Below are 40,947 nucleotides of genomic sequence, written 5' to 3'. Positions count from 1 at the left end.
GCCTGACCGCGTGGTACCTCAACCGCGGCTACATCGATTTCAGCCTCGATTCCACCCAGGTCGCCATCAGCGCCGACCGCCGCGACATGTACATCACCGCCGGACTGACCGAAGGCGACGTCTACAGTTTTGCGGAAACCACCGTCTCCGGGGACACCGTGTTCCCCAAGGAAGACATCGAGGCGATGGTCGCCTTCATCCGCCCGGGCGCCACGTTCTCCCGCGGTGTGCTGGAATTCGCGACCAACGCGATCACCATGCGCCTGGCGAACATCGGCTACGCCTTCGCCAAGGTCAACCCGATTCCCCGCATCGACCGCGACAAGCGCACGGTGGCCATCGACTTCCAGGTCCAGCCCGGACCCCGCGTGACGGTGCGCCGCATCGTGTTCAAGGGCAATACCCGCACCGCCGATCCGGTGCTGCGCCGCGAAATGCGCCAATTCGAGGGCAGCTGGTATTCGCAGGCGGCGATCGACCGCGGCAAGGTTCGTCTGGACCGGCTGGGCTACTTCGAAGAGGTGACGGTCGACAAGACCCCCGTCCCGGGGACGGCGGACCAGGTCGATGTCACCTACACGGTCAAGGAAACCAATTCCGGCAGCATCTCGGCGGGCATCGGCTATTCGCAGCTGACCGGCGTCAATTTGTCGCTGCAGATGTCGGAAAACAACTTCCTGGGCACGGGCAACCGCCTTTCCGTCGCGCTGGAACGCAGCGCCTATCAGAGACGCTACGACTTCTCGTTCATGAATCCGTATTTCACCGACAACGGATTGTCGCTCGGATACAACATCTGGTGGCGCGAGTTCGACTATTCGAGATTCAACGTGGCTTCGTACTCGTCCAACAGCGGTGCCTTCCAGGTCATGTTGGGCATCCCGCTGAGCGAGAGCGACAACGTTTCGCTGATGGTCGGCGCCGACTCCAACCAGATCAATGCCTTCGCCGGCTCCACGCCGCAGCCGTTGATGGACTACCTTTACGCAGTCGGTGATCGCACCTTCAAATCGCTGCGCGTGCAAGGCGCCTGGGGCCGGGATACCCGCAACAATTACCTGACGCCCATAGTGGGAAGCACGCACCAGCTGAGCGCGGAACTCACGCTGCCCGGATCGACCATTTCCTATTACAAGCTGCAATACGACTATTCGCGCTACTGGCCGCTCAGTCCGAACCTGATCCTGCGCACCGCCGGATCCCTTGGCTACGGCGACTCCTATGGCAAGGACTACGCGCGCAACGTCTGCTACACGTTGCCCACCCCGCCTCCACCGCCCGACCCCAACAATCCGCCGGATCCGAACAACCCGCCGCCCCCGCCGCCGCCCCCGCCCCCGCCGAGCGATCCCTGCCTGCCGACTTCACCCGACTTCCAGCGGGTGGCCGTCGCAACCGGATTGCCGTTCTTCGAGAATTTCTATGCGGGCGGAATCAACTCCAGCGGTCGCGTGCGCGGGTTCATGGACAACACGCTGGGTCCTGCCTACGTCACGGCGACCGGCTACCGGCAGCCATTGGGTGGCTCGCTCCTGGTCGCAGGATCGCTCGAAGCAATCTTCCCGAAGATCATCGACAGCCCGCAGGCCCGCGTTTCCGCCTTCCTCGACGTCGGCAACGTTTACAACGGGTGGAACAACTTCCGCGCCAACGAACTGCGCGCATCGGTCGGCGTCGCCCTGATGTGGCGCTCGCCGATGGGGCCGATTTCTATCAGCTATGCCTTCCCCATCCGCACTAGGCCCGGCGACCAGCTCGAGCGCCTGCAGTTCACGTTTGCGGGCTCCCAGCGCTGACAGGCATGATCGGATGACAATCCAGACGTTCCCTGCGTCCGGATTGGCCGAACGTTTCGGCCTGGTTCTGCGCGGTGCGAATCGGGACGTCTCCGGCGTGGCGACGCTTTCCGCCGCAACGCAGGAGCATTTGAGCTTCCTGGCCAACCCGCGCTATCGCAGCCAGCTTGAATCCACCCGCGCCGGAGTCGTCGTGCTGCGTGAGAGCGATGCGGATGCGTGCCCTGGAACCGCCCTGTTGGCGGCTGATCCCTACGTCGCCTTCGCCAGGATTGCCGCCCTGTTCGCACAGGGGACAGCGCACGCCCCAGGCATCCACCCCACGGCGGCGGTGGATCCATCGTCGCAGATCGATCCAACCGCCTGCATCGGCGCCCACGCCAGCATCGGGGCGCGCAGCACGGTCGCCGCCGGCGCCGTCGTCGGCCCCGGCTGCGTGATCGGCGAGGACTGCGCGATCGGCGAGGGCTGCGAACTGGTCGCGCGGGTGACCTTGGTCAAGCGCGTGCGGCTCGGCAAGCGCGTGTTGATCCACCCCGGCGCGGTGCTCGGCGCCGATGGCTTCGGCATCGCCATGGACGCCGGCCGTTGGCTCAAGGTGCCGCAGCTGGGCGGCGTGCTGGTCGGCGACGACTGCGAGATCGGCGCCAACACCACCATCGACCGCGGCGCGCTGGAAGACACCGTGCTGGAAGAAGACGTGCGCCTCGACAACCAGATCCAGATCGGCCACAACGTCCACATCGGCGCCCACACCGCGATGGCCGGCTGCTCGGCGGTGGCCGGCAGCGCGCGGATCGGACGCCGCTGCCTGATCGGCGGCGGCGCCGGCGTGCTCGGCCATCTGGAACTGTGCGACGGCGTGGTCGTCACCGCGATGTCGCTGGTGACCCATTCCATCCGCACGCCGGGCGAGTATTCTTCCGGCACCCCGCTGATGCCCAACCGCGACTGGCGCAAGAGCGCCGCGCGCTTCAAGCATCTCGACCGCATCGCCCGGCGCGCGCCGGGCAGCGACAAGGACACCGCATGACCGACACCACCGCCGTCACCCTGCCCGTCGACGTCACCGAGATCCAGCGCCTGCTGCCGCACCGCTACCCGTTTCTCTTGGTCGATCGCGTGGTGGAACTGGAGCCCAACAAGCGCGTGCTGGCCTACAAGAACGTCAGCATCAACGAGCCGTTCTTCCAGGGCCACTTCCCCGGCAAGCCGGTGATGCCGGGCGTGCTGGTGATCGAGGCGCTGGCGCAGGCCGGGGGCCTGCTGACCCAGCTGTCCAGCGATCCCGGCGACCCGCTGACGGAAACGTTCTATCTGGTGAAGGTGGACAACGCCAAATTCAGCAACATGGTGGGGCCCGGCGACCGGCTGGAACTCGACGTCGAGCTTCGGCGCCGAATCCGCAACATGGCGCAATACGTGGGCGTTGCCCGCGTTGACGGCCAGCAGGTGGCCTGCGCCGAGATCCTGTGCGCGGCCTCGCGCGGCTGATCCGTGGGCGACCCGTCCGCCACCAACATTCACCCCACTGCGGTCATCGATCCGCAGGCGCGCCTGGGCGCCGGCGTGCAGGTCGGCGCCTACGCGGTGATCGGCCCCGAGGTCGAGATCGGCGACGGCAGCCGGATCGGGCCGCACTGCACGATCGAGGGTCCGACCCGCATCGGGCGCGACAACGTGTTCCACGGCCACGCGGCAATCGGCGGCGAGCCGCAGGACAAGAAATACCGCGGCGAGCGTGTGACACTGGAGATCGGCGACGGCAATTCGATCCGCGAATTCGTCACCATCAATCGCGGCACCGGCGATGGCGGCGGTGTCACCCGTCTGGGCAATCGCAACTGGATCCTCGCCTACTGCCACATCGCCCACGATTGCATCATCGGTGACGACTGCGTGTTCTCCAACAACGCGACCCTGGCCGGCCATGTGCATATCGGCAACCAGGTCATCCTCAGCGGATTTTCAGGCATCCACCAGTTCTGCCGCATCGGCGATCACGCCTTCATCGGCATGGGCGCGTTCGTCAACGGCGACGTGCCGCCGTTTTTGATGGTGGCGCAGGAAAAGTATTCCCGGCCCCGCGGCATCAACCTCGAGGGGCTCAAGCGGCGCGGCTTCGACGCGGCGCGCATTGCCGCCATCAAGCGCGCCTACCGGGCGCTGTACATGGGCGAGGCGAAGCTGGACGAGGCCAAGGCCGAGCTGGCGGAAATCGCGGAAGAGAGCGCGGATGTGCGCGGTTTCCTCGACTTCATCAACGCCGGCGAGCGGCCGTTGCTGCGGTGATCGGTCGAGTCGCGCCGTGGCGTGGCAGGGGCGTGTCCCAAGTCGCTCCCCGATACTCGCTTTGTTGGGACACGCCCCTGCCCCACCACGAGGCAGGTTCCAGACAAGGAACGGCATGACACTTCGCATCGCCCTATGCGCCGGTGAAACCTCGGGCGACCAGCTGGGCGCCGGGCTGGTCGCGGCGCTGCGGGCGCGTTTTCCCGACGCGCAGTTCGCGGGCATCGGCGGTGCCGGCATGCGTGCGGAAGGCATGGAAATCTGGTGGGAGGCCGACGCCTTGGCGGTGATGGGGCTGGCGGAAGTACTCCGGCACCTGCCGCGCCTGCTGCGGCTGCGGCGGCAGTTCCGCCAGCGCGTTCTGGACTGGCGGCCCGATGTGTTCATCGGCATCGACGCGCCGGACTTCAATCTGGGCGTGGAGCGCTGGCTGAAGCGGCGCGGCGTGCGCACCGTGCACGACGTCAGTCCGTCGATCTGGGCCTGGCGGCAGGGACGCGCGGCGAAGATTGGCGCCAGCGCGGATCGCGTGCTGTGCCTGTTCCCGATGGAGCCGCCGATCTACGCGGATCACGGCGTCGATGCCGCCTTCATCGGCCACCCGCTGGCCGACTCGATTGCGCTTGCACCGAATCGCAGCGCCGCGCGCGCGGCGTTGGGCGAAGCTGCGGACGCGCCGCTGCTGGCGCTGCTGCCGGGCAGCCGGTTGGGCGAAATCGAACGCATGCTGCCGGTCTTCGCGCAGGCCGCGCAGCGCCTTGCCGTCGATCTGCCGGGCCTGCGCGTGCTGGTGCCGGCGGCAAACGCACAGTGCCGCGCCGCCATCGAGCGCGTGCTGGCCGGCAACCCGCTGTTCCGGGTGCTCGACGGGCAGGCGCAGGCCATCATGATCGCCAGCGACGTCGTGCTGCTGGCCTCCGGTACCGCTGCGCTGGAAGCGATGCTGTGCAAGCGCCCGATGGTGATCGGGCACCGGATATCCGCGCTGACCTACCGCCTCGTCCAATGGCTGGGGCTGCTGAAATCGCGGTTCGTCAGCCTGCCCAACGTGCTGGCCGGCGAGGCGCTGATCCCGGAACTGCTGCAGGACGCCTGCACCCCGGACGGCCTGCACGCCGCGCTGCTGCGCTGGTTCCGCGACGGGGCCGCGGTCGCTGCGCTGCAGCCGCGCTTCCTTGCCCTCCACGAATCGCTGCGCCGCGACGCCTCCCGGAGCGCCGCCGACGCGGTGGCGGAACTGATCGCCCGTTCATCATGAACCTGTCGCGCATCGCCGGGATCGACGAGGCCGGCCGCGGCCCGCTGGCCGGGCCGGTGGTGGTCGCCGCGGTGGTGTTCCCGCCGGGACGCACGCCGGTCAACGGGCTGGACGATTCCAAGGCCCTGACCGGGAAGAAGCGCGAGGCACTGTACCCGCGCATCCTCGAATGCGCGCTGGCGTGGAACATCGTTTTTGTCGAAGCCGACGAGATCGACCGCATCAACATCTTCCAGGCCACGATGGCCGGCATGTCACGCGTCCTGCACGGCCTGTCGCCCGCACCCGATTTCGCCCGCATCGACGGCAACAAACTCCCGCGCGACCTGCCCTGCCCCGGCGAAGCCCTGGTCGGTGGCGACGCCCTCGACCCCGCCATTTCCGCCGCGTCGATCCTCGCCAAAGTCGCCCGCGACGCCCGCATGCTTGAGCTGCACGCACGCTACCCGCACTACGGCTTCGACCGCCACAAGGGCTACCCCAGTCCGCAGCACCTGGCCGCGCTGCGCGCGCACGGTCCCTGCCCCGAGCACCGCCGCAGCTTCGCGCCGGTACGCGCCGTGCTGGAGACTTCCCTCCTGCCATGACTCGCAAGAACGGCACATGGCCAAAGCCGCGGCTCACCTGCAGCTGATCGCGCCCATGGGGCGCTCCCACAGGCCTGTCAAGTCCTTGTCCCCGCCCGGATGCCGCCCTAACCTGCGGGTTCAGCCCGCGGAAGCACGATGCCCGCACGTTTCGTCCACCTGCACCTGCATACCGAGTTCTCGCTCGTGGATTCGACCATCCGCGTGCCCGAGAAGCCGGACTACGCGCGCCCGGAAAAGGCCGGCGACCGGCCCAACCTCCTCAGCCGGGCGGTGGAGCTGGGGCTGCCGGCGCTGGCCGTCACCGACCGCAACAACCTGTTCGCGCTGGTCAAGTTCTACAAGGCGGCGGAAACCGTGGGCATCAAGCCGATCGCCGGTGCCGACGTGCTGGTTGCCGATGGGAGCGATGTTCCCTCGCTGCTGACCCTGCTGTGTCGCGATCGCGATGGCTACCTGAGCCTGTCGCGTCTGCTCAGCCGCGCGTGGCTGGAAGGCTGGCGCGGCGACTGCGTGGCCATCGACCCCGAATGGCTGCGCGACGACCACCGCGGGCTGTTCGCCATTGCCGGTCGACACAGCCTCGCCGGCAGGCTGTCCGCGGCACATCGTCACGAACAGGCCGAGGCCGAACTGGCCGAATGGCGCGAGGTGTTCGGCGACGACCTGCATCTGGAACTGACCCGCACCGGCCGCGAGGGTGAGGAGGCGTTCAACCGTTTCGCCCTGCACGCCTCGGGAAAACTTGGCCTGCCGGTGATTGCCAGCAACGACGTGTGCATGCTGGATGCCACCGGCTTCGAGGCGCACGAGGCGCGCGTCTGCATTGCCAGCGGCCGGACATTGAACGACCCGCGTCGGCCGCGCGAGTACAGCGCCGAGCAATATCTGCGAACCGGCGACGAAATGGCGGCCCTGTTCGCCGACGTGCCCGACGCGCTCGACAACACCGTCGCGCTCGCCCAACGCTGCAATCTCCGGCTCGAATTCGGGAAATACCACCTGCCCGCCTATCCGGTGCCATCGGACGAGACGCTGGAGAGCTGGATCCGCAGCCAGGCCCGCGAGGGGCTGGCCATGCGGCTGGAGAAGAATCCGCTCGCGCCGGGGAAGACCCGCGAAGACTACGACGCGCGGCTCGAATTCGAGCTCGACACCATCATCAAGATGGGCTTCCCCGGCTACTTCCTGATCGTGGCCGACTTCATCCAGTGGGGGAAAAATCAGGGCATCCCGATCGGCCCCGGCCGCGGCTCCGGCGCCGGCTCGCTGGTGGCGTGGGCGCTGCAGATCACCGACCTCGATCCGCTGCCCTACAACCTGCTCTTCGAGCGCTTCCTCAATCCCGAGCGCGTGTCGATGCCGGACTTCGACATCGACTTCTGCATGGACCGCCGCGACGAGGTCATCGAATACGTCGCCCGCAAGTACGGCCGTGACCGCGTTTCGCAGATCATCACCTACGGCACGATGGCGGCAAAGGCGGTGCTGCGCGACGTCGGCCGCGTGCAGGGCCTGAGCTTCGGTTTCATCAACGATCTGGTGAAGCCGATTCCGCAGCGACCGGCCGACCCGCTGACGCTGGAGGACATCATCGGCCGCAGCAAGCGCGCGCGGGAGGACGAGAAACACTGCGTTGCCGAGATCAAGGAACGCTACGAAACCGACGACGACGTTCGCGACCTGATCGACCTCGCGCTGCAGCTGGAAGGCCTCACGCGCAGCCCCGGCAAGCACGCCGGCGGCGTGGTGATCGCGCCATCGCCGCTGTCCGACTTCTGCCCGCTGTACGCCGAACACGATCACGACAACCTCGGCAAGAACCCCGTCACGCAGTTCGACAAGGACGACGTCGAGACCGTGGGTCTGGTGAAATTCGACTTCCTCGGCCTGCGCACGCTCACGATCATCGATTGGGCGGTGAAGGCGATCAACGCGCGCCGCGCGAAGGAAGGCCGCGAGGCGCTCGACATCGCCGCCATCCCGCTGGACGACGCCGCGGTCTATCGCGACATCTTCGCAAGCGCCAACACTGGTTCGGTGTTTCAATTTGAATCGGGCGGCATGCGGCGGGCGCTGAAGGACGCCAAACCCGACCGCTTCGAGGACCTGATTGCGCTGAACGCGCTTTACCGTCCCGGACCGATGGACACGATCCCCTCGTTCGTGGCGCGCAAGCACGGCAAGGAACGCTTCGAGTATCCGGACCCCCGCACCGAAGCCATGCTCCGCGAGACCTACGGCATCATGGTCTATCAGGAGCAGGTCATGCAGATGGCGCAGATCGTCGGCGGCTACTCGCTGGGCGGCGCCGACCTGCTGCGCCGGGCGATGGGCAAGAAGGTGCCGGCCGAGATGGCCAGGCATCGCGAGATCTTCCGCGAAGGCGCGGCCAAGGGCGGCGTGAGCGCGGCCAAGGCCGACGAAATCTTCGACCTGATGGAGAAATTCGCCGGCTATGGCTTCAACAAATCGCACGCCGCCGCCTACTCGCTGGTGGCCTACCAGACCGCGTGGCTGAAGAAGTATTACCCCGCCGAATTCATGGCGGCGACGCTGTCCTCGGACATGGACAAGACCGACAAGGTGGTGGGTTTCCTCGATGAGGCGCAAAGCCTCGGGCTGGCGATCCTTCCGCCCGACGTGAACGCTTCGGATTATCTGTTCGCGGCCACCGCGCCCGACACCATCCGCTACGGCCTGGGCGCCGTGAAGGGTGTCGGCCACGGCGTCTGCGAGGCGATCTCCGGCGCGCGCGACGCGGGTGGGCCGTTCAAGGACCTGCTGGATTTCTGCCAGCGCGTGTCCGCCAGTGGTTTGAACAAGCGCACGCTCGAAGCCTTGATCGTCTCCGGCGCCATGGACCGGCTGGCGGGCAACCGCGCCTCGCTGATGCTGCAGTTGCCCGAAGCGATGAAAGCCACCGAGCAGATGGCGAAGAACCGGGAAGCCGGCATGTTCGACATGTTCGGTGGCGGGGGAAACAATGCGGAAATCCGGATCGAACTCCCCGAGACCGGCCCCTGGCCGCTGCTGCAGAAACTGCAGGGCGAGCGCAGCACCCTGGGCCTGTATCTCAGCGGCCACCCGATGGATTCCTGGCGCGAGGACGTGCAGGCGCTGATCGGGCACGATCTGTCCGCCGCGCCCGAGCTGATCGAGCGCGGCGCCTCCGGAAGCCCGGCCCAGGACGGCCGCAACTGGCGCGCGGCGGCACAGGCGGTCTTTGCCGGCTTCGTCGTCGGCGTGCGTCCGGGCGGGAACAATCAGACCTTCCTCCAGCTGGAGGACGGGCGCGGCAGGATCGAATGCGGCTTCTTCGACGAACAGAAGGCGGAATTCGCGCCGATGCTCACCCGCGACCGCATCCTCGTGGTCGAGGGAAGCCTGCGCGAGGATGCCGGCGGGGAAAGGATCACTCTGCGGGCGGCCCGCTGCTGGGATTTCGCCCAGTTGTGCAGCCAGCACGTCCAGGGCGTGGCGATCCGCATCGACCTGCGCGTCGCGTCCGCCGCGGTGCGTCTGGAGCAGATCCTGTCCGGACACGCCGGAAAGACGCCGGTGCTGATCGAGGCCACCACCGCGGCCGGCATCGGCCGGCTGCGGCTGGACGACGGCCGTGGCCTGCGCATGGACGAGCATCTTCCCGGCCTGCTGCGCGGCCTGCCCGGCGTCGGCAAAGTCAGCCTGCGCTTCCACCGGCCCTGGGCACCCTCCCACTGAGCCGGCCCGGAACCGGCCCCGCGACTGTTAAAATCGTCGGATGAATCCGAATTACCTCGACTTCGAGAAGCCCATCGCCGACCTGGAGGACAAGATCCAGGCACTAAGGCACGCCGGCAATGGCACCGAAGTGAACATCGACGCCGAGGTCCACGCGCTGCAGGAGAAGCTGCGCAAGCGCACTGCCGCAATCTTCCGCGACCTCACCCCCTGGCAGGTCTCGCAGCTGTCCCGCCATCCGGCGCGACCCTACACCCTGGACTACCTGCGGGTCATCTGCGAGGAGTTCCAGGAGCTGGCCGGCGACCGCGCCTTCGCCGACGACAACGCCATCGTCGGCGGGCTGGCCCGCATCGACGGCCGTGCGGTCGTGGTGATCGGTCACGAAAAGGGGCGCGACACCAAGAGCAAGCTCAAGCGCAATTTTGGCATGCCCAAGCCCGAGGGCTACCGCAAGGCGCTGCGGCTGATGAAGCTGGCCGAGCGCTTCGGCCTGCCGATCCTGACCTTCATCGACACCATGGGCGCCTGGCCGGGCATCGACGCGGAAGAACGCGGCCAGTCCGAGGCCATCGCCCGCAACCTGCTGGAAATGGCCGAACTTCGGGTGCCGATCGTGTGCACCGTGATCGGCGAAGGCGGCAGCGGCGGCGCGCTGGCGATCGGCGTGGGCGACCGGACCCTGATGCTCGAATACAGCACCTACTCGGTGATCACGCCCGAGGGCTGCGCCTCGATCCTGTGGCGCGACGCCGGCAAGGCCAAGGAAGCCGCCGAACAGCTGGGCATGACCGCCAGGCGTCTGCTGGAACTGGGCCTGATCGACAAGGTGGTGCGCGAACCCACCGGCGGCGCCCACCGCAATCCCAGGCAGATGGCCAGGCGGCTGAAAGCGGTCCTGCTGAACGAACTCGATGCGCTGGCGGACGTGCCGGTCGATACGCTGCTGGAGCGCCGCTATCGTCGTTTGCGCGGCTACGGCGCCTACGACACGGCCTGATTCACGACCCATCCCCGCACAGGGACGATGCCGTCACGCAGGGCGAGACGGAAGACGCGGCGTCATCCTTGGTTATGCTTGCCCTGCCGCAACGGGTCGGCTACGGGGAAACGACATGATCATCAAGCGCATCGACGTGATTTCCGCAGGCAAGATCGGCGGCTGCATCGCCGCGGGTTTTGGTCTGATCCTCGGCGTGATCTTTTTTCTTGTTTACAGCGTCATCGGGGTCGCCGCTTCCAGCCTGGCCACCGACCAGGGCGGTGGCATGGGCGCACTGATGGGCGGGCTCGGGGTACTCAGCATCGTCGCGTTCCCGGTCATGTACGGGATCTTCGGGTTCCTCGGCGGCCTGATCCAGGCCTTGATCTACAACCTGGCCGCCAGGTTCGTCGGTGGCCTGCGCGTCGAGACGGAATGAGCGCTTCCGCCGGCATCCGGCTCCCGGCAGCCCCGGTTTCGCACGCCGGGCTGCTGGTCGGGTTCAGCGGCGGGCTGGATTCCACCGTCCTGCTGCACTTGCTGGCGGAAGATGAGAGCGTCCGTCGCATCGGGCTGCGCGCGATCCACGTCCACCACGGAATGCAGCCGGATGCGGATGCCTGGGCCGAGCATTGCCGCGCCGCGTGTGCAGCGCTTGACATCGCGCTTGAAGTCGTCCGCGTCCACGTCGATCCTGCAAGCAGGCTGGGGCCGGAGGGCGCGGCGCGCCAGGCGCGGCACGCGGCGTTTGCCGCCGCGCTGGGCGAAGGGGAACTCCTCGCGCTCGCCCATCACCAGGACGATCAGGCGGAAACCTTCCTGTTGCGGGCGCTGCGCGGCTCCGGGGCCGAGGGGCTGGCCGGAATGCGCCCGTGTCGCCCATTCCACCGCGGCCACCTGTGGCGTCCATTGCTCGACACGCCGCGTGCCGCATTGCTGGACCATGCCACCGCGCGCGGCCTGCGCTGGATCGAAGACCCGAGCAACGCCGACGACCGCTTCGACAGGAATTTCCTCCGCAACCGGGTGCTGCCCCTGCTGCGCGAGCGCTGGCCGCACGCCGACGCGGCGCTGGCACAAAGCGCACGCCACTGCGAACAGGCCAGCGACCTGCTGCTCGCGCACGATGATCGCCTGTTGGCGCAGGTGCGGGAGGGCCCGGCATCGACCCTGTCATGCACGCGACTGCGCGCGCTCGAGCCCGCGCAGCAGGCCCGGGTGCTGCGGCTGTGGGCACGCGAACTCGGGTTGCCGCCCTTGCCCGAATCAGGCCTGCATCGCGTGCTGGCCGATGTCGTCGGTGGCGCGCCGGATCGACAGCCGCATTACGCGTGGCACGGTGCGCGCCTGATCCGCTGGCGCGATCGGCTGTACGCGCAATCTTCGCCTTCGGCCTTGCCCGCAGACTGGTCGTTCGATTGGGATGGCGCGGCGGCGCTGCCGCTTCCGGACGGCGGACGGCTTGTTCTGGAGGGAATGGACCGATTCGACGCGCCGGTCCGGGTGCGTCCCCGCCGCGGCGGCGAACGCATTCGGCTGCCCGGGCGCGCGCATTCGACCAGTCTCAAGCATCTGCTGCAGGGCGCCGACATTCCGCCCTGGGAACGTGGCCGGCTGCCGCTGCTGTTCACTTCCGACGGCACCCTGCTGGCGGCCGGCGACAGCCTGATTTCCGACCGGCTCCAGCGCAGGTTCGCGGAGATTTCCGCACGGCTGGTCTGGCAGCGGGGGTGATTCCCGCACCTGCGTATTAGAATCGCCGGCATGGCCAAGAAAACCGATCCCGAACCCTCTGCCGTCGCCGACTTCGAAACCTCGATGGCGGCGCTGGAAGAACTGGTCGCAAAGATGGAAGCCGGCGGGATGTCGCTGGAAGACTCGCTGGCCGCCTACGAGCGCGGCGTGGGGCTGTACCGGCGCTGCCAGTCGGCGCTGGAACAGGCGGAACTGCGCGTGCGTGCACTGGACGATCCGGAAGCGCCCGAAAACGGCCGCGAGTTCGATCCGGACCGCGATGGCTGAACCTGCCTTCCAGCGCTGGCGCGACCGCGTGGAAGCGACGCTCGAACGCCTCCTGCCCGATCCGGCGCAATCGCCAGCCCGCCTGCACGCCGCCATGCGCCACGCCAGCCTCGGCGTCGGCAAGCGCATGCGTCCGCTGCTGGTCTACGCCACCGGCACCGCGCTTGGCGCCGAAGAATCCGACCTCGATGCTCCCGCCGCCGCGGTGGAGTTGGTCCACTGCTATTCGCTGGTCCACGACGACCTGCCCGCCATGGACGACGACGCCCTGCGCCGCGGTCGCCCGACCGTCCACGTCGCCTTCGACGAAGCCACCGCCATCCTCGCCGGCGATGCCCTGCAATCCCTGGCCTTCGAAACCCTCGCGGCCGCACCGCAGCCGCCCGAACCGCGCATTGCCATGCTGACCGAACTGGCGCGGGCCGCTGGCGTCGCCGGCATGTGCGGCGGCCAGGCGCTGGACATCGACGCTACCGGAGCCGGCACCGACCACGACGCGCTCGCCGGGCTTGAGCGCATGCACGCGCTGAAGACCGGCGCCCTGCTGCGCGCCGCCGTGCGCCTTGGCGCGCTCGCCGCCGGCGCACAGGCGGCAACCCGCGCCGCGCTCGACCGCTACGCCGACGCGCTGGGCCTGGCCTTCCAGATCCGCGACGACCTGCTCGACGTCGAGGCGACTTCGGCGACGCTCGGCAAGACCGCGGGCAAGGACGCCGCACAACACAAGGTGACGTTCCCGGCCCTGCTCGGCGTGTCGGCCAGCCGTGACCGGCTTGCGACGCTTTCTGCGCAGATGCAGGACGCGCTGGCCGATCTCGATTTCCGAACCGGCGCCCTGTCCACCTTGGCAAGCACGGTCGTCGAACGCGACCACTGACGGATCCCTCCATGGCCCGCAAAAAGCTCATCCGCCGCCTGCTGGACCACTTCGATGCCAGCATGGCCTCGCTGGCGGTCTGGTTCATGGACAGCTGGTCGCTGGTCGAACGCGGCTACCGGCGACCGCTGACCAAGATCGCCCTGCGCCTGAAGTTTGCCTTCTATCCGCTGCTTGCCGTTGCCGCGCTGGGCTGGCTGGGCTGGGACTACAGCCACGGTGGCAGCCTGAGCACCGCGGAAGACAGCGTGTTCGACACCATCATCCGCTGGCGCCCGGCCGAGCCCAGGCCGTCCGGCAAGACCGTGGTGGTCGAAATCGACGATTGCTCGCTGCAATGGACGCGCGCGCAAGGCGTCGGCGGCTGGCCATGGCCGCGCTCGGTCCACGCGGACCTGCTCGATGCGCTGGATCGCGCCGGGGTGAAGGCGGTCGGCTACGACGTGCAGTTCATCGACCGCAACCCCAACGATCCCGACGGCGACGGCATGCTCGACACGCTCGCCGCCGGGGGACAGGGCCGCTTCCTGTTCGCCTCCGCACGCCAGGACGAGAGCTACGACGCCGCCTCGCCGCTGCACGCCGCCCGGATTCCGGGCGCCTTCCCGTTGGGTCCGGAGGCTGAATCCCCCGGCCCCAGGGTCGCCGTCCTGCTGCCCTATGGCGACGCCATGGCGCGCAATTCCGCCCTCACCAACGTCAGTCGCGGCGAGGACGGCATCCTGCGCGACGTGCCCCTGCGCGCCGATATCGGCGACTGGGGGCTGCCCACGCTGCCGCTGCGGATCGCCTCGACGCTGCAAAACCGCGCTCCCGCCACCTACCCACCCGCCGTCCGCGTGAACTGGCGCGAGCACAGCCGGATGCCCTACGTCAGCGCAGCCGACCTGCTTTCCGGCGAGCGCGTTTGCGGCAAGAAGGACGCCGCGCCGCCCGACCTGCGCGGCGCCGTGGCGCTGGTGGGCTACACCGCCTCCGGGATCAGCGACAGCAAGCCGACGCCGCTGAATTCGGCCATGCCCGGGGTCGAGGTCTGGGCCGAGGTCACCGACGCCCTGCTCCACAACGGCGCGATCTGGATGCCGCCGGTCGCCTTCAAATACCTGCTGGCCGCGCTGCTGGTTGCGCTGACCGCCTACGCGTTCTGGCGCGGCGAGCCGCACGAGGACATGGACGCGATCTTCGTGGCGGTGAACCTGGTGATCCTGCTGATCGCCTTCATCGGCCTGACCTACTTCGGCATCTTCCTCGACATCTTCGTCACCATTGGTTTTGTCAGCATGTGCTTCGGCCTGTGCCGGACCTATGCCGGACTGCAGCGTGGACGCGCCATCGGCAACAACGACTTCCGCGAGGAATACAACCCGCACGCCAATCCGTGGATGACCATGGCGCGACTGCGCTTCGTCGCCGACCCGGGCCTGGACGCCTTTGCGGCAGTGCGCGGTCGCCGCGAATACCGAAGGTTGTTGCGGCGCCAGCTCTATGCCGGGAGCGAGGCGGTGATGATCGAAGGCATCGTCGAGCGCAAGAGCTGGCTGCACGAAATCCTCGACGACCTGATGGTGCTGGTCTGGACCGGCGCCGACCATGCCGACGTCATGGCCAAGACCAAGGGCGAACTGGATCTTCTCTACCGGCACCTGAACGAAGGCGAGCTTCGTCTGGAAAACTATGGCCGGGTTCTGGTCTGTGTTTCCGTTGCTGAAATCGACGACAACGACGACAGCACCAGTCGCGGAGAGCGGCTGCGCCTGCGCGAACTGCTCGGAATGGATCTGAACAACAACGACGAATCCCCCCTGGCCGCCAGCAACGATTTCATCATTGCCACGGCGCATACTCTGGACTTCGACCAAGAACCTCCCAGCGACAAGGAAGACCCATGAATCGCATCGCCCCCCGTACGGTCCTGACAACCCTTGCGCTCGCCATCTCCGGCCTGCTGATGGCCGCCACCGGCGGCACGCCGGCCACCGTGGCCAAGCCCAAGGTCGACGTCCACGCCGCCGCCTCGTTCGGTTCACCGACCGTCACCACGCTCCGGAACAACGCCACCGTCAGCGTCGTCGGTCAGGAAGGCCTGTGGTTCAAGCTGGCCCTGGACGGCGGTCAGACCGGCTATGTCAGGGTCAACGAAGTACGGGTCGCCTACGGCAAGAGCGACAACGGCGGGGTCGGCGCTGCGCTGTTCACCGGAAACGCCGGCCGGGGCCGCACGACCGAAACCGCGAGCGTGCGCGGCCTCGACGAAAGCCAGCTGAAGTCCGCCGGCTTCAATGCGGCGCAGTTGGAACGGATGGAGTCGTATCGCGCCAGTACCCAGGACGCCCAGCGCGAGGCCGCGCGCCTGGGCTGGGTCGCCACCAGCGTGCCTTATGCCGCCGAGTTCAAGCCCGACGCCTCCCGCGGCGGCAGCGAGGCCAACCGCGGCAGCACCCGAACGGGTCTGCGCGCGCTGGGCGGTTTGCTAGGCGGCCTCGGTGGTGGCGCCGCCGGTTCCGCCGCCAGCGCCGCGGCCGATCACAGCGACGCCATCGTCGGCAAGTCGGACGCCGAGGTTCTGCAGGAGGAACTCGAGCTTGGGCCGATGCTTGCCGGCCGCATCCTCGGCGCCGCGCCGCTGGTCAACGACCCGGCCATGCAGCGCCGCGTCAACCTGGTCGGCCGCTGGCTGGCCTCGCAGACCAGCCGCCCGGATCTGCCGTGGACGTTCGGCGTGATCGACGACGGCGAAATCAACGCCTTCGCCGCGCCCGGCGGCTACATCCTGATCACCAAGGGCCTTTACCAACTGCTGTCCAGCGACGCCGAACTCGCCGCCGTGCTCGGCCACGAGCTCAGCCACGTCGTCCAGCGCGACCACTACGAGGTGATCCGCAAGCAGGAACTGCAGGCCGCGGGCCGCGACGTGGCGCTCAGCCAGGTGCATACCGGCGGCGGCTTGGCCGGCAGCATGGTGCGCGACTTCATCGAGCGCAACGGCGCCGCGATCATGATGACCCAGCTTGACCGCAACGCCGAATTCCGCGCCGACCAGGCCGCCGGCATCTACCTGGCGCGCGGCGGGCTCAACCCGCTCGAGTTCTACATGGTGCTGCAGAAGATGGCATCGTTGGGGTCCTCGTCGTCGCGGCTGGCCAGTCTGTACAAGACCCATCCGTCGCTGGACAAGCGCCTGGATGCGCTGGATCGCCGCGGGTACGCCGATCTGCAGGCCTACCTTGACCGCACCGACGGGACGTCCATGCCGCAGGACAGCGGCAAGCCGGAAGCACAGTGCGCGCCCAGCCGGTCGCGCGGACGCGGGGCCCGCGCCAACAGGGATTGCACGCCACAAGCGGGGGGCTGAGCGCAACGCCGGCAGCGCCGCAGGTTGCCCCCCCGCGGCTTGCGGGCCTCCGGGAACGCCGAAAATGCAGCCCGCCGGCTTTGCACCGAAGCTGCATGGCCCCGTTCAAAAGAAGCAGGCCCGGGTTGTCCCGGGCCGGCCTTGATTATTCCCGCAATCCGCGCATGGCCATCGCCATGCGCGGTGAACCGTCCTGACTTATTTGATCAGACGCAGCGAGAACGGGTAGCGGTAGTTTTCGCCCTTGTTGACGGCAACGCCTGCAAGGATGCAGAAAATCAGGTTCACCAGCCAGACCACCGGCAGCAACAAGCCACCGATCAGAATGACGACCAGAATCGAACAGGCCACATAGAGGATCGCGATCAGGATCTGGAAATTGAGCGCTTCCTTGGACTGTTCGATCAGCCAGGCTTTGTCGGCCTTGTCCTTGTTGGTCAGCCAGATGATCAGCGGGATGATGAATCCGAGCAGGATGCCCGACAGATGCGTCAGCATGGCCAGGTTGCGGTCTTCTGAAGAAGCGGTGACGTCGTTCACTTTGCAATTCCCCGAGTTCAGCGCTTGTGCGCGTTCCACAGGATAACGTCAATCGCGCAAGAATGCGGTCATCCGCGCTGCACCAGGCTTGCCATCGGCGTCACCGCCCCGCTGTCCGGGAAGACCGACCGCGCCAGAACGTCGGCTTCGATGCCCAGATGGTCGCGCAGCACGCCCTTGAACAGGCCGCGCATGTCGGTGGTGGCCAGCAGGTCGCGGCCCTCGTTGAGCTGGGACTTGGCCACGCCCGGCCACTGGCCGACGACCCGACCGCCGTTGACCGCGCCGCCGAACAGGAAGCCCGCGCCGCCGGTGCCGTGGTCGGTGCCGCCGGTGCCGTTGATCGCCGCGGTGCGCCCGAACTCGGTGACGATCGCCACCACGGTGTGCTTCCAGATCGATTGGGCGCCGTCGTGGAAGGCCTGGACGCCCGCATTCAGTTCGGCCAGCTTGCGATCGAGCACCGCCTGCTCGCCGTTGTGGGTGTCCCAGCCGGTGTCCTCGACGAAGGCGATCCGCGGCCCGTTCGCGGCCGACATGAACTTGGCCGCGGCGGCCATGGCCTGCGGCAGGCGCATGCCGCCCCGGTTCGCGCCGCCGCCGCTGCCTTCCATGCCGGGATCGATGCCGGCGAACGTGGCGGCCAGAGCGGGGTCGGCCGCATAGAGCACCTGCAGCTGTTGCCACAGGATCGGGTCGATGCGGTTGCCCAGCGGCGGCGACCAGGTCGACACCTCGGCGCTGCCGCGCATCGCCAGCGGCATCACCGCCGCCAGCGCCAAGCCGTCGCTGCCGGGCACCGCAGCCACGCAGCGGTTCAGCCAGCCGGTGGTCCCGCTGCTGCCGGGCATGCCGTTTTCCACACAATCCTGCGCCTCGAAATGCGAACGCTGGCGATACGGCGGCGCCACCGCGACCACCGGGGCCAGATCCTTGCGACCGTACAGTTCGGCCAGGAAGGGGAGCTTGCCGTGCAGCGCGAAGTCGCTGCCCAGCGGCAGCGCCGCCGGCTGCGAGCCGGCATGGACGAAGTCGCCGCGCAGCGCGGCAAACGCCGGATCGCCGATCGGCTGCACCGCGTGCAGGCCGTCGAGGCCGCCGCGCAGCAGGACCAGCACGAAACGGGTGTCGCTGGCGGAGGACGCCGCCAGGGCGAACTTCGGCAACAGCGTCAGCGCCGCGGCGGCGCTGCCAAACGCGAGGAAACCACGCCGGTTGAGGTTCATCTCAAGCCCTCCACTGGAACACGGGACTGGCCAGCAGCAGGGCCACGCCCTGCTGGACCGATTCGGCACGCCGCAGCGCGGTGGCGGTCTGCGCATCGAGGGTCGGCCCCAGCGCCGCCTGCGCCAGCGCCAGCGGGGTGCTGCCCTGCATGTCCGGAAGCCGGTCGGCCAGCGCCTGCGCCGCCTGCACCCGCTTGAACAACGCGTCCGGCCCGCCCCAGTCGGCGGCGGTATCGCCGAACCCGGCCGGCGAGCGCGGCTGGAACACCGGCCGGCCGAGCTGGGACTGCAATTGCAACGACAGGCCGAGGCTGGCCGGGTCGTCCAATCCGGTCGCGCGCAGCGCGGAGACCGCGAAATCGTCCGGATTCTTGAACTTGCGGGCGGGCGGTGCCCACGCCGCGTCGTCCTGGATCAGCGTGCGATAGACCGCCGCGAGCTCACCGCCGGTGTCCAGATAGGTCCTGGCCATGCGCGCCACCAGCGCCGGCGGCGGTTCGTCCGCCACGAAATGCCGCGCCAGCTGCAGCGACAGGTGGTTGGCGGTTGCCGGATGCAGCGCCAGCATGTGCAGGATCGCCACCCCCTGCTGTTCGCCGGACTGGGCGAAGGTCTTGCCGAGCACCCGCCGACTGCCCGGCTCGTGCGTGCCCGGGCGGAACACGAAGGCGCCGCTGCCGCCACCGCGCTCGCCCGGATGGGCAACGCCCCAGCCGGTGATCGCACGCGCGAACTCGATGACGTCGGCCTGGGTGTAGCCGCCGTTCACGCCCAGCGTGTGCAGTTCCATGATCTCGCGCGCAAGGTTCTCGTTCAGTCCGCGCTTGGGCGCTCCCGCATTGCCGGTGGCGCGTCGGCGGCCCCGTTCCGCCGCCCGTGATTCCGGCCCGATGGATTTCTGGTTGTCGAGATAGATCAGCATTCCGGGATGCCGTTCGACCGCCAACAGCATGTCGGCAAACCGTCCGGTGACATTGGGCCGGATCGCCTCGCGCTCCATCGGCGCCGCGAACAGCGCGGCCTGGAACTTGTCCACCGAGATCGCGAAATGGTTGGACCAGAAGCGCACCAGCCGCTCGCGGAAGCTGGTCGCCGTCGAGGTGGCCACGCCCTGCCGCAGCACCAGCTCGCGCTGCAGGCCTTGCAGCAGGGCACGCCGCCCCTCCCCGCCGCGGGGCACGTTGGTCGCCCCGGCCTCCATCCGGGCACGCCGCTGACGACGCTGCCGCTGGTAGTCGAACAGGTCCCGCAGGTAGTCCGCGCTGCCCGGCAGGCCTTCGTAGGCGGCGATCGCCGGGGCTGGCCCGAGCTGTCCCAGCAGCCAGCCGCGCGGGTCGTTGCCGATCTGCTGCAACTCGCCGGGTCGTGCGCCCAATCCGAATCGGTTGGCCGCGCCGGTTGCGGTGATGCCCATGGCTGCCTCGCTGCATGTGGTCCGCTTCCATCAACGCGACCGGCCCGCAGTGGTTGACAGCCGCCGGTCAGCCGCTGCCGGCGACGGTCATCCGTCCGACCAGCAGCGATCCGACATGGATGTGCGAGCGCGGGTCGATGTCGCTGCCGACCGCTTCGATGGCGGAGAACATCTGCCTGAGGTTGCCGGCGATGGTGATGCCGTCCACCGGATAAGCCCGCTCGCCGCCTTCCACCCAGAAACCGGCGGCGCCGCGCGAGTAGTCGCCGGTGATCGGATTGACGCCCTGCCCCATCAGTTCGGTCACCAGCAGGCCGCGTCCCATCGCCTTCATCTGCGACGCCAGATCGCCGGCATTGGCCTTCACGGTGAGGTTGTGCACGCCGCCGGCGTTGGCGGTCGTCTCCAGCCCCAGCTGGCGCGCCGAATAGCTTCCCAGCACGTAGCGCTGCACGATGCCGGCCTCCACCAGCGCGGACCGCCGCGTGGCCACGCCTTCGGCATCGAACGACGCGGAACGGAAACCGCGGGGCAGGAACGGATCTTCCTCGATCGCGAACCACTCGGGGAACACGCGGGTGCCCGCACTGTCGAGCAGAAAACTGGCGCGCCGATACAGCGCGCCGCCGGACACCGCGCCGAGGAAGCTGCCGATCAGCGAACGCGCCATCTCCGCGCTGAACAGCACCGGCACCTGTCCGGTGGGCAGGAGGCGCGGTGCCAGCCGGTCGAGGGTGCGCTGCGCCGCCTTGCGGCCGACCGCCGCGGGCGATTCGAGGTCGCCGGGCGCCAGCGCCACGCTGTACCAGCCGTCGCGCTGCATCGCCTCGCCTTCGCCGGCGATCAGCGCGCAGCCGAGGCTCCAGGAGGTGCTGCGCTCGCTGCCGAGGAAGCCGTGGGAATTGGCGTACACGCTCAGCGACGCGTTCGCGTTCATCGACGCGCCATCGGAATTGCCGATCCGCGGATCGACCTCGCGCCCGGCGGCCTCGCAGGCCAGGGCTACGTCGATGGCCCTGTCGGCATCGAACGGCGCCGGATGCCAGCTGTCGAATTCGCGCAGCGATCTTGCCATCAACGCCGCATCGGCAAGCCCGCCGCAGGGATCGTCTTCGGCATAACGGGCGATCGCGCAGGCCTGCGCCAGTGTGGCGGACAGGCTCTCTTCGCGCAGGTCGGCGCTGCTGGCGCTGCCCTTGCGCTGGCCGAAATAGACGGTGATCGACACCCCGCGGTCACGGGTGGCTTCCACCGTTTCCACCTCTCCCATGCGCACGTTGACCGCCAGGCCGGTGTCCTCGTTGCAATTGACCTCGGCTTGGCTGGCTCCGGCCGCACGGGCACCTTCCAGCATTCGCTGGGCCAGGTCCGAGAGGCGGGCAAGCCGCGCCCGGCTGTCGTCGGCGACGGCGATGGCATCGATGTGGGTCATGGACTATGGCTTATCCTGTACGGATGCGAGGACGCGACGAAGACACCGGTGAATTCCTGAGCCCCAGCCGCAGCGCGCAGCGCCGCGCCGCGCTGGACGTGCTGGAACTGGGCGAACAGTTGGCGGCGCTGACCGCGACCCAGCTGTCCCGGCTGCCGATTCCCGAGGAACTGCTTCCGCATATCGGCGAGACCCGGCGCGTGACCTCGCACGGGGCGCGCAAGCGGCAATTGGCCTACCTCGCCAAGCAGATGCGCAAGCTCGATGAAGGCGCGCTGGACGCGATCCGCGACGCCATGAGCAAGGACGGCGATTCCGCCCGCCGCGAAACCGCCGCGATGCACCGCGCCGAGGCCCTGCGCGAAGCGCTGCTCGGCGACGCGGCCGACGCCGCGCTCACCGACCTGCTGGCGCAATTTCCGAACGCCGACCGCCAGAAGCTGCGGCAGCTGGTGCGCAACAGCCGCGAGGAACGGGCGAAGAACAAGCCGCCGCGCGCGTTCCGGGAGCTGTATCGCGCGTTGCGGGAGGTGCTGGCGCAAAGCGACGACACTGGAATGGAATCGCCCTGACGGGAACGCCTCCTGGGCACGATCGGAAGTTGGCGCATGGTCGTCGCAGCTGCGGGCCGTTCCCACGGAAGGTTCAGGCGCCCTCACGCCTGCGTCCCGCCCACGGTCAATTCCGAAATCAGCAGGGACGGCTGACCCACGCCGACCGGCACGCTCTGGCCATCCTTGCCGCAGATGCCCACGCCGTCGTCCAGCGCCAGGTCATGGCCGATCATCGCCACCTTCTGCATGGTGTCCGGCCCATTGCCGATCAGGGTGGCCCCCTTCACCGGCGCGGTGACCCTGCCGTCCTCGATCAGGTAGGCCTCGGTGGCCGAGAACACGTACTTGCCGCTGGTGATGTCGACCTGTCCCCCGCCGAAGTTGACCGCATACAGGCCCTTCTTGACCGATCGGATCATTTCCTCGGGATCGTGCGTGCCCGCACGCATGTAGGTGTTGGTCATGCGCGGCATCACCAGGTGCGCGAAGGATTCGCGGCGACCGTTCCCCGTGGGGGCCATCCCCATCAGGCGCGCGTTGTGGGTGTCCTGCATGTAGCCGACGAGGATGCCGTCCTCGATCAGGGGGGTGCAGGCGGTGGGCGTGCCTTCATCGTCGATGGCGAGCGAACCGCGGCGACCTTCCAGGGTGCCGTCGTCGACGATGGTGACGCCCGGTGCGGCCACGCGCTGGCCGAGGCGGCCCGCATACGTCGACGTGCCCTTGCGGTTGAAATCGCCTTCCAGACCGTGGCCGACCGCTTCATGCAGCAGCACGCCCGGCCAGCCGTGGCCCAGCACCACCGGCATCACCCCGGCCGGGGCGTCGATCGCCTCCAGGTTGACAAGCGCCTGCCGCAGCGCCTCGCGGGCGAATTTTTCCGGCTTGCCGTCGGCCAGCAATTCGGCATAGCCATGACGCCCGCCAAAGCCGGCAAAGCCCGACTCGCGGCGACCGCCGTGCTCCACGATCACCTGGATGTTCATCCGCACCAGCGGCCGCACGTCGCCGGCCAGCACGCCGTCGCTGCGCGCCACCAGCACCGTGTCCACGCCGCCGGTCACGCTCACCATGACCTGCCGGACACGCGGATCGAGCGCACGCAGCAGGCCATCCACGCGCCGCAGCGCTTCCACCTTGGCGGCATTGTCCAGCGCATCGACGGGGTCCAGCGCCGGATACAGCGCCTGTCCCAGGCTTTGCGCCAGCGCCTGCGCGCCGCGGCTGCGGCCATCGCGGGCGATGGCGCGCGCCGACTGCGCGGATGCGAGCAATGCCGGCACGTCGATCTCGTCGGAATAGGCGAATCCGGTCTTCTCGCCCGAAATCGCCCGCACGCCCACGCCCTGCTCGAGGCTGTGCGAGCCGCTCTTGACGATCCCGTCCTCCATGCTCCACGCCTCGCGGCGGGCATGCTGGAAATACAGGTCGCCGAAATCGATCCCCGGCCCCAGCAGCGTGCCGAACGTGCGTTCCAGCGACGCAACATCCAGCCCGGTCGGGCCCAGCAGGCGCGATTCGGCAAGCGTCAGTACATTCATGGGTGCAAGTGTGCGGGAAGCCATCGAGTCAGGGCAACGCCGGGAAAATCCGGCTGGGCTTGTCCGGCGTCGCCTTCGATCCAGTCGGAAAACTCAACCCGCCTTGTCCACGGACGCATCGGCAGCGGCGTTGCCCGCGGGCGCAGGCGTTGCCGCAGGCGCCGGAGGAGGCGTCACACTTTCGCCGGGCACGGTTTCGACCTTGGGCTGCGCCCAGGGGCCGGTGATGCGATAGGTCTTGGCGCCGATGCCGCGCATCGGTTTGTCCAGCACGGCATTGGCCAACGCGCCCACCGCCGCGCCGGCCGGGCCGCCTGCCAATGCGCCGACCGCAGCCAGCAATCCGCCGGAATGCGGTTTGACCTCCACGGTCTGATCGAAGCTCTGGTTGCGCAGGTCGGTGACGCCGCGCACCTGGATGTCCGCCGCCGGCCCACGGATCGCCAGTTCGTCGGTGCGCAACTGGCCGTTGGCCAGATGCCCCCGACCCTTGATCCGGTCAAACGCGAAACCCTTGGCGAAAAAATCGCTGAAATCCAGCATCAGCCGCCGTCGCAGCTGGGTGACGCCCAGCAATCCGAGCACGCGCCCGGCGCCCGGCTCGATTTCCAGAAGGCGGCCATCGCGGGCATTCAGCGTGAGATCCGCATTCACGTTCGCAAGATTGAATCGATCCGGACTGCCGCGCCAGTCCGCGACGACGCCGAATGCTCCCTCGCCGCCAGCCACCTGACCGCCCAGGCCCAGCCCGACCAGCAGTGCGCCGATGTCGTCGCTGTTCACGTCCAGCTTCAGCTCGCTGCGCGCATTCGCATCGGTTCCGGTCCAGCTTCCACTGCCCTTGAAGCGCTGCTTGCCTCCGGTCGTGGCGAATTCGTCCAGCCGCAATCCGCCAGGGATCGGCGACGTCCGGAAGCGCGCATGCCCGACGATCGTGCTGCCCAGCCGCAGGTCGTCCACGTCGAACGCCAGCGCGGGAATGTTCGCCGGGTTGATGCGCGGCGTGGGGTCCTTGATGGCGGATGCCGCCCCCGGCGCGGGTGCCGCGGCAAAATCGCCCGCACTCACCGCCGGCCAATGCAGGCGCTCGAAACGTCCGACCACGGCCGCACCGTCGCGCTCGGGCACGCGCAGGCGGCCGCTGATTCCCTCCGACTGCACGAGGATTTCGGTATCGCCCCCGGCCGGCTGCAGGCGCAAGCTGGCGTCGGGGAAGTCCGCGCCCAGCAGGGACAGGTGCCGAACGCCGAGGTTCGCACCGAGCAACGGCACCCGTGAGCCCCCTTGCACGCCCGCCAGCAGGCCAATCCAGTCCAGCGCATCCAGCCGGTCCGTGCTCCCCTCGATCAACAGCCCGTTGGCCGGCGGCTCGCCGACGGTTGCCGCGCCCAGCGAGATCCGCAGCCCGGTCTTGTCGCCGCGCGTGCGCGCATGCAGTGCGATCAACTCACCCAGCCTGGCTTCGACTTCACCCTGTTCCAGCGGCAGGTGGATCGCGACATCGGTGGCCAGCGCCTGCGTCGCCGGCTTGCGCAACGGCAGCGGCAGGTCCAGCCGGGTGCCCACCAGATCGGTGCGCAGCCGCAGGACGGAAGGCGCGGCGGCGGCCGAATCGGAGCCGCGCGGGATCGCCACTTCGGCGATCCAGGTCGAACGCCCGCTGGCATACGGTGCCAACCACTTCAGGCTGTCGACCCGTCCAAGCAGGCCGTCGATGTCGTGGCTGGTCTGCAACCGCGCTTCGAACGCCTGCGCCGGATCCCGCACCTGCGGTCCGGCACGCAGCGTCAGCGTTCCCGGGACACCCTCACTCCGGACTTTCAGCGCGTCGGCCAGGAATCCGTCCTGGTCATAGCGCGCCTGTCCGATCACCTGCTGGAAATCCAGGTTCCAGCGCTGCTCGCGCAGGCGCACCCCGTCCAACGTCACCGCGCCATCCACTTTCGCCGCATGCGGGCGATCCGATTCCAGCGGCAGGGTCATCGCGAAGGTCGCCCGCGCCGACCCTTCGGCGCGCAGGTTGTCCATGACCTCGCCGTACTCCGCGTGCAGCGGGCTGGCGCCGAGCATGGCGAGGAAGCGCGACGCATCGCCACCCGCCACCGCCGTCACCGTGAGTTCGGACGCACTGAAGTTCCGGATTCCGGCCTGCAGCGCGCCCACCTGCACCCCCGCCAGCTGCGCTCGGCCGCTGACGGTGAAGCCGTTGGCGATGAAACTCAGGTCCGCATCCATGTGCTCGGCAGCCGGCCAGTCCGGCTGGAACTTCACCGTGCCGTTCTCGATATGCGCCTCGGCACGGAACACGCCGGCACCCGCCAGGCCCGGCTCGTTGCTGAACGGCCAGTCGCCCAGATCGCCGGCGACGATGGCGTGGATCCGTCGAAGGGTGCCGCCGCGCAGCGCCGCATCCAGCCAGTCCACGGTGGCCTTGGGCATCAGGTGGTGGATCCAGAACCCGTGCGCCATCGACATCGGCGCATCGCCGATGTCGGCGGCGATGTCCAGATGGGGCTTGCGCCCATCGTTGCGGAAACTGATCCCGCCGCGCGCCTGCGCCTGCACCTGTCCACCGTCGATCTTCAGGCCCGGCGTGCGCACGGTCCAGCCATCGGCGTCACGCCACAGCACCGCCTCGCCGTCCATGCGAAAGGCGTGTTCGACGCCAAAGCCGGCCGGCCAGTCGAACACGACCTGTGCGTTGCGGTCGAAGCGCATCCGCAGCCCGTCCTGGTCGCCCTGCAGCCAGCCGCCGACGCCTCGCATGCCCGGCTCGTGTCCGACCGGATCGAAGCGGAAACCGCTGAGCCGCACGCTGCCGCGCAGGTTGCCGCCGCGGACGCCGCGCAGGTCGACGTCTTCCAGCAGGGCGTCCGGTGCGGCCGCAAGCAGCCAGTGGCGGGCACCGGGCGTCAGCGCACTGCTGAGCGCGGCGAGTTGAAGAAGTGGCGCCGCCGGCAGTTTTCGCGCCAGCAGGCCATAGTGGCGACCGCCGGCCACGACCGCGCCGTCGAGAGTCCACTGCGTCCCGTCATCGATCCGCAATCGGGGCACGCGCAGCCGCCAGTCCTCGACCGTACCCGCCCAGCGCGCATCCACCTCGAGCGCCGGCCAGCGCCGCGTCATCGTGGCCTGCCCGGGAAGCGCCGCGCCGCGCAAGGCCACCTCGCGCAGCGATGCATCGACCTGGATGCCGACAATGCGATGCCCGCGCAGCGTGCCCCAGGTTCGCAGCCGACCCGTGCCCGCCTCCGGAGTGATTCCAGCCACCGCAAACGCCCCGGACAGCTGGCTCAGGTCGGCATCCTGCGAACCGGCATACACGCCGCCGTCGCCGCTGGCGCGATCGAAATCCACCACCACCGCCACCGGCTCGGCATTCGCGCGCAGCCAGGCGCGCGCGCCGGCGCGCAGGCGCGGACCGTGCACCTGCATGCGCACGTCGATCTGCGGCACCCGCAGGTCCACGCCCAGCTCGGGCGCCACGATCCGCATCCGCGCCTGCGCCAGCTGCAATTCGCCCAGGTGTTCCAGCGCGGACAACGGATCGTCGCCGTCCTGCTGTCCCGGCAGGCCACGGATCTGCCACCGCCCGTCGACAGCACGCTGCAAGGTCAGGTCCAGCCCGCGCAAACGGATTTCGGTGAACGAACGCCCCGGCAACAGCCCCGTGTACTGCGCAATCAGGACCTCGGCCGCGCCGATGCGCACCGGATCGGCGGGATCGCCCACGCGCAGGCCATCCAGCCGCAGCAGCGGACCCCGGCTGGTCCAGCGGGTGGTGACGTGATCGAACGCGACCGGCCGTCCGGCGCGCTTGCCCAGCCAATCCGCAACCTGCTCCGGATGCCGCTCCAGCACCGGCAGCAGCAGCATGCCGACACCATTCCCCGCCGCCAGCAGCAGCGCCAGCGCGACGAACGCATGCGACGCGTAGCGCCGCAGCCAGGACACCCCGTCGCGCCAGTGGAAGGTCATGGGGCAGGCCTTGGCCCCGGGATCGGCGATCGACGGTCGACGCCCGGGAAAATCCGGTTGAAGCGCGTTCGGACTCCCAGGAAAGATTCATCCATCGCAGACTCAGAGCAGGACCACATCGAACTGCTCCTGCAGGTACTGCGCGTCGCTCTGGAACCGGATGGTCTTGCCGAGGAACTCCTCCAGCTCCGCCACCGCGTTCGATTCGTCCTCGGTGATCCGCGCCACCACCTTGGGTGAAGCGATCACCAGCAGACGCGCGGCTTCGAACTGACGCACCGCGCGCACGATCTCGCGGAAGATTTCGTAGGTGACGGTCTCGCCGGTGCGCACCATGCCGCGGCCGCCGCATTCGTGGCAGGGTTCGCACAGACGGCGTTCGAGGCTCTCGACGGTGCGCTTGCGGGTCATTTCGACCAGCCCCAGCGGCGAGAAATCGTACACCGTGGTCTTGGCGTGATCCTTGACCAGCGATTTCTCCAGCGTCCGCAGCACCTGCCGCCGATGCTCGACGTCCTGCATGTCGATGAAGTCGATGATGATGATGCCGCCCAGGTTGCGCAGACGCAGCTGGCGCGCCACCGCCTGCGCCGCTTCGAGGTTGGTGCGGAACACCGTCTCTTCGAGGTTGCGCTGGCCGAGGAAACTTCCGGTGTTGACGTCGACCGTGGTCATCGCCTCGGTCTGGTCGATCACCAGGTAGCCGCCGGATTTGAGCGGCACCTCCTTGTCCAGCGCGCGCTGGATCTCGTCCTCGACGCCGTACAGGTCGAAGATCGGGCGCGAGCCCGAGTAGTGCTCGATCTTGTCGGCCAGCGCCGGCATGTAGCGGGACGCGAATTCGCGCAGGCGCTGGCAGGTTTCGTTGGAATCGACCCTGACCTTTTCGACGTCGCGGCGGATCAGGTCGCGCACCGCGCGCAGCGGCAGGCTCAGGTCCTCGTAGACCCGGCTGCCGACGCCGGCCTCCGCCGCAGTCCGCTCCACCAGTTCCCACACTCGCCCGAGGTAGGCCACGTCTTCCGCCAGCGCCTCCGCCGGCTGGCCTTCGGCATTGGTGCGCACGATGTAGCCATGTCCGCTGCCCCTGGCCAGTTCCCCGACCTGCTCCTTGAGCCGGGCGCGCTCTTCCTCGTCCTCAATCCGCGCCGACACGCCAATGACCTTGGAGCGCGGCAGCAGCACGAGATAGCGCGAGGGAATGCTGATCTGGGTGGTCAGGCGCGCGCCCTTGCTTCCGATCGGGTCCTTGACGACCTGCACGATCACCTCGGCGCCATCGCGCAGGGACTCGGTGATCGGCGGATGCGCGATCGGCGCCACGTCTCCACCTTCGGCCGCTTCCAGCGGCGGGGCGCGGTACAGGTCGCTGGCATGCAGGAAGGCGGCACGATCCAGCCCGATGTCGACGAACGCGGCCTGCATGCCCGGCATCACGCGCTGCACCTTGCCCTTGTAGATGTTGCCGACCACGCCGCGCTGGCTGCCGCGCTCGATGTGCAGCTCCTGCAGCATGCCGTTTTCGACCACCGCGACGCGGGTTTCGCGCGGCGTGACGTTGACCAGCAGCTCCTCGCTCATGGCAGCGCCCCGAATCCGCGCAGCAGGCCGGCGGTTTCGTGCAGGGGCAGGCCCATGACCCCGGAATGGCTGCCCTCCAGCCGCTCGACGTGCGCCTCGAACACGCCCTGGATCGCATAGCCCCCGGCCTTGCCGCGCCATTCGCCGGTATCGAGATAGCGCGCGATCATGGCGTCGGACAACGGCTCCACCGTCACCTTGCTCAGCGCCATCGCCTGCGCCTCGCGCCCGGCCGAGACCAACGCGATCGCGGTCAGCACGTCATGCGTACGCCCCGACAGGCGGCGCAGCATGGCCACCGCCGCCTCGGCATCGGCAGGCTTGCCGAACACCTGCCCGTCGAGGATCACCTCCGTGTCGGCACCCAGCACCACCGCAGCGGGCACGGCCATCACCTTGAGCAGTCCGGCCCCGGCCTTTTCACGCGCCACGCGACGAACATAGTCGGAGGCGGCCTCGCTCGCCCCCTGCACTTCGGGAACGTCGAGGTCTAGGATGCCGAACTCCAGCCCGAGCCGGGCCAGCAGCTCGGCACGGCGCGGGGATCGCGAGGCGAGATGCAGCATCCGGGCAGTCTAAGCCATGCCCGCCTCGGGACCACCGGCCGTGCGCGGCGCCACGCAGGTTTCGTTCAGGCCACGGCCTGAACGCTGGCCGACCGGCACGTCGGACACCGCATGCAATACATCGAGTTGGCGTTCCGCACTGCCAGCAAAAGGCATTTGGACGCGAATTTACGCGGAAAAACGCGGATCAAGCGTTCCAAATCTTTTGCATCGGCTTTTTATCCGCGTTGATCCGCGTAAATCCGCGTCAAATACTCTGGAACCACTCCCGCACAGCACTGACGCCGAAGCCCGCACGCCGTCCGCGCTTGTCCGGCAACCCCGTTTGCCGCCACCATGCGTTTGCCTCCCGGTCGGTCGCCTGTCGGCCGCCGCCGTTTGTCCATGCTGCCCGCCGGAGCCCACCATGTCCCTTCGCACGCTGCCGCTCGCCCTCCTCCTTGCCATCGCCACGCCCATGACCGTCTCTGCTCAAAAGGTTTCACATACCGTCGTCGCCGCCGCGCAGGGCACCACGCTCACCGTGTCCGCGACCGGCGAAACCAGCCGCACGCCCGATTTCGCCAGCGTCGGCGCCGGCGTCGTCACCCAGGCCGACACGGTCGATGCGGCAATGCGCGACAACGCCGCGCGGATGAACCAGGTGCTGGCCGCCCTGCGCAACGCCGGCATCGCGGAGCGCGACGTCCAGACCAGCCGCGTTTCACTGGCGCCGCAGTACCGCTACGAACAGAACCAGGCGCCCGCCATCGTCGGCTACCAGGCCAACAATTCGGTGTCGGTCAAGGTGCGCGATCTGGCACGCCTCGGCCGCGTTCTTGACGCGCTGATCGCGCCGGGCGCCAACCAGATCAATGGCCCCGATTTCGGAATCGAACATCCGGAAGCCGCCTACGCCGAGGCGCGCCGCGAGGCGGTTCGCAAGGCGCTGACGCAGGCCCAGACCTACGCCGACGCGCTTGGCGTGAAGGTGCGGCGGATCGTCCGCATCAACGAAAGCAGTGCCGGCACGAACCAGCCGATGCCTCGAATGCGCGCCATGGCGGCCCCCATCGCCGACGCCGCCACGCCCATCGCCAGCGGCGAAACCACGCTGAGCGTGCAGATCGAAGTCGAGTTCGAACTCGGCGACTGATCCATTCGCGGCATCGCGTAGTCCGGATTTCCGCCGGAGCATTTCACGTTCGTTCAGCCGGCGCCGCCGGATGGCCGCAGCGTCACCGTGCGCGACCGAAGCCCCTCGCATGCCGTCATCGCACGGTCTGGTGCGGCCTGCGGCCTTTGCCATGATTCCGAACCAAGCGCCATGATCCCATCCGTCGGCAGCGCCTGCCGCTCATCGGGAGCACCTTGCCGAATCGCTGCATTCGTATCAGGTTGAAATCGCGCCGCGGTGGACGGCAACCCCAATCCCCGCCTCCGCGCGTTGCATGGCTCGAGGTGTCTGCAACCCAGCCCGAAGGAGGTCGACCATGATCCACGCCATCACCCGGATGCACGCATCCGCCAGCGGATTTGCCCTGATTCGCCCGGCGTCCGCGCCGCGCCCACAGGCCAGCCGCATCATCGCCATGAGCAGCGCGCTCGCGCTCAACCTGCTGCTCGGCGGCGTGATCATGCTTCCGATCTCCCTGCCGCCACCGGTCGTCCAGACGGCCGAATCGGTGAATCCCACCTGGGTCTTCATCCCCAAGCCAAAGCCGATCGAGATGGTTCCGATCGAGCATCCCAGGCCCGTCATCCCGCCGCGCATCGACCACTCGGTCGCCCCGCCGCGGCATGACACGGCGCCCGTGATCGCGAGCAGCCAGACGACGGCGACAACCGGAACCCTGCCCGCATCCGAGACGCCCGACCTGGGCGATTCGGCACCAACCGGCGACATCGGTGCCAGCTTCGACCCCGCGCCGGTGCAGCTGGCCTACCGCAGCGCGCCGCCGCCGGCTTATCCGCGCGCCGCCCTGCGCCGCGGCCTCGGTGGCACCGTGCTGCTGCGGGTACTGGTGGGCATCGATGGTCGACCGCTGGAAGTGACGATCGATCGCAGCAGCGGTTTCCGCGAACTCGACGAGGCGGCCCGCGCGCAGGTGCTTGCCCGCTGGCTGTTCCAGCCGGCCACGCGCGACGGGCGCACCGTGCAGGCGGTCGGGCTGGTTCCGATCACCTTCGCCGCGGGGCGTTGACGGCGATGTTGCGGCAACGCCGATCCAATCGGCGTTGCCGCGCGCCAGGGAGGGCGCGCTGGCGGAATGAGCGCATGACGGATCGGAAGGTTTCACTGCCTTCGCGTGCGCATGGGCATATGCGCTTGAATCCTTTCACCCTGCGCAACGACATCGGGATGATCGCGGCATCCAGACCGGCACGGAGTGCCCGCGATGTCGCTGCTTGCCAACACCCTGCCCACGCCGCTACATCCCGACGCCGCCGGGGCGTTGTCCCGACTTGCCGAAGGTCTGGATGGCAGCGCCCTGCTGTGGGCCTCGGGTTATCTCGCCGGAATGGCGCATTCGCTGGCGCGCAGCGATGCGGCGCCAACCACGGTCGCGCCGGTTCCAGTCGCGGCCATGCAGCCGGCCACGATCCTTTACGGCAGCCAGACCGGAAACGCCCAGCGCGCTGCCGAAGCCCTGCACGCCGAGTTGAAAGCCGCAGGTTTGCCGGTGCGCGTACTGCGCGCGGACGCCTATCCGATCCGCGATCTGGCCAACGAAGCCCTGCTCTACATCGTCATCAGCACCCAGGGTGAAGGCGATCCTCCGGATGACGCCATCGGCTTCACCGAATTCCTGCTGGGCAAGCGCGCGCCGAAACTGCCGCAGCTGAAATACGCGGTGCTGGGTCTGGGCGATTCCAGCTATGCCGATTTCTGTGGCATCGCCCGCAAGCTGGACGAGCGTCTGCACGCGCTGGGCGCCCGCCGCACGCATGCCCTCGGCCTGGCCGATCTCGACATCGACACCGTCGCCCAACCCTGGCGAGAAGTCGCGCTGGCGCAGGCCCGCGAACTGCTCAAACCGGCCGCAGCGCCAACGCATCTGGCCAGCGTCACCCCGCTGCGCCCGCAGTCCGCGCCGCAGTGGTCGCAGGACAAGCCATTCCTCGCCACGGTGCTGGTCAACCAACGACTGACCGGCCGCGACTACAAGAGCGCCGGATTCCGCCAGTACGGCGCCATCGACAAGGACGTTCGCCATATCGAACTGGCGCTGGAAGGCTCGGGCCTGAACTACGAGCCGGGCGACGCGCTGGGCATCGTGCATCGCAATCCTGCGCCCGTGGTGGAGGCCGTGCTGGACGCCACCGGCCTCGACGGCGATACCGCCGTCCCCCATGACGGAGACACGCTGCCGCTGTCCGAATGGCTGGCCAGCCGCCGCGAACTGACGCGGCTGTCGCGGCCGTTCCTTGCCGCGCTGGCGCAGCGCGCCGAAGCGCAGGACCTCACGGCGCTGCTGGAACCCGGAAGCACCGGACTGGCGGCGCTGCTGAACGACCATCATCTGGCCGATGCGCTGCGTCGCTGGCCCGCCGACTGGGACGCCGCAGCGCTGGTGGCCGCGCTGCGCCCGCAGGCACGACGCCTGTATTCGATCGCCTCTAGCCGCAAGCGCGTGGGCGAAGAAGCCCACCTCACGCTGGACGTGCTGCGTTTCGATGCGCACGGCCAGCCGCACTGGGGCGCCGCCAGCGGCTTTCTTGCCGGGCTGGAGGAGGACGGCAAGGTGCAGGTTTACGTCGAACCCAACGCACGCTTCCGCGTGCCCTCCGACGGCAGCCGCGACGTGATCATGATCGGCCCCGGTACCGGCGTGGCGCCGTTCCGCGGCTTCATGCAGGAGCGCGCCGAAACCGGGGCCAGTGGCCGCAACTGGCTGTTCTTCGGTGCCCGGCATTTCAACACCGGCTTCCTCTACCAGACCGAATGGCAGGAGTCGCTGAAGAAAAAGGAGCTGCATCGGCTGGACCTTGCGTTCTCCCGCGACCAGACCGACCGGATCCACGTGCAGCAGCGCCTGCGCGAGCAGGGTCGCGACGTGTACGGCTGGCTGCAAAGCGGCGCGCATCTGTACGTCTGTGGCGCCATCGCGATGGGCAAGGACGTGCACGCGGCGCTGCTGGACATCGTGGGCGCGTACAACGGCGGCGATGCCGAAGCGGCCGCAGACTTTCTTTCCACCCTGCAGCGCGAAGGCCGCTACGCCCGCGACGTGTACTGAGCAGACGACCGCCATGAGCCATCCCTCCGTCGAGAAAATCAAACTGGAAAGCTGCCACCTGCGCGGCACATTGGCCGAAGGGCTGGCGGACGCCACCACCGGTTCGCTGAATTTCGAGGACCAGCGCACCATCAAGTTCCACGGCAGCTATCAGCAGGACGATCGCGACCTGCGCGACGAACGCCGTCGCCAGAAACTGGAGCCCGCCCATCAGTTCATGGTGCGCATCCGCGCTCCGGGCGGCGTGTTCACCACGGAGCAGTGGCTGGCGCTGGACAAGGTCGCCACCACCCATGCCAGCCATTCGCTGCGGGTCACCACCCGGCAGACGTTCCAATTGCACGGCGTCCTCAAGCGCGAGCTGAAGGCGGCGATGCGGGCGATCCACGCCTGCGGGCTGGACACCATTTCCGCCTGTGGCGACGTCAATCGCAACGTGCTCGGCGCCAGCAATCCGCTGCTCTCGCCGCTGCACGCGCAGGTGCACGACTGGGCGCAGCGGCTGTCCGAATACTTCAAGCCCAGGACCCGCGCCTGGTACGAAGTCTGGCTGGACGAACCGCAGCCCGACCGGATCGAGGAGGAGCCGCTGTACGGCGACGCCTACCTCCCGCGCAAATTCAAGATCGCCATTGCCGTTCCGCCCTACAACGACGTGGATGTGTTCGCCAACGACGTCGGCCTGATCGCCATCGTCGACGACGCCGGGCAACTGGCGGGCTTCAACGTCGCCATCGGCGGCAGCATGGGCGCCAGCCACGGGATCAAGGCGCACTACCCGCGCGTCGCCAACGCCATCGGATTCGTCACGCCGGAACAGGTGTTCGCCATCGCCCAGTCCGCCGTCACGGTCCAGCGCGACCTCGGCGACCGCAACGACCGCAAGCACGCGCGCTTCAAGTACACCATCGACGACCACGGTTCCGACAGGATCCGGGAACTGATGGAGCAGCGCGCCGGATTCAAGCTCCAGCCGGCGCGTCCGTACCGATTCGAGCACAACGGCGACCGCTTCGGCTGGGTCGAGGACACCGGAGGACGCTGGCATCTCACGCTTTCGCTGCCCAGCGGGCGGATCGCGGACACCCCAGGGCGACCGCTGCTGACCGGCCTGCGCGAAATCGCCAGAATCCATCGTGGTCATTTCCGGATGACCTGCAATCAGAACGTCATCATTGCCGATGTGCCGGAAGACCAGCGCGGCGCGATTGAGGCGCTGGTGGCCAGGCACGGTCTGGACAGCGAGAACAAGGCCCCCACCGCGCTCGCCCGCACCGCGGTGTCCTGCGTGGCGCTGCCCACCTGCGCGCTGGCGATGGCAGAGTCCGAACGCTATCTGCCCGATTTCCTCAACGCCGTCGAACCGCTGCTGGAAAAACACGGCCTGAAGGAACAACCCATCTTGTTCCGCATGTCCGGCTGCCCCAACGGCTGCTCGCGGCCGTACCTGGCCGAAATCGCGCTGGTCGGCAAGGCGCCCGGTCGCTACAACCTGATGCTCGGCGGCGATCATCGCGGAATGCGGATGAACACCCTGTTCCTCGACAACGCGACCGAACCGGACATCCTGCAAACCCTCGACGCACTGCTCGGCCGCTACGCCACGCAGCGCGAACCCGGCGAACACTTCGGTGATTTCCTGCACCGCGCCGGCATCATCGCCCTGCCCGCCTATCCCACCCACGTCCGCGTCGATCCCGACGAAGCCGTCGCCTGATCGCCGCATTTCCCGCACGAACCGCCATGTCCGCCTTCACACCAGAAAGGCTTTCCGGCGCGGCGCTTGCCGACGCCAATCGCCACCTCGCCACGCTCGACGCCACCCGACGCGTCGAATGGGCGCTGCGGCACATCACGGGAAACCACGCGCTGTCCACCAGCTTCGGCGTCCAGTCGGCGGTGTCCCTGCACCTGGTCACCCGGATCCAGCCGGATATCCCGGTGATCCTGATCGACACCGGCTACCTGTTTCCGGAAACCTACCGCTACGCCGACCGGCTGACCGAACTGCTCGACCTCAACCTGAAGGTGTATCGGCCCGAACTCGGCAGCGCCTGGATGGAAGCGCGGCTCGGCAAGCTCTGGGAAAGCGGCAGCGAGGGCATCCTCCGCTACAACCAATTGCACAAGGTCGGGCCGATGCGGCGCGCGCTGGACGAGCTGGGCATCCGCTGCTGGCACGCGGGGCTCCGGCGCGAACAGGCGTCCACGCGCAAGCACATCGATTTCCTCGAGGTGAAGAACGGCCGCTTCAAGTTCCACCCGATCGCCGACTGGAGCGATCTTGGCATCGGCAGCTACATCCTCCGCCACGCCCTGCCCGAACATCCCCTGCTGCATCAGGGCTACGTCTCGGTCGGCGACGTGCACACCACCCGCCCGCTGCAACCGGGCACGGGGCCCGCGCAAACCCGCTTCTTCGGCCTGCGTCGCGAATGCGGGCTGCATTTCGATCTTTGATCGCCATGCCGCCGCAGTACGGGCGTTCGCTCAGGCCGCCCCGGACGCCGGTTCGGCCTGCCAGCGCGGCGGCTCCGGCCACAGCGGCGGCAGGTTGCCTTCGAGAATCTGGCGCAGGTCGCGGGCGTCGATCTGCGGCGCCAGCGCGTGCAACAGCACCAGCGCGTATTCGCGCAGCACGCGTCCGCGCGGCACGATCGCCCAGGTGATGCATTCGGGCAATTCCTCCGGCGCCGGCAGCACCTGGAGATCATCGTCCTCGCGGCCGCCCACCGCCATCTCCGCCAGCAGGCCCGCCCCCAGCCCGGTGCGGACATAGGCTTCGATCAGGTTGGCGTCGCGCGCGGTCATCGCGATCTGCGGTACCACGCCCGCCGCGGCGAAGGTGCGCTGCAGCGAGGACTCCGGCTGATTCGACGATTCATAGGAAATCAGCGGATAGCGGGCCAGTTCGGCCACCGTTGGCGGTCCGTCCAGCCGCGCCAGGGGATGGGTCTTGGGCACCAGCAGAACCCGCTGCCAGCGGAACAGCGGGATCGCCAGACCATTGGTTTCCGGCACCCTGCCGGCGCTGCTGACCAGGGCGAAGTCGGATTCGTCGAGCTTTGCCAGCACTTCGGAATCGCCGGCGACGAACAGGTCGACGCTGACTTCGGGGAAGCGCCGGGTGACGTCGGCAATGACCGAAGGAAGCACATAGCGCGCCTGGGTATGGGTGGTGGCCAGCCGCAGGCGACCGCGGAATTCGCCGCGCTCGTTGGCGGCATAGCTGCGGATGTTGGCCGCTTCGGCAAGGATTCGGCGCGCGTGCTCGATCACCTTGACGCCCGCCGGCGCCACGCCCAGCAGGCTGCGCCCCTTGCGCCGGAACAACTGGAAGCCAAGCTCGTCCTCCAGCTGCTTGAGCTGCTTGGACAGACCCGGCTGGGTGGCATGTACGCGCTCGGCCGCCAGGGTGATGTTGAAGCCGGAATCGGCGATCGCAACGAGGTAGCGAAGCTGAGTGAGGGTCATGCTGGAGGACTCCGCAGCGAAATATATCGCTTGATCATTATGTAGCGATGAATTATATCGACCTCTGAAAGCATTTCCAGACAAGCCTTATGCCCTGACAGCATAAGCCGAAATCCTGCCACCATTTCCCCAGCCGCGACAGACTGCCTAGCTTGACCGCATGTCCCAGGCCGGCCCGCAGCCGCTGTTCCCCCTGTTCCTCGACCTGCGCCAGCGCCGCGTGCTGGTGGTCGGGGGAGGCACCGTGGCCGCACGCAAGGTCGCCGCACTGCTGGACGCCGGGGCCGATGTCGCCCTCGTGGCACCCACGCTGGAACCGTCGCTGGAGGCGCTCGTCCGCGCCGGGCGCGTCGCGCTGCTTGGCGCCGAATTCCGGCCCGAACAACTGGATGCGGCCTGGCTGGTGGTCGCCGCCACCGACGCCGTCGAAGTGAACCGCATTCTGGCCGACGCCGCCCACGCGCGCCAGCGCTGGGTCAACGTGGTCGATGACGCGCAGCTGGCCAGCGCGCAGATTCCGGCGCGGGTCCAGCGTGGTCCCCTGCAGATCGCCATTTCCAGCGGCGGTGCCGCGCCGATGCTGGCGCGCCATCTGCGCGAACGGCTGGAACTCCAGTTCGACGACGCCTTCGGTGCGCTGGCGCAGCTCTTCACCGAACTGCGCGACCGGATTCGCACGCGACTTGCCGATCTGCCCACCCGACGCGATTTCTTCCAGCGCGCCCTGTCGGGTCCCACGCTTGCGCAGCTGCGACGCGGCGACGCCATCGGAGCCCGACGCAGCCTCGAAGCGGAACTGCGCAATCCGCCAGCCGTCCTGCGCGGCCGCGTGGCGCTGGTCGGCGCCGGCCCCGGCGATCCCGGCCTGCTCACCCTGCGCGCCCTGCGCCTGCTGAACGAGGCCGACGTCATCCTGCACGACCGGCTGGTCAGCGCCGCGGTGATGGCGATGGCGCGACGCGATGCCGAACGGATCGAGGTCGGCAAGCGCGTGGGCGAGGATCACGACGCCACCCAGCAGCGCATCCACGCGCGGATGATCGAACTGGCGTTGGCGGGCAAGCGCGTGGTGCGGCTCAAGGGCGGCGATCCGTTCGTGTTCGGCCGCGGCGGCGAGGAACTGCAGGCGCTGCGCGCCCACGGCATCGACTGCGAGGTGGTGCCCGGCATCACCGCAGCCGTCGCCTGCGCCGCCTACGCCGGCATCCCGCTGACCCACCGCGACCACGCGCGCTCGCTGCAGCTGCTCACCGCCAGCACCCGCAGCGGGGCCGCCGAGCACGACTGGGGCGCGCTGGCCAAGTCCGGCCAGACATTGGCCTTCTACATGGGCGCGTCGGGTCTGGCGCGATTGCGCGACCGCCTGCTCGACAACGGCTTGCCGGCGACGACGCCGGCGGCGCTGGTCGAAAACGGCAGCCTGCCGCAGCAGCGCGTCCTCGCCGCGCCCTTGATCGACCTGCCGGAGCTTGCGCAGACGCACGCCGTACAGGCGCCGGCGCTGCTGATCGTTGGAGAAGTCGCCGCACTGGCGACCTCGCTGCACTGGTTCGGCAGCCCGCCCATCACCCCGGAACGCGGACGATGTCGTAACAGCGAACTTGCCCGCGCCGCCTGATCCTCCCCTCTTTCCCACAGGAATTTCCGCAATGACCATCTACAACAGCATCCTCGACGCCGTCGGCAATACGCCCGTCATCCAACTGCAGCGGCTCGCGCCGAAACACGCGACCGTCTACGTGAAGGCGGAATCCTTCAATCCCGGCGGCTCGGTCAAGGACCGTCTGGGCCTCGGCATCATCCTCGACGCCGAGCGCCGCGGACTGCTCAAGCCCGGCGACACCATCGTCGAAGCCACCTCCGGCAACACCGGCATCGCCCTGGCGATGATCGCCGCCGCGCGCGGCTACAAGTTCGTGGCGGTGATGACCGAAACCTTCTCGATCGAACGCCGCAAGGCGATGCGCGCCTACGGCGCCAAGGTCATCCTCACCCCGGCCGCGGCCCGCGGCGTGGGGATGGTGGAGAAGGCCAGGGAACTGTCCGAAAAGCACGGCTGGTTCTGGGCCAGCCAGTTCACCAACCCCGCCAATCCGGCCTACCACCGCCAGACCACGGCGGCGGAAATCCTGCGCGATTTCGCCGGCAGGCGCCTGGACTATTTCGTCAGCGGCTGGGGCAGCGGCGGCACCCTGACCGGCGTCGGCGAAGTGCTGAAAGTGGCGCGTCCGGACACCCGGATCGTCGGCACCGAGCCGGCCGGCGCGGCGCTGCTGAAGGGCGACGCCTGGCAGCCGCACAAAATCCAGGGCTGGACCCCGGACTTCGTTCCCGAGGTGATCAACCGCAAGGCCTACGACGAACTGCGCACGGTAACCGACGAGGAAGCCATCGTCACCTCGCGGCGGCTGGCCGCCGAGGAAGGGATCTTCGTCGGCATTTCTTCGGGCGCGACCGCCGCGACCGCGCTGAAGATCGCCGAATCCGCTCCGGAAGGCGCGGTGCTGCTGGCCATGCTGCCGGACACCGGCGAACGCTATTTCTCCTCGCCGTTGTGGGGCGAGCTCAACGAAGGCAGCGACGACGACTGGCTGGCCGCGCAGGGCTGACAGCCGCTTCCACGCAATCCTCGGAACATCGCGCCGGCCAGGGATGGCCGGCGTTTCCGGCGCGCGCCTGTCGCGACACGCCCGCGCGGCTTCCCGCAGATCAGACCGATGCGCCGCCGCGGTAATGGCGGTCGACGTAGTCGTCCACCAGGGTGATGAATTCCTCGGCGATGCCCTCGCCGCGCAGGGTGACCGTCTTCTGCCCGTCCTCGAACACCGGCGCGGACGGCGCCTCGCCGGTGCCCGGCAGCGAAATGCCGATGTTGGCATGGCGCGACTCGCCGGGTCCGTTGACCACGCAGCCCATGACCGCGACCGTCATCGACTCGGCGCCGGGACGGCTGATCTTCCACTCCGGCATTTTTTCGCGCACGTGATCCTGCACCACCTTGGCCAGATGCTGGAAAAATTCCGAGGTGGTCCGGCCGCAGCCCGGGCAGGCGGTGATCATCGGCGTGAACGCACGCAATCCCAGCGTCTGCAGCAACTCCTGCGCCACCACCACTTCCTGCGTGCGCGGGCTTCCCGGCTCGGGCGTCAGCGAAATGCGGATGGTGTCGCCGATGCCCTCCTGCAGCAGCACCGCCAGCGCCGCGCTCGACGCCACGATGCCCTTGCTGCCGATGCCGGCTTCGGTCAGGCCCAGGTGCAACGCGAAATCGCTGCGCTGCGCGAGGTCGCGATAGACCGCGACCAGTTCCTGCACGCCGCTGACCTTGGCGCTGAGGATGATCCGGTCGGCCGGCAGGCCCAGTTCCACGGCACGCTGCGCCGAATCCAGCGCCGAGCGCACCAGCGCCTCGCGCATCACCCTTGACGCATCCCAAGGTTCGGCGCGCCGCGCGTTCTCGTCCATCAGCGCGGTCGCCAGCGCCTCGTCCAGCGAGCCCCAGTTGGCGCCAATGCGGACCGGCTTGCCGTAG

32 protein-coding genes are annotated in these 40,947 nt (G+C 68.5%); 22 read left to right on the top strand and 10 right to left on the bottom strand.

Annotated elements, in window-relative coordinates; genetic code table 11:
• The 14 genes from bamA to Q0X16_RS01825 form a co-directional block, all read left to right on the top strand.
• On the top strand, window positions 1-1,796 hold a 1,796-nt coding region (bamA, locus tag Q0X16_RS01890; RefSeq protein ID WP_297830050.1), incomplete at its 5' end, for an outer membrane protein assembly factor BamA.
• 13 nt (window positions 1,797-1,809) lie between these two features.
• The gene (gene lpxD / locus Q0X16_RS01885; RefSeq protein ID WP_297830048.1) at window positions 1,810-2,829 is read left to right on the top strand and encodes a UDP-3-O-(3-hydroxymyristoyl)glucosamine N-acyltransferase; all 1,020 of its coding nucleotides are present in this window, start codon (window positions 1,810-1,812) and stop codon (window positions 2,827-2,829) included.
• Window positions 2,826-3,290 (top strand): 3-hydroxyacyl-ACP dehydratase FabZ, encoded by a 465-nt coding sequence (gene fabZ, locus Q0X16_RS01880; protein ID WP_297830046.1) that lies wholly within the window; start codon window positions 2,826-2,828, stop codon window positions 3,288-3,290. Before lpxD ends, fabZ begins: the two co-directional genes overlap by 4 nt.
• A gap of 3 nt (window positions 3,291-3,293) precedes the next feature.
• Entirely contained in the window at window positions 3,294-4,088 is a 795-nt protein-coding gene (lpxA, locus tag Q0X16_RS01875) for an acyl-ACP--UDP-N-acetylglucosamine O-acyltransferase (protein WP_297830044.1), read from the top strand.
• A 115-nt stretch (window positions 4,089-4,203) separates the two neighbouring features.
• Window positions 4,204-5,346: a lipid-A-disaccharide synthase gene (gene lpxB / locus Q0X16_RS01870; protein ID WP_297830043.1), complete on the top strand. Its 1,143-nt coding sequence runs from the start codon at window positions 4,204-4,206 to the stop codon at window positions 5,344-5,346.
• The gene (locus Q0X16_RS01865; RefSeq protein ID WP_297830041.1) at window positions 5,343-5,933 is read left to right on the top strand and encodes a ribonuclease HII; all 591 of its coding nucleotides are present in this window, start codon (window positions 5,343-5,345) and stop codon (window positions 5,931-5,933) included. The genes lpxB and Q0X16_RS01865 overlap by 4 nt, the downstream gene beginning before the upstream one ends.
• Window positions 5,934-6,071: 138 nt before the next feature.
• The gene (gene dnaE, locus Q0X16_RS01860; protein WP_297830039.1) at window positions 6,072-9,656 is read left to right on the top strand and encodes a DNA polymerase III subunit alpha; all 3,585 of its coding nucleotides are present in this window, start codon (window positions 6,072-6,074) and stop codon (window positions 9,654-9,656) included.
• A 40-nt stretch (window positions 9,657-9,696) separates the two neighbouring features.
• Complete coding sequence (locus Q0X16_RS01855) at window positions 9,697-10,656, top strand: acetyl-CoA carboxylase carboxyltransferase subunit alpha (protein WP_297830037.1); 960 nt, start codon at window positions 9,697-9,699, stop codon at window positions 10,654-10,656.
• Between the two features lie 115 nt (window positions 10,657-10,771).
• A complete protein-coding gene (locus Q0X16_RS01850; RefSeq protein WP_297830036.1) occupies window positions 10,772-11,077 on the top strand; it encodes a DUF3566 domain-containing protein in 306 nt (101 codons plus the stop codon).
• On the top strand, window positions 11,074-12,372 hold the full coding sequence (gene tilS, locus Q0X16_RS01845) for a tRNA lysidine(34) synthetase TilS (protein ID WP_297830034.1): 1,299 nt from the start codon (window positions 11,074-11,076) through the stop codon (window positions 12,370-12,372). Before Q0X16_RS01850 ends, tilS begins: the two co-directional genes overlap by 4 nt.
• A 30-nt stretch (window positions 12,373-12,402) precedes the next feature.
• Window positions 12,403-12,660, top strand: a complete 258-nt coding sequence (locus tag Q0X16_RS01840; protein ID WP_297830032.1) for an exodeoxyribonuclease VII small subunit — start codon at window positions 12,403-12,405, stop codon at window positions 12,658-12,660.
• The gene (locus tag Q0X16_RS01835; RefSeq protein WP_297830029.1) at window positions 12,653-13,537 is read left to right on the top strand and encodes a farnesyl diphosphate synthase; all 885 of its coding nucleotides are present in this window, start codon (window positions 12,653-12,655) and stop codon (window positions 13,535-13,537) included. The genes Q0X16_RS01840 and Q0X16_RS01835 overlap by 8 nt, the downstream gene beginning before the upstream one ends.
• Before the next feature lie 11 nt (window positions 13,538-13,548).
• Window positions 13,549-15,426: a CHASE2 domain-containing protein gene (locus tag Q0X16_RS01830; RefSeq protein ID WP_297830027.1), complete on the top strand. Its 1,878-nt coding sequence runs from the start codon at window positions 13,549-13,551 to the stop codon at window positions 15,424-15,426.
• Window positions 15,423-16,889: a M48 family metalloprotease gene (locus Q0X16_RS01825; protein ID WP_297830026.1), complete on the top strand. Its 1,467-nt coding sequence runs from the start codon at window positions 15,423-15,425 to the stop codon at window positions 16,887-16,889. The genes Q0X16_RS01830 and Q0X16_RS01825 overlap by 4 nt, the downstream gene beginning before the upstream one ends.
• A 198-nt stretch (window positions 16,890-17,087) precedes the next feature.
• Here the strand turns inward: Q0X16_RS01825 and Q0X16_RS01820 are convergent, their stop codons facing one another.
• From Q0X16_RS01820 to pmbA, 4 genes are all read right to left on the bottom strand, one after another.
• Window positions 17,088-17,429, bottom strand: a complete 342-nt coding sequence (locus Q0X16_RS01820) for a DUF4870 domain-containing protein (RefSeq protein WP_297830024.1) — start codon at window positions 17,427-17,429, stop codon at window positions 17,088-17,090.
• Window positions 17,430-17,497: 68 nt separating this feature from the next.
• Window positions 17,498-18,655, bottom strand: a complete 1,158-nt coding sequence (locus Q0X16_RS01815; protein ID WP_297830023.1) for a DUF1501 domain-containing protein — start codon at window positions 18,653-18,655, stop codon at window positions 17,498-17,500.
• Between the two features lies 1 nt (window position 18,656).
• On the bottom strand, window positions 18,657-20,069 hold the full coding sequence (locus Q0X16_RS01810) for a DUF1800 domain-containing protein (protein WP_297830022.1): 1,413 nt from the start codon (window positions 20,067-20,069) through the stop codon (window positions 18,657-18,659).
• A 67-nt stretch (window positions 20,070-20,136) separates the two neighbouring features.
• Window positions 20,137-21,492 (bottom strand): metalloprotease PmbA, encoded by a 1,356-nt coding sequence (pmbA, locus tag Q0X16_RS01805; RefSeq protein ID WP_297830052.1) that lies wholly within the window; start codon window positions 21,490-21,492, stop codon window positions 20,137-20,139.
• 32 nt (window positions 21,493-21,524) lie between these two features.
• On the opposite strand from pmbA, the gene yjgA reads away from it, so the two are divergent.
• On the top strand, window positions 21,525-22,073 hold the full coding sequence (yjgA, locus tag Q0X16_RS01800) for a ribosome biogenesis factor YjgA (protein ID WP_297830020.1): 549 nt from the start codon (window positions 21,525-21,527) through the stop codon (window positions 22,071-22,073).
• An 83-nt stretch (window positions 22,074-22,156) separates the two neighbouring features.
• On the opposite strand, the gene tldD is transcribed toward yjgA, so the two are convergent.
• The 4 genes from tldD to Q0X16_RS01780 form a co-directional block, all read right to left on the bottom strand.
• Window positions 22,157-23,596 carry a metalloprotease TldD gene (tldD, locus tag Q0X16_RS01795; protein WP_297830019.1) on the bottom strand — a complete coding sequence of 480 codons (1,440 nt, stop codon included), beginning with the start codon at window positions 23,594-23,596 and terminating at the stop codon, window positions 22,157-22,159.
• A gap of 93 nt (window positions 23,597-23,689) precedes the next feature.
• A complete protein-coding gene (locus Q0X16_RS01790; RefSeq protein WP_297830017.1) occupies window positions 23,690-27,574 on the bottom strand; it encodes a YhdP family protein in 3,885 nt (1,294 codons plus the stop codon).
• Window positions 27,575-27,676: 102 nt separating this feature from the next.
• Window positions 27,677-29,155: a ribonuclease G gene (rng, locus tag Q0X16_RS01785; RefSeq protein WP_297830015.1), complete on the bottom strand. Its 1,479-nt coding sequence runs from the start codon at window positions 29,153-29,155 to the stop codon at window positions 27,677-27,679.
• Complete coding sequence (locus tag Q0X16_RS01780; protein ID WP_297830013.1) at window positions 29,152-29,721, bottom strand: Maf family protein; 570 nt, start codon at window positions 29,719-29,721, stop codon at window positions 29,152-29,154. The genes rng and Q0X16_RS01780 overlap by 4 nt, the downstream gene beginning before the upstream one ends.
• 406 nt (window positions 29,722-30,127) lie before the next feature.
• Between Q0X16_RS01780 and Q0X16_RS01775 the strand changes: the two genes are divergently transcribed.
• From Q0X16_RS01775 to Q0X16_RS01755, 5 genes are all read left to right on the top strand, one after another.
• Window positions 30,128-30,856: an SIMPL domain-containing protein gene (locus Q0X16_RS01775; protein ID WP_297830011.1), complete on the top strand. Its 729-nt coding sequence runs from the start codon at window positions 30,128-30,130 to the stop codon at window positions 30,854-30,856.
• Between the two features lie 337 nt (window positions 30,857-31,193).
• Window positions 31,194-31,904, top strand: coding sequence for an energy transducer TonB (locus Q0X16_RS01770; RefSeq protein WP_297830009.1), 711 nt, complete (start codon window positions 31,194-31,196; stop codon window positions 31,902-31,904).
• Between the two features lie 195 nt (window positions 31,905-32,099).
• Window positions 32,100-33,941 carry an assimilatory sulfite reductase (NADPH) flavoprotein subunit gene (locus tag Q0X16_RS01765; protein ID WP_297830008.1) on the top strand — a complete coding sequence of 614 codons (1,842 nt, stop codon included), beginning with the start codon at window positions 32,100-32,102 and terminating at the stop codon, window positions 33,939-33,941.
• Window positions 33,871-35,658, top strand: coding sequence for an assimilatory sulfite reductase (NADPH) hemoprotein subunit (gene cysI / locus Q0X16_RS01760; protein WP_297830006.1), 1,788 nt, complete (start codon window positions 33,871-33,873; stop codon window positions 35,656-35,658). Before Q0X16_RS01765 ends, cysI begins: the two co-directional genes overlap by 71 nt.
• 26 nt (window positions 35,659-35,684) lie before the next feature.
• On the top strand, window positions 35,685-36,401 hold the full coding sequence (locus Q0X16_RS01755; RefSeq protein WP_297830004.1) for a phosphoadenylyl-sulfate reductase: 717 nt from the start codon (window positions 35,685-35,687) through the stop codon (window positions 36,399-36,401).
• 30 nt (window positions 36,402-36,431) lie between these two features.
• Here the strand turns inward: Q0X16_RS01755 and Q0X16_RS01750 are convergent, their stop codons facing one another.
• Window positions 36,432-37,415, bottom strand: a complete 984-nt coding sequence (locus tag Q0X16_RS01750; RefSeq protein WP_297830002.1) for a LysR substrate-binding domain-containing protein — start codon at window positions 37,413-37,415, stop codon at window positions 36,432-36,434.
• Between the two features lie 160 nt (window positions 37,416-37,575).
• Here Q0X16_RS01750 and cysG point away from each other — a divergent pair, with 160 nt between their 5' ends.
• Together cysG and cysK are read left to right on the top strand one after the other, a co-directional pair.
• Window positions 37,576-39,033 carry a siroheme synthase CysG gene (cysG, locus tag Q0X16_RS01745; protein ID WP_297830000.1) on the top strand — a complete coding sequence of 486 codons (1,458 nt, stop codon included), beginning with the start codon at window positions 37,576-37,578 and terminating at the stop codon, window positions 39,031-39,033.
• A 31-nt stretch (window positions 39,034-39,064) separates the two neighbouring features.
• Complete coding sequence (gene cysK / locus Q0X16_RS01740; protein WP_297829998.1) at window positions 39,065-40,024, top strand: cysteine synthase A; 960 nt, start codon at window positions 39,065-39,067, stop codon at window positions 40,022-40,024.
• Between the two features lie 100 nt (window positions 40,025-40,124).
• Here the strand turns inward: cysK and Q0X16_RS01735 are convergent.
• Window positions 40,125-40,947: flavodoxin-dependent (E)-4-hydroxy-3-methylbut-2-enyl-diphosphate synthase (locus Q0X16_RS01735; protein ID WP_297829996.1), on the bottom strand; the 823-nt coding region annotated here is incomplete at its 5' end.

This window comes from Thermomonas sp., from assembly GCF_025993755.1.
GTDB lineage: Bacteria > Pseudomonadota > Gammaproteobacteria > Xanthomonadales > Xanthomonadaceae > Thermomonas.
Note: the sequence above shows the minus strand (reverse complement) of the source record. Positions and strands in the feature narration are given on the sequence as shown.

Bases quoted from the DNA above. Each gene is read 5' to 3' on its own strand.
- yjgA (WP_297830020.1), top strand. From the start codon at position 21,525: ATGCGAGGACGCGACGAAGACACCGGTGAATTCCTGAGCCCCAGCCGC.
- cysI (WP_297830006.1), top strand. From the start codon at position 33,871: ATGCCGAAGCGGCCGCAGACTTTCTTTCCACCCTGCAGCGCGAAGGCC.
- Q0X16_RS01775 (WP_297830011.1), top strand. From the start codon at position 30,128: ATGTCCCTTCGCACGCTGCCGCTCGCCCTCCTCCTTGCCATCGCCACG.
- Q0X16_RS01780 (WP_297830013.1), bottom strand. From the start codon at position 29,721: ATGCTGCATCTCGCCTCGCGATCCCCGCGCCGTGCCGAGCTGCTGGCC.
- Q0X16_RS01855 (WP_297830037.1), top strand. From the start codon at position 9,697: ATGAATCCGAATTACCTCGACTTCGAGAAGCCCATCGCCGACCTGGAG.
- Q0X16_RS01790 (WP_297830017.1), bottom strand. From the start codon at position 27,574: ATGACCTTCCACTGGCGCGACGGGGTGTCCTGGCTGCGGCGCTACGCG.
- Q0X16_RS01840 (WP_297830032.1), top strand. From the start codon at position 12,403: ATGGCCAAGAAAACCGATCCCGAACCCTCTGCCGTCGCCGACTTCGAA.
- tldD (WP_297830019.1), bottom strand. From the start codon at position 23,596: ATGAATGTACTGACGCTTGCCGAATCGCGCCTGCTGGGCCCGACCGGG.
- Q0X16_RS01865 (WP_297830041.1), top strand. From the start codon at position 5,343: ATGAACCTGTCGCGCATCGCCGGGATCGACGAGGCCGGCCGCGGCCCG.
- Q0X16_RS01750 (WP_297830002.1), bottom strand. From the start codon at position 37,415: ATGACCCTCACTCAGCTTCGCTACCTCGTTGCGATCGCCGATTCCGGC.
- cysG (WP_297830000.1), top strand. From the start codon at position 37,576: ATGTCCCAGGCCGGCCCGCAGCCGCTGTTCCCCCTGTTCCTCGACCTG.
- fabZ (WP_297830046.1), top strand. From the start codon at position 2,826: ATGACCGACACCACCGCCGTCACCCTGCCCGTCGACGTCACCGAGATC.
- cysK (WP_297829998.1), top strand. From the start codon at position 39,065: ATGACCATCTACAACAGCATCCTCGACGCCGTCGGCAATACGCCCGTC.
- lpxB (WP_297830043.1), top strand. From the start codon at position 4,204: ATGACACTTCGCATCGCCCTATGCGCCGGTGAAACCTCGGGCGACCAG.
- Q0X16_RS01825 (WP_297830026.1), top strand. From the start codon at position 15,423: ATGAATCGCATCGCCCCCCGTACGGTCCTGACAACCCTTGCGCTCGCC.
- Q0X16_RS01850 (WP_297830036.1), top strand. From the start codon at position 10,772: ATGATCATCAAGCGCATCGACGTGATTTCCGCAGGCAAGATCGGCGGC.
- lpxD (WP_297830048.1), top strand. From the start codon at position 1,810: ATGACAATCCAGACGTTCCCTGCGTCCGGATTGGCCGAACGTTTCGGC.
- tilS (WP_297830034.1), top strand. From the start codon at position 11,074: ATGAGCGCTTCCGCCGGCATCCGGCTCCCGGCAGCCCCGGTTTCGCAC.
- rng (WP_297830015.1), bottom strand. From the start codon at position 29,155: ATGAGCGAGGAGCTGCTGGTCAACGTCACGCCGCGCGAAACCCGCGTC.
- Q0X16_RS01810 (WP_297830022.1), bottom strand. From the start codon at position 20,069: ATGGGCATCACCGCAACCGGCGCGGCCAACCGATTCGGATTGGGCGCA.
- Q0X16_RS01830 (WP_297830027.1), top strand. From the start codon at position 13,549: ATGGCCCGCAAAAAGCTCATCCGCCGCCTGCTGGACCACTTCGATGCC.
- Q0X16_RS01755 (WP_297830004.1), top strand. From the start codon at position 35,685: ATGTCCGCCTTCACACCAGAAAGGCTTTCCGGCGCGGCGCTTGCCGAC.
- dnaE (WP_297830039.1), top strand. From the start codon at position 6,072: ATGCCCGCACGTTTCGTCCACCTGCACCTGCATACCGAGTTCTCGCTC.
- Q0X16_RS01770 (WP_297830009.1), top strand. From the start codon at position 31,194: ATGATCCACGCCATCACCCGGATGCACGCATCCGCCAGCGGATTTGCC.
- Q0X16_RS01765 (WP_297830008.1), top strand. From the start codon at position 32,100: ATGTCGCTGCTTGCCAACACCCTGCCCACGCCGCTACATCCCGACGCC.
- Q0X16_RS01815 (WP_297830023.1), bottom strand. From the start codon at position 18,655: ATGAACCTCAACCGGCGTGGTTTCCTCGCGTTTGGCAGCGCCGCCGCG.
- Q0X16_RS01835 (WP_297830029.1), top strand. From the start codon at position 12,653: ATGGCTGAACCTGCCTTCCAGCGCTGGCGCGACCGCGTGGAAGCGACG.